Origin of the sequence: Aquamicrobium soli, from assembly GCF_042646345.1 — a bacterium.
Taxonomy (GTDB): domain Bacteria; phylum Pseudomonadota; class Alphaproteobacteria; order Rhizobiales; family Rhizobiaceae; genus Mesorhizobium; species Mesorhizobium soli_A.
In genome coordinates, this window is sequence record NZ_JBHRTK010000024.1 from 1 (window position 1) to 56262 (window position 56262).

The following is a 56262-nucleotide window of genomic DNA, read 5'->3' on the forward strand; positions in this document are numbered from 1 at the left end:
CAAACAGCCCAAGAAGAATCCAAACTAAGTCTGATGTAAACACTGCCCCACAAGGGGGAGGGGAATGTCGCTCTGATTCCGCGAATTTATCATCACGACGTAGTGCGCTGCCGAAAAATCCCGCTCCCCCTTGTGGGGAGGGGTTAGGGGTGGGGGTCCACTCTCTACGGAAAAGCCGCTACTTCCCGCTTCTCAGTCCTGCCTCATAGGCCTTGCGTGCCCAGGCGGCCATTTCGTCGGCGTCGTCAAGCGCGCTTTCGGGGACGGTCCAATAGGGCATCGCGACCTGCCGGCCATGGCGGGAATGGGTGTAGACCCAGCGCCGGGCGCCGACGGCCTCATAGTCGGCGGCAACCTCGTCGTCGCCCTTGAGCAGGAGCTCGCCACGCAGCACGATGGCGATGATGACGCCGTCGCAATAGATGCCCTTGCCGCCGAACAGGCGCCGGACGCTGACCCTGCCGAGGCTTTCGAAAAGCTCGGCGATCCGCTCGTCGTCCATCGGGGTGGCGGCTGGGTCAGGCGGCGCTTTGCGCGCGTGCCTCGGCCAATGCCTTCAGGTCGGCGGGCTTCAGTTCCACCGATTCGCCGCAGCCGCAGGCCGAACTCTGGTTCGGGTTGGTGAAGGTAAAGCCGGTGCGCAGCGGCGTCTGCTCGAAATCCATTTCCGTGCCGAACAGGAAAAGCGCGGCCTCCGGCGCGACATAGACATGGGCGCCGCCGCGTTCGACGTGGTCGTCCTTGGGATTGGGCTCGGTCACGAGATCGACCGTGTATTCCATGCCGGCGCAGCCGCCCTTCTTGACGCCAAGCCGGATGCCATGGGCGTTCTCGCGCGCTGCCACGATCTCGCGCACGCGCTCAGCCGCCCTCTCGGTCATGCTGATGACGGAAAAACTTCTCATGTCCTTCTCCGCTTCCAGACAGGTTCAAGGCCTGCCGGACTCATTGCCCCTAAAATGGGGGAGTTTGGCCCGCGCCGCAAGAGCCAGGCCGTCGCGTGATCGGCCGTAACACTTTTCACTTTTACGGAACCGCCTTCCCCGCCCCACATTTTCAATTTTGAAAGGCCCGATCAACGGAGGCTAAACAAATGCTGATGCGAAACATGCTCCTCGCGGGCGCCATGCTTGCCGTTACCGCTTCGGCCGCTTTCGCGCAAACCGTCATCCTGCAACCGGACGAAGAGGTCGTGGTGCGCGAATACATCGTCAAGCGGCCGCCGCCGGAAGTCGTGCTGCCGGACGACTTCGACCTCAGCGTTGGCACGGTGGTGCCCGAGGACGTGGTCATCACCCCGCTCGACGCGCCCGGCATCGAGACGCGCTACGACTATCTGGTGGTAGACGGCCGCGGTGTCCTGGTGGACCCGGATACGCGCGAAATCGTCGAAATCCTCGACTGACGCCGGGGGTGAAGCGACAGCGGTCGGCGCTCAGTACCAGCCGACCGCGATCTGCGCTTCCTCCGACATGCGGTCGGGCGTCCATGGCGGATCGAAGGTCATGGTCACCTCGACGCCGGACACGCCCTCGACCGCGCCGACGGCGTTTTCCACCCAGCCGGGCATCTCGCCGGCCACCGGGCAGCCGGGCGCCGTCAGCGTCATGTCGATCTTGACGGTGCGGTCGTCTTCGATGTCGATCCGGTAGATGAGGCCGAGCTCATAGATGTCGGCCGGGATTTCCGGGTCGTAGACCGTCTTCAGCGCCGAAATGATGTCGTCGGTCAGCCGCGCCAGTTCGTCGGCCGGGAGTGCCGAAGGCGCGCTGATGCCGGAAGCGACCATTCCGGGCGTGGTGTGCTGATCTGCGTCGTCCATGCTCGTCACCCGAAGAACTTTCTCGCTTTTTCAAGCGCTTCCGCCAGGGCATCCACTTCGCCCCGCGTATTGTACATGCCGAACGAAGCCCGGCAGGTGGAAGTAACGCCGAAGCGTTTCAGCAGCGGCTGGGCGCAATGGGTGCCGGCGCGCACCGCGACCCCCTGCCGGTCGATCACCATCGAAACGTCATGGGCGTGGATGCCCTGCAACTCGAACGAGACGATCGCGCCCTTGTGCGGCGCATCGCCGAAGATGCGCAGCGAATTGATGGCCCGCAGCCGCTCATGCGCATAGGTTTTCAGGTCGTCCTCGTGCGCGGCGATGCGCTCGCGGCCGACGCTTTCCATGTAGTCCAGCGCCACGCCGAGCCCGATCGCCTGCACGATCGGCGGCGTGCCGGCCTCGAAGCGGTGCGGCGGATCGTTGTAGGTGACGAAATCCTCGGTCACTTCCTCGATCATCTCGCCGCCGCCCATGAACGGGCGCATGCGTTCCAGCATCTCCTTCCTGCCGTAGAGCACGCCGATGCCGCTCGGCCCGTAGACCTTGTGGCCGGTGAAAACGAAGAAATCGCAATCGAGGTCCTGCACGTCGATCGGCATGTGGACCGCGCTCTGGCTGCCGTCGACCAGCACCGGAATGCCGCGCTCATGCGCGATGCGGCAGATTTCCTTGATCGGCGTGATGGTGCCCAGCGCGTTCGACATATGGGTGATGGCGACGAGCTTCGTCTTTTCCGTCAGGCTCTTCTCGAAATCCTCGATATGGAGCGCGCCAAGGTCGTCCACCGGCACCCAGACCAGTTTCGCCCCGCGCCGCTCGCGAATGAAATGCCACGGCACGATGTTGGAATGGTGCTCGAGGATCGACAGCACGATCTCGTCGCCCTCGCCGATGTTCGGCATGCCGAAGCCATAGGCGACGGTATTGATCGCGGCGGTCGAATTGGAGGTGAAGACGATGTTGTCGGCACTCGGCGCGTTCAGGAAGCGGCGCACGGATTCGCGCGCCTTCTCATAGGCATCGGTCGCCGCGTTGGACAGGAAGTGCAGGCCGCGGTGGACGTTGGCGTATTCGCTGGCATAGGCGTGCTGGATGGCATCCAGAACGACCTGCGGCTTCTGCGCCGAGGCGCCGTTGTCGAGATAGACCAGCGGCTTGCCGTGAACCTCGCGCGCCAGGATCGGAAAATCGCGGCGGATCGCCTCGACGTCATAGGTTGCGGTTACGATTTTCTGATCCATGGTTTGCCTTTCATGCGGAAGGGCAGATGTATCCCGCCCTCCGCCATGGCTCCGGCCTGTCGCCCAAAATGCCGGGTCGCCGGCTTCTTGTCGTCTACGCCGAGCGCCAATCACCCATGCGCGACGAACCAGTCCACCAGGCGCTGTTCCAGCGCCTCCACGATCGCCTCGTCTTCCATCTCCTCGATCACCTCGGCGACGAACGCCTTGACCAGAAGGCCGCGCGCCGTCTTTTCCTCGATGCCGCGCGCCATCAGGTAGAACAGGTGGTCGCGGTCGATCTCGGTGACGGTGGCGCCGTGGCCGCAGACCACGTCGTCGGCGAAGATTTCCAGCTCCGGCTTGGTCGAGAACTCGCCCTCGTCCGACAAGAGCAGCGTGTTGCAGGCCATCTTGGCGTCGGTCTTCTGGGCATACTGGCGCACGTTGATGCGGCCCTGGAAGACGCCGTGCGCCTTTCCCGTGACGACATTGCGGATGATCTCCGTCGAAGAGGTGTGCGGCACTTCGTGGTCGAGCACCATGGTCACGTCGGTATGCGTGTCGCCCGCCAGAAGGTTGACGCCGCGCAGCGTGAACTCGCCGCCCTCGCCCTTGGCCGCGACCTTGACCTCCTGGCGCACCAGCTTGCCGCCCGCGTTCATCACGAACAGCGTGAGCTTGGCGTTCTTGCCGATCCAGGCGTTGAACTGGCCAAGATGGGTGACGCTGTCCGGCTGCTCCTGCACGATCAGCCAGGTGACCTCGCTGTCGTCGCCGATGACGACATTGTCCACCGACGAGACCAGCGCATCGCCGCTGCCGGCCTGCCGCTCGACGATGGTGGCGGCGACGCCGTCGCCAATCTTGACGGCAAAGCGCGCATGCGCCTGGCCGCCGGCCTGGACGTTCTGCAACTCGATCGGCTTTTCCAGCTTCGTGCCGGCCGCAATATCGAGCAGCCAGCCATCGGCCACGAAGGCGCTGTTCACCGCGCCGATCGCGTCATCGGTGGCCTGCGCCCCGAGTGCCGGCGCATAGGTACCGTCGCTGAGCTTGTCGGCAACGGGGCCGACCGTGACGCCCTCGATCGCCACCGGCTTCGCCACCGCGCCGTTGAGCAGCGCCAGTACCGGCGAGCCTTCGACCAGCGGCGCGAGAGCGGAGGCCCGGGCGCTGTCGTCGTAAGCCGGAACGGTCGTCAGCAGGCGACGCAGGTCCGTGTAGTGCCAGGTTTCGATGCGGCGCGTCGGCAGGCCGTGCTTGATCGCCTCGACGGCCTCATCGCGCTTCGACATCACCGCGCCGTCGCCCGGCAGCAGCGACTGGCGCTCGCCGAAAGCGTCGATCAGCGCAGTCTCGGCCTGGGTGCGCTGCGGTTGCAAGTGCATGTTCATCACGTCCCCCCTCAGGCAGCCTCGCCGATCACGCCGGCATAGCCATTGGCTTCGAGGTCGAGCGCAAGCGACTTGTCGCCCGACTTGATGACCTGGCCCTTGTAGAGCACGTGCACCGTATCCGGCACGATGTGCTCCAGCAGGCGCTGGTAGTGGGTGATGACGATCACCGCGCGATCGGGCGAGCGCAGCGAATTGACGCCGTCGGCGACGATCTTCAGCGCATCGATGTCGAGGCCGCTGTCGGTTTCGTCCATGACGCACAGCTTCGGCTGCAGCAGCTTCATCTGCAGGATCTCGGCGCGCTTCTTCTCGCCGCCGGAAAAGCCGACATTGAGCGGCCGCTTCAGCATCGCCATGTCCATTTCTAGCGTGCCGGTAGCTTCGCGCACGCGCTTGAGGAATTCCGGCACCTTCAGCGGTTCCTCGCCGCGCGCCTTGCGCTGCTCGTTCATCGCCACCTTGAGGAATTCCATGGTCGCCACGCCCGGTATCTCCATCGGGTACTGGAAGGCGAGGAAGATGCCCTTGGCAGCGCGCTCGGCCGGGTCGAGTTCGAGGATCGACTCGCCGTTGTAAAGGATATCGCCCTCGGTGACCTCGTAATCGTCGCGGCCGGCGAGCACATAGGACAGCGTCGACTTCCCCGAGCCGTTCGGCCCCATGATGGCGGCGACCTCGCCGTTCTTCACGGTCAGGTTGAGGCCGCGGATGATCTCGGTGCCGTCCTCGGCGATACGAGCGTGCAGGTTCTTGATTTCAAGCATTTTTTCTTCCTGAATCTTATTTGCGGGCGGTCAGCCGACCGAGCCTTCGAGCGAGATGCCGATGAGTTTCTGCGCCTCGACGGCGAACTCCATCGGCAGTTCCTGGATGACGTCCTTGACGAAGCCGTTGACGATGAGCGCGATGGCTTCCTCTTCCGGGATGCCGCGCTGCATGACGTAGAACTTCTGGTCCTCGGAGATCTTCGAGGTGGTCGCCTCGTGCTCGAACTGGGCCGTCGAGTTCTTCGCCTCCATGTAGGGCACGGTGTGCGCACCGCACTGGTCGCCGATCAGCAGCGAGTCGCAGTTGGTGAAGTTTCGCGCATTGGTCGCCTTGCGGTGGGCCGAAACCTGGCCGCGATAGGTGTTCTGCGAGAAACCCGCGGCGATGCCCTTGGAGATGATGCGGCTCTTCGTATTCTTGCCGAGGTGGATCATCTTGGTGCCGCTGTCGATCTGCTGGTAGCCGTTCGACACCGCGATCGAATAGAAGTTGCCCTGGCTGTCGTCGCCGCGCAGGATGCAGGACGGGTACTTCCAGGTGATGGCGGAGCCGGTCTCGACCTGCGTCCACGAAATCTTGGAGCGGTCGCCACGGCAGTCGCCGCGCTTGGTCACGAAGTTGTAGACCCCGCCCTTGCCTTCGGCGTCGCCCGGATACCAGTTCTGCACGGTCGAATACTTGATCTCCGCATCGTCCAGCGCGATCAGCTCGACCACGGCGGCGTGAAGCTGGTTCTCGTCGCGCTGCGGCGCGGTGCAGCCTTCCAGGTAGGAGACGTAGGCACCCTCCTCCGCGATGATCAGGGTGCGCTCGAACTGGCCGGTGCCCTTCTCGTTGATGCGGAAATAGGTGGAAAGCTCCATCGGGCAACGCACTCCCTTCGGCACGAACACGAAGGAGCCGTCGGTGAACACCGCCGAATTCAGCGTGGCGTAGAAATTGTCGGAGATCGGCACGACCGAACCGAGATACTTCTTCACCAGTTCCGGATGCTCGCGGATGGCTTCCGAGATCGAGCAGAAGATGACGCCGGCGGCGGCCAGTTCCTTCTTGAAGGTGGTCACCACCGAAACGGAATCGAACACCGCGTCGACCGCGACCCGGCCCGACTTGTAGACGTTGTCGTTGGCGCCCTCGGAAAGCTCCTCGCTCTCGGCCGGAGCCGCCTTCGTCACGCCGGCAAGGATCTCCTGTTCCTTGAGCGGAATGCCGAGCTTTTCATAGGTCCTGAGCAGTTCGGGATCGACCTCGTCCAGCGACTTCGGCCCGGTCACGCCCTTGGGCGCCGCGTAATAGTGGATGTCCTGGAAGTCAATCTTCGGATATTCGACGCGCGCCCAGGTCGGCTCTTCCATGGTCTGCCAGCGACGAAAGGCGTCCAGCCGCCATTCCAGCATCCAGTCCGGCTCGCCCTTCTTGGACGAAATCAGGCGGATGATGTCTTCGTTCAGGCCTTTGGGAGCCTTGTCGGTCTCAATAACGGTCTCAAATCCGTATTTGTACTGATCGACGTCGATCATACGGACCTGGTCGATGGTTTCCTGCACAGCAGCCATCAGCGTTCTCCATCCTTGCCGGGGTCAAGGCCCGGCAGTTTTCAAACTATGGCACCGCCTGTCGGCGTCCCCGCAAGGAACCTGGGGCAGTCCCCCGGGCGGCGTAAGTTCCATATAGTGCGTCGCCGCCGGAAATTCATCCGGCCAAGTGGAAACGCACCGCTCATCCAGGCCTATGGCCCGATTTCATCGCCGCCTCAGGCGGCCTTGTCGCGACCGGCGTGGTGCGCGGCGATCCGCGCCAGCGCCTGCCGGAACAACTCGAGATCTTCCGCGCCGGTCGCGGCGCCGATCGACACCCGCAGCGCGCCCGCATTCTCGTGTCCCATGGCTTCCAGCACATGGCTCGGCCCGACCCTGCCCGACGAACAGGCGGAGCCGGCCGACAGCGCGATGCCGGCCAGATCGAAAGCGATCTGCGCGGTCTCGGCCTTCATCGCCGGTATGGCGAAAAAAGTCGTGTTGGCAAGCCTTTCGGCCCGCTTGCCGAAAATTTCGGCGTCAGGGACCAGTGCCAGGACCGTCGCCTCGATCTCGTCGCGCCGCGCGCGCACCGCAGCGATGTCGGCAAGGCCTGCGGCCGCTGCCTTCGCCGCCGCGCCGAAACCGGCGATGGCAGCAAGGTTCTCGGTGCCGCCGCGATGGCCCTTTTCCTGGCCACCACCGCGCACGAGCGGCTTCGGCATCATCAGGTCGGCCGCGGCGACGATCGCGCCGGCGCCCTGCGGCCCGCCGATCTTGTGCGAGGACAGAATCAGGTAATCGGCATAACCGGCTGCGATATCGAGCGAAATCCGCCCAGCGGCCTGCACGGCGTCGAGCACCAGCACGCCGCCTGCATCCTTCACGATGCGGGCGATCTTCTCCAGGGGCTGGATGACGCCGGTTTCGTTGTTGGCGGCATGGATCGCCACCAGCGGCAGGCCCTCGGCCTTGTCGTGGCCGGCCAGCGCCGCAGCAAGCGCCTTGAGCCGGACGACGCCATCGGCATCGACGCCGATGCGGGTGACCTTTTCGGCCGGAAAGCGGCCGCCGCCGAGAACACAGGGGTGGTCCGCCTCGCAGACATAGAGGCGGCCCATGCGCAGCGGCGCGCGGCCCATCTGCCAGTCGGGCGTCAGCAGCGTCGTCGCCGCTTCCGTCGCACCCGAGGTGAACACGACATGCTCGGGCGCGCCATTGACCAGGGCGGCAACGGCGCGGCGCGCAACCTCGACGATGCGGCGCGCGGCGCGACCCTCTGCATGGACGGAGGAAGCATTGGCGGCAATGTCGAGGGCGGCAAGCATCGCCTCGCGCGCGGCGGGAAGCAGCGGCGCACTGGCGTTATAGTCGAGATAGGCGCGTCTTGCGGCCATTTTCGTTCGGTCGATCCCGTCAGAAGCCATTCCGCGAGGATAGCGCGTTATTTCCTTGAAATTCCAAGGTCAACCGTCCTATCTACGCTTCGCGGCACGGATGGCTGGACCAGAAGGTTTGGCTATCCAGTTTTGAACAATTCTAAACTAGCTTTTAGAAACCCACTTGCCCTTCGTCAAGGCGGAATCGGGGTCGAAGCGGGAGTTGTTGCAGGCCGCTCTCGTCGGTTCAGTTGGAGTATTTCATGCCTGAGGTCATTTTTACGGGTCCGGCCGGCCGCTTGGAAGGGCGCTATCAGCCATCCAGCGAAAAAAACGCTCCGATCGCCATCGTCCTGCACCCGCACCCCCAGTTCGGCGGCACGATGAACAACAAGATCGTGTACGACCTCTTCTACATGTTCCAGAAGCGCGACTTCACCACGCTGCGCTTCAACTTCCGTGGCATCGGCCGCAGCCAGGGCGCTTTCGACCACGGCACCGGCGAGCTTTCCGACGCCGCCGCGGCGCTGGACTGGGTGCAGTCGCTGCATCCGGATTCCAAGACCTGCTGGGTGGCGGGCTATTCGTTCGGCTCGTGGATCGGCATGCAGCTCCTGATGCGCCGGCCGGAGATCGAGGGGTTCATCTCGATCGCGCCGCAGCCCAACATCTACGATTTCTCCTTCCTCGCGCCCTGCCCCTCGTCGGGGCTGATCATCCACGGCGACGCCGACAAGGTGGCGCCGCCGAAGGACGTGCAGGGGCTGGTCGACAAGCTGCACACGCAAAAGGGCATCACGATCACGCAAAAGACGCTGCCCGGCGCGAACCATTTCTTCGCCAACGACTCGGCGCTGCTGCTCGAGGAATGCGCTGACTATCTCGACCGGCGGCTTGCCGGCGAACTGGCGGACCCGCGCCCGAAGCGGCTTCGCTAGCCGATCCTGCATCGATCACGGTCGAAAGCAATGGCCAGGGTTATCCGACCCTGGCCATTTTCTTTTCCGCGCCCCGCCGGTCTCCTACCCGTGCGCGCTGGCGGAGCGCTTGCCGGTTCGAGGCTCAAGCAAAGGCCGCCGGCGCGGGAGTAGTTTGGCCGAAAGGAGCCCTCCGATGTACCAGCCGCCTCATCATGTCGAAGACCGCATCGAGGTCATGCACGCCCTGATCCGCGCGCATCCGCTCGGGCTGCTGGTATCGGCCGGGCCGGCGGGGCCGGTCGCGAACGCGCTGCCGTTTCTCCTCGATGCCGATGTCGCGCCGAAAGGACGGCTGCGCGCTCATCTGGCGCGCGCCAACGGCCACTGGCGCGAGCTCGCGGCCAATCCGGACACGCCGGTGCTGGCGGTGTTCCAGGGCATCGACACCTACATCACGCCGTCCTGGTACGCGACCAAGCGCGAAACCGGCAAGGTGGTGCCGACGTGGAACTACGCCATGGTGCAGGTGCGCGGCAAAGCGCGGGTGATGGACGACCGCGACTGGATCGCCGCGCAGATCGACGAACTGACGCGCACGCATGAAAGCGGCCTGAAGCCGCGCGAATGGGAAGTTTCCGACCCCCCTGCCCCGTTCATCGAAGCGCAGATGCGGGCTATCGTCGGGCTGGAGATCGAGATCGCCGAGATCAGCGGCAAATGGAAGGTGAGCCAGAACCGGCCCGCCGCCGATCGCGAGGGCGTCGTCGCCGGCCTCAGGGCCAGCCACGGCAAGCCGAATGCGGCACCGATGGCGGACCTTGTCGAGCGCTACGGCGAGGAACGCGCGCGGCGCGAACGCGGCGAGACCTGATCCTCAGAGTTTCGCCAGCACGCCGCCGCTGACCGGCTCGCGGCAGCCCGTCGTGGTCGGGAAGGTGAGCGGCAGGCCCTGCAGCGAGCGCACGGCGAGATACGCCCAGGCTTCCGCCTCGGTGGCGTCGCCGTCGAGGCCCGCGTCTTCGGCAAGGATCACCGCCGCCCCGGCCCTTTCGGCCCCTTCGCGCAGGTCGGCGACGATATGCGGGTTCTTGCGGCCGCCGCCACAGACGATCCAGAGCTTCGGCGCTTCCGGCATATGCTCGACCGCCTTCAGGATCGAGCGCGCCGAGACGGCGGCCAGCGTGCGTGAACCGTCGGCCAGATCCATTCCCTCCGCCTCGGCCAAGGTGAAATCGTTGCGGTCGAGAGATTTCGGCCCGGATTTGGCAAAGAACGGCTTGTCCAGATAGCGCGCGACGACCGTCTCGACGATGCCGCCCTCGCTGGCGATGGCGCCGTCGGCATCGAAGGGTACGCCGCCCTCGCGCAGCACCCACTGGTCTATCAGCGCGTTCCCGGGGCCGGTATCGAAGGCGACGGGATCGCCGCTGCGCGGCACATATGTGATGTTGGAAATGCCGCCGATATTGACCAGCACGACCGGATAGCCTTGCGCGTAGGGTTGCGGCAGCGCGCGGGCCAGTGCGGCGTGATAGGCCGGCACCACCGGCGCCCCCTGCCCGCCATGCACCATGTCGTTGGCGCGCATGTCGTAGACCACCGGCAGGCCGGTGAGCCGCGCCAGCAGCCCGCCGTCGCCCAGTTGCACCGTGAGCCCGACATGCGGCCGGTGCAGCACGGTCTGGCCATGGAAGCCGACGACCTGCGGCAGGCCCCAGCCCTTCGCCTCCGAATCCAGAAAGGCGTCGACCGCCTTGGCGTGGCGCTCGGTGATGTCGCGCTCCAGCGCCGCCAGGCTGCCCGGGCGCTCGTCGCGCCGCTCGATCCGCTTCGCCTCCTCCAGCCCCGCCTCGATGCGGCGGCGAAAGGCGGCCTCGTAGCGCACGAAACCGGCCGGGCCGCGCTCGACGAAATCACGGCCGTCGGTCCTCAGCATGGCGAGGTCGATGCCGTCCATCGAGGTGCCGCTCATCAGCCCGATCGCGCAAAATACCGTCATGGAGCCGCTGTCCTTGTGATTCCGCTCGGCAAGATGCTAAACGCGCGCGACTGTACATGCCACGGCCAGCCCAAAAGGCCGGAGATTTTCCGGGAAAGAAACATGTTCGCCTTCAAATCCGACTTCCTGCGCATCATGAGCGAGCGCGGCTTCATCCACCAGACTTCGGACGACGCCGGCCTCGACAAGCTCTTTTCCACGGAAACGGTCAGCGCCTATATCGGCTTCGACCCGACGGCATCGAGCCTGCACGCCGGCGGGCTGATCCAGATCATGATGCTTTACTGGCTGCAGCAGACCGGGCACCGCCCGGTGGCGCTGATGGGCGGCGGCACCGGCATGGTCGGCGATCCGTCGTTCAAGGACGAGGCGCGCAAGCTGATGACGCCGCAGACCATCCAGTCCAACATCGACGGCATCAGGAAGGTTTTTTCAAACTACCTGAACTTGGGCAGCGGGGCGCGCGACGCGCTGATGCTCAACAACGCCGAGTGGCTGCTGCCGCTCAACTACCTCGAATTCCTGCGCGACGTCGGCCAGCACTTCTCGGTCAACCGCATGCTGTCCTTCGATTCGGTGAAGCAGCGGCTCGACCGCGAGCAATCGCTGTCCTTCCTCGAATTCAACTACATGATCCTGCAGGCCTACGACTTCGTCGAGCTGAACCGGCGTCACGGCGTGCGGCTGCAGATGGGCGGCTCCGACCAGTGGGGCAACATCGTCAACGGCATCGATCTCGGCCGCCGCCTCGATACGCCGCAGCTTTACGCGCTGACGACGCCGCTGCTCACCACCGCCTCGGGCGCCAAGATGGGCAAGTCGCTCTCCGGTGCGGTGTGGCTCAACGCCGACATGCTGTCGCCGTACGATTTCTGGCAATACTGGCGCAACACCGAGGATGCCGATGTCGGCCGCTTCCTCAAGCTCTATACGACCCTGCCGCTCGACGAGATCGCCAGGCTGGAGGCGCTGGGCGGCTCGGAGATCAACGAGGCGAAAAAGGTGCTCGCCACCGAGGTCACCGCGCTGCTGCACGGGCGCGAGGCGGCTAACGCCGCCGGCGAGACGGCGCGCAAGACCTTCGAGGAAGGCGTGACCGCCGACAGCCTGCCCACCGTCAAGGTGGAAAAGGCTTTGCTGGAAGCCGGCATCGGCATCCTTTCCCTGTTCGTGTCGGCCGGCCTTGCCGCCTCCAACGGCGAGGCGCGCCGGCATATCCAGGGCGGCGCGGTGCGCCTCAACGACCAGCCGGTGACCGACGAGCGGCGGCTGGTGACGCTTCAGGACCTGAATCCGCAAAACGCGCTAAAGCTGTCGCTGGGCAAGAAAAAACACATGCTGGTGCGGCCGGCCTGACCGGCCGCATCGGCGGCGCCCGCTATCGGTATTCGAAGATCGAGCGGAAGATTCCCGGGGCGATCACCGACAGCGGATTGATCTCGAGATTGGGCTCGCCGGCACCGCCCCGCAGCCGGTAGGTCACGCCGATCAGGCCGCGGTCTCGGCCATTGCCCAGAAGCGCGCCGATGACCGGCAGTTCACCGAAGATGCGGTTGAGGCCATAGGCCGGCATGAAGGTGCCGGTCATGTCCATGTTGTTGTCCTGGTCGTAGAGGGTGCCCTGGAACGTGGTGCCGATCAGCGGCCCGCGCAGCACGCCGTTCGAAAGCCGCAGATAGCCATTGCCCTTCTCGATCTGGGCCGCGCCGCGCTCGAACTTGACCTGCGACGTGTCGATGTTGCCGCGGACGGCCTGGTTGAGGCTGCGGTTGCCGCCGGCCGGCGTGGTCGAGACGATGGAGGCAAGCTTCGGCTCGTCGACGATGAGGAAGTCGCGCGCGACCACCGTGCCCGTCATCGGCCCGGTAGCGCCGCCGTTCAGAGTCAGCGAAATACCGCCGCCCTGCATATGCTCGTAGATGTCGAGGAAGCGCAGCATCGCGCCGGCGTCGGCCGATTTCATCGCCAGCGCGCGGCCGTCGCCGTCGCCCGTATCGGTCACGGTAATTGCGCCGCCCGACCCTGACGTGGCGCTGAGCCTGAGGCCGCTCAGCCTCGAGCCGGCAGCGCTGTAGTCCAGCTTGAGATCAGACAGCTTTTCGCCATGGAAGCCGGTGAGCGTCTTTACGTCGGCATGCACCGAAACCGACTGGCTGCCGCCCGCCTTGCCGGCCTTGCCGCCGTCCGAGGTGAACTGCTTGACCAGCGCGCGCGCGTCCAGCGCCTCGCCGGTGACATCGACCGCATAGCCCTTCGTCGTCTTCCTGACCGACACGGAGACATTGTCGCCCCGGTTCAGCACGACCTTCGAGAACCGGGCGGAGGCGAGATCGCCGCCCGACAACCCGACGGTTCCCTTGAGAGCAAAGCTTTTGCCGTCGAGTTCGAAGTCCGACAGCGTGGTCGTGTTGTCGGTCCTTGCCATGGTGAAGGCGACGCTGGCGGGAATGCCCGGCCCCTTGCTCCAGCCGACCCATGGGATGTTCAGCCGGGCATTGGTGAGGTCGGCCGTCACTGCCTGCCCGCCGTCCCCGTTGCGGTCGAGCGACACCTTGACCGTGCCGCCGAGAAGCGTCGACAGCCCCGGCATGAAAGCCTCGCGGACCTTGTCGTCGAGCACCAGCGCGACCTTGCGGCTTCGCGGCGGCCCTTCCGGGGCCAGCGGCTCGACCATGTCGACCTCGGCCGGCATGCCGTTCAAGAGGGCGTGGGCGTCGATCACCGCCTTTTGCGGGTCGACCGTTATCGATCCGTCCGCTCCGGCGACCACCTGGCCGTCGAACGGCTTCGCCAGCGCCAGCTTCCTGTAGTCGAGCGCCACCAGCCAGCCGAGGTCCTTCGTGTCGATGCCCGATTGCAGCGGGATGTCGGCCTTGACGTTGCCGGTGACCACGCCGGAAATATCCTCCGGCAGAAGCCCGACATGGCGCATGGCGTTGATGGGCTCATAGGAGGCGAGTTCGACGATTGCCGGCGCCTCGCCGGCGACGTCGAGGTCGAGCCTGCCGATCACCGGGCGGTGGCCGGCATCCGGGATGGAGAGCGTACCGTTGCTCGCCGCCACCGTGCGGCCGCTCGGCATGTAGACCGTGCCCGAGGACAGTGAGATGGCGACATCGTCGCCGCGAAACTTCACCACGCCGTTGGCGTCGCGCACCGGCGGGATATGGCCTGCCGTATCGAAGCGGGAGCCGACCAGTTGGAAGCGGCCGAAGACCTCGTTGCCGGAAAGCGGCACGCCGTTGCCGAGCCGAGCCGGCGCGACCTGGAACTGCAGGTTCGCGTCCGCGACCCGGCCGCCGAACACGTTGCTCAGCACCCATTCGCGCGCCCGGCTGCCGGTGAACCACGGCCACAGTTGCTTGACGTGCGAAACCGCCATGTCGTGCACGTTGAGGGCCAGCGAGATGCCGGGCGGCCGGGTGCCGACGAAATCGAGGGCGGCCTTGCCGAGCACCTCCCCGCGCGGTCCGGCCTTGACGGCGATGGTGTCGGCGTCGAGCCGTCCGTCCTGCGCGTTGAAGACGCCGGCGATGCGCGCGATGAGCGGCATGGCCGGCTCGGGTGAATCGACCGGCGCCAGCGTCGAATCGTTGCTGACGAAGTCGTACCGATAGGTCGGCTTCTCGCCTGCCGCCCCGGTCGGCGGGCTGGGGCCGATGGAGCCCTGGAAATCGAAGCTGGAACGGCCCGCCGCCAGCCGCAAATGATCGACGGAGACCTTGTTGGCGCCGGTGACCAGCGTCGCGTCGAGCGCGAGCGCGCCGGCCAGAGGCCCGCGCGAGCCGAAGCCGAGGACGAAGTCGGCGAGCGAGAGCGAGGCCGCCAGCCGCGCCGGGCTGTCGGCGCCGCCCTCCGCGCCGCTCAGGTGCAGCGCCAGAGGGCCGAGTTTCGAGTCGCCATCTGGCGGCGGCGCGGCGGCGGCTTGCCCGACGGCCGGCTGCAAGGCGGCATCGACCTCCAGGTCGGTGATGCGCCGGTTCACGTCGTCGCGGACAGCGGAGCCGGTAAGGGTCAACAGCCGGCCGTCGATGGCCGCCTGCGACGACAACCGCATCTGGCCGGAGCCGGATTGCCGGACCATGGCCTTGGCGATCCTGACCAGGCCGACCGGCCCGGAAGACGGCAGGACGAAGTCGACATTGGCAAGGCCGATCTCACGGATCGAATCCCGGCGCACCGCATCCAGCGCCTGGTGCGTGGCCGAGAAGACGGCCGCGCTGAGCTTGTCCGGGTCGAGCAGGCCCTGCTCGTTGCGCAAGCCGGCGGCCCAGTCGCCTCCCCCGGTCACGGGAAGCGCATCGGCGACGATGCGCGCATCGGAAATACGCACGCTGGTCAGGCGAACCTGCCCGCCGAGCAGCGGAAACAGGCGGACGCCGAAGCGCAACCGGCCGGCATCCAGCATCGGCTGGCCGTCGGCGCTCTTCACGCTGACATTGTCGGCCCTGAGCGCCAGGAAGCTCGACCCGTCGAGCGTTATCGCGGTCGCACCGATGGCGACGTCGACATTGACGCCGGCGAGCGCCTCGATCGCCTTCTCGGCTTCCGCCCGCAGGCGGCCGGCCCCGATGCCCGACCAGTTGAAGGCATAGACGGCCGCGACCAGCAGCAAGGCGAAAAGCGCCAGGCCCACGCCCAGCCGGCCGAATACGCGCATGGTACGCCCGATGGCGGCCTGCCCGAGCGGCGGCACCCGGCACGCCGAGGGCAATGCGCCGAGATCGGCTATCTCATCGCGCCGAAACCTGATCTTTTCGTGCTGGGGGGTGTCCTGATCCACTGCTCTTCCATTGCGCGAATTCGATCGTGGACGAATCCCGGTACGGCATTATAACGACGGCCGCGCGCCTAACGTCAAACAAGGGCATCGATATGGCAGAACTGAGCCTCGGGGACCTCGCCCCCGCCTTCACGCTTCCACGCGACGGCGGCGGCTCGATCGCGCTGTCCGACTTCGCCGGAAAGCCGGTCGTGCTCTACTTCTACCCGCGCGACGACACCTCCGGCTGCACCAGCGAAGCGATCGACTTCTCGCGGCTGAAACCGGATTTCGACAAGGCCGGCGCGGTGGTGATCGGCGTGTCACCGGACAGTGCCGCCAAACACGACAAATTCAAGGCCAAGCACAGCCTGACCGTCGAGCTTGCCGCCGACGAGGAACGCAAGGCCATCGAGGCCTACGGGGTCTGGGTGGAAAAGTCGCTCTATGGCCGCCGCTACATGGGCGTCGAGCGCGCCACCTTTCTGATCGGCCCGGACGGCCGCATCGCCGCCCTCTGGCGCAAGGTCCGCGTGAAGGGCCACGCGCAGGCGGTGCTGGAGACGGTGCGCCAGCTCTAGCCCGGGTGACGGTTAGTTGCCCTTCCCGTCCGCGTCATTCCGGGGCCGCATAGCGGAACCCGGAATCCATCACGCCAGCCTTGCTCGTCCGGATACAAGCTTTCGGCGTTCCGCTCTGCATTCCAGGTGCTGCTGCGCGGCCCGCGGAGTGACGACCCCACTCGCCTCCAGTCAGGAACGGCGGCGGAAATTCGCCACCCCTAACGGCGACGGGCAAAGCTTTGTTAACCCTAACGATGTGTAATCAGGCCACATCGGCGGGGTGGATGAAGGTGAAATCAACCGGACAAACTTCGGTTTTCGGCAGGCGCAAGGAGCCGCACACGATCATCATCGCCCATGGCGACGAGATCCGGCACTTCACGCTGCGGCCCTGGGCCGCCTGTCTTGCCGGTTCGGTGCTGGCGGCGGCCGCCGTCGGCTATCTGCTGGCAACCTCCTACCTGGTGCTGCGCGATGACCTGATCGGCGCGGCGACGGCCCGGCAGGCGCGCATGCAGCAGGCCTATGAGGACCGTATCTCAGCCCTGCGCGGGCAGGTCGACCGCATCACCAGCCGCCAATTGCTCGACCAGCAACTGATGGAGACCAAGGTCAGCGAACTGATCGAGCGCCAGGCCGAACTCAACGAACGCGGCAGCCGGCTCGGCTCGATGCTGGAGCGGGCCGAAAACACGGTCGGCGCTTCCCTGCCCTCCACCGCCCCGGATGCGGCCGACAAGCCCGACAACCGCGCCGAGATCACGCAGCCGGCCGCGGGCTACAGCCTGGCCAGCCTGGACGCGACCGACATCAAGCCGCTCTCGCTGTGGAAGACCCGCACCGGGAGCGCGCCGGACGACACGACGGCCGATCGCGCCGACCGGCTGTTTTCTTCCATCAACCAGTCGCTGCGCGACATCGAGAACAGGCAGATCAGCCATATCAGCCAGCTTGCCGATAATGCCCAGCGCAACGCCGACGCCATCTCCGATGCGCTGGAGACGGCGGGACTGCCGGCCGAGCGCTTCTCCAGCCCCGATGGCGGGGAGAAAAGCGACGTCGGCGGGCCGCTGATCCCGGTCGATGGCTCGACGATGTTTGACAGCAAGGTCAAGGACCTCGACGAGGCGCTCGACACGCTCGACCAGCTGAAGAAGGAAGCGCGCCGGCTGCCGCTGGCTAATCCGGCCCCCGGCCATGTCGTGACCAGTCCCTTCGGCGTGCGCACCGATCCCATCATCGGCACGGCGGCGCTGCACTCCGGCATGGATTTTCGCGCGCCCACCGGCATGGAAGCCCGCACCACGGCGGCCGGCGTGGTCGTCAAGGCAGGCTGGAACGGCGGTTATGGCCGCATGGTCGAGGTCGACCATGGCCAGGGCTACGCCACCCGCTATGGCCACCTTAGCGAAATCCTGGTCAAGGTGGGCGACAAGGTCACGGCCGGCGAAGTCATCGGCAGGACCGGCAGCAGCGGCCGCTCGACCGGGCCGCATCTTCACTATGAAATCCGTCACAACGGCGCCGCCCTCGACCCGGCACGCTTCCTGCGCGTCGGCAAGAAGATCGCCCAGTACCTGTAGGGCCGGCTGGCCGCACAGCCTGATAGCGATCTGTCGTACAAACCGCTCCCGAAGCGCGCTCGCAATGGCGAGCCGGCAACGGACAGAATTTTCGGAAAACCGGCTTGCTAAGCCTTTGAAAGAATGGCGCGAGTGACGGGGCTCGAACCCGCGACCTCCGGCGTGACAGGCCGGCACTCTAACCGACTGAGCTACACCCGCGCTTTGGACGAACCCGGCCGAGCCGTGTACGTCGCAGCGGGTGGATAGGGGTTTCGCCGCAGGGTGTCAAGCATGCCGCGACCGCATAAACGAAAAGAAGTGAAGGTTTTTTCACAGCTTTCCGCCGGGCGCCCGAAATTACCGTGCCGGCGGCATAATCCGGTCGTTTGGCCTTGCGGAATTGCGCACGGCCTGCTTAAAGCAGCCCGCAAAGCGGGCGATTAGCTCAGTTGGTAGAGCGCCTCGTTTACACCGAGGATGTCGGCGGTTCGAGTCCGTCATCGCCCACCATTTTTCCAATGATCTGCATCGGTTTTACGAAGGGCGGCCAGTTCGATGAACCCGGCCACCTCGTTTTGCCTGTTCCAGATAGCGCACGCCGAATCGTCAGGCGGCCAACCAGCGGCTCTAGGCACAGAAACGCCGCTCGGCGGGCCGGAGCCGCCGCTTGTTGGCATTCGGGGTTATGGTACGATTTTCCATCCGCGCCACCGGATATGACGCGGCGGGAGGACATCATCATGCATTCTCGAAAGTCACTCGGAATTGCAGTTCTGGCCGGCCTTTTCATTTCATTCACCAGCGCCGCGCTGGCTGCAAACCCCTACAAAACGCCTTGCAGGTCGGATGCGAAGCGTATCTGCAAGATGCAAAATGACGTCAAGGCGCAGAGCTGCCTCAAGCAGCACCTCAACGAGGTGACGCCGGCCTGCAAGGCGTTCCTGACAAAATCCAAGTAGCGGGGGCTAAAAGAGTTTCTGGGGTCTCGTCGCCCGCTGGCTTCGGCCGGCGGGCGCGAGCGACGGGAAACATGTTGTCCAACTGCTTTCCCATACGTCTCCCCCGCATCGAGAGCCCGGTCGTCGCGGTCCGGCGCCGACGCAAAAGAAAAGCCGGGACAAGGCCCGGCTCTCTTTATTCGCTATAGGACAGGCGGATCTTAGTTGACCGCGTCCTTGAGGCCCTTGCCGGCCGAGAACTTCGGCACGGTGCGCGCCGGAATCTGCACTTCCGCACCGGTCTGCGGATTACGCCCCGTCGAGGCCGCGCGCTTGGAAACGCTGAAATTGCCGAAGCCGACGAGCCGGACGTCGCCACCCTTCTTGAGTTCGCCCGTGATCGTGGAAAACACCGCGTCGACGGCGGACTGTGCATCGCCTTTCGAAATACCCGCGGCGTCGGCGACAGCAGATACCAGTTCGTTCTTGTTCATAAAAATTTCCCTTCCTTGAGAAAACCGGGACAAGCGACTCGACCGGCAGGAAACGGACTCTAGAAAGAAGCGTTCCCGCAACCAACCCGCCATAGCCGGAAAAACGGCCGGCGTCCCTTATTTTCAAGGCTTTTTCACATGAAAAAGCCGGGCGCAAGGCCCGGCTTCCGTATTAGTCGCCCGAGTTCGGCAAAAAGCTCAGTGAGAGAGCGATTTGCCGGCCTCGTCCGCGGTGTCGACCACGGCGGCGGGAGCATCCACCGGCTCGACCCATTCGATCGGCTCCGGCATCCTGACCAGGGCATTGCGAAGCACGTCGCCTACCCTCGCCACGGGGATGATCTCCATTCCGTTCTTCACGTTGTCCGGAATCTCGGCCAGATCCTTGACGTTGTCTTCCGGGATCAGCACCTTCTTGATGCCGCCGCGAAGGGCCGCGAGCAGCTTCTCCTTCAGGCCGCCGATCGGCAGCACCCTGCCCCGCAGCGTAATCTCGCCGGTCATCGCCACGTCGGCCTTTACCGGAATGCCGGTCAGCACCGAAACGATCGCGGTGGCCATGGCGACGCCCGCCGACGGGCCGTCCTTCGGGGTCGCACCCTCGGGAACGTGGACGTGGATGTCGCGCTTGTCGAACAAGGGCGGCTCGATGCCGAAATCGACGGCGCGCGAGCGGACATAGGAGGCCGCCGCCGAAATCGATTCCTTCATCACGTCCTTCAGGTTGCCGGTGACGGTCATGCGGCCCTTGCCGGGCATCATGACGCCCTCGATCGTCAGCAACTCGCCGCCGACCTCGGTCCACGCCAAACCCGTGACCACACCGACCTGGTCGTCCGTCTCGGCCATGCCGAAGCGGAAGCGCTCGACGCCGAGATAGTCGGCGAGGTTGTCGCTGGTGATCTTAACCGACTTCTTCTTCGTCTTCAGGATCTCGGTCACCGCCTTGCGCCCGAGCTTCATCAGCTCGCGCTCGAGGCTGCGCACGCCGGCCTCGCGGGTATAGGTCTGGATGATGGCGCGGATGGCGTCGTCACCGACCGAAAACTCCTTCGGCTGCAAGGCGTGGTCGCGTACCACCTTCGGCAGCAAATGCCGCTTGGCGATCTCGATCTTCTCATCCTCGGTGTAGCCGGCGATACGGATGATCTCCATGCGGTCCATCAGGGGCGCAGGGATGTTCAGCGTATTGGCCGTCGTCACGAACATGACGGAGGACAGATCGTACTCGACCTCGAGGTAGTGATCCATGAAGGTCGCGTTCTGCTCCGGATCGAGCACCTCCAGCAGCGCCGACGAAGGATCGCCCCGGAAGTCCTGGCCCATCTTGTCGATCTCGTCGAGCAGGAAGAGCGGGTTGGACTTCTTGGCCTTCTTCATCGACTGGATGACCTTGCCGGGCATCGAGCCGATATAGGTGCGCCGGTGACCGCGAATCTCGGCCTCGTCACGCACGCCGCCGAGCGCCATGCGCACGAACTCGCGCCCCGTGGCCTTGGCGATCGACTTGCCGAGCGAGGTCTTGCCGACGCCGGGCGGGCCGACGAGGCACAGGATCGGGCCTTTCAGCTTCTTCTGGCGGCTCTGCACGGCGAGGTATTCGACGATGCGGTCCTTGACCTTGTCGAGGCCGTAGTGATCGGCGTCGAGCACCTCCTGGGCAAAGTTCAGGTCCTGCTTGACCTTGGAGTTCTTGCCCCACGGAATCGTCAGCAGCCAGTCGAGGTAGTTGCGCACGACGGTGGATTCCGCCGACATCGGCGACATCGACCGCAGCTTCTTCAGTTCGGCATCCGCCTTCTCGCGGGCCTCCTTGGAAAGCTTGGTCTTCTTGATGCGCTCTTCGATCTCGGCAGCCTCGTCGCGCCCGTCCTCGCCCTCGCCGAGCTCCTTCTGGATCGCCTTCATCTGCTCGTTGAGGTAGTATTCGCGCTGCGTCTTCTCCATCTGGCGCTTGACGCGCGAGCGGATGCGCTTCTCCACCTGCAGGACGGAGATTTCGGCTTCCATGAAGCCCATAGCCTTCTCCAGCCGCTCCTTGACGGAGAGCGTGGAGAGCATTTCCTGCTTCTCGGGAATCTTGATGGCGAGATGCGAGGCGACCGTATCGGCGAGCTTGGAATAGTCGTCGATCTGGCTGGCCGCGCCGACCACCTCGGGCGAAATCTTCTTGTTGAGCTTGACGTAGTTCTCGAAGTCGGAGACCACCGAACGCGCCAGCGCCTCGACCTCGACGTGCTCTTCCTGCGGCTCCTCGAGCACGGAAGCACGCGCCTCGTGGAAGTCGATGCGATCGGTGAACGCTTCGACCCTGGCGCGCGCGGCGCCCTCGACCAGCACCTTGACGGTGCCGTCCGGCAGCTTCAGCAATTGCAGGACGTTGGCGAGCGTGCCGACGTCATAGATGGCATCGGGCTCGGGATCGTCGTCGGCGGCATTCATCTGGGTTGCAAGCAGGATCTGCTTTTCCTGCCCCATCACCTCTTCCAGCGCCTTGATGGATTTTTCCCGCCCGACGAACAGCGGCACGATCATGTGGGGAAACACCACGATGTCGCGCAGGGGCAGGACCGCGAAAACGCCGCTACCGGGAGCCTTGGATGATTTGGCCATTATCCAACCTTTCTGTCGCGACCGCCAATCGGCCAGCCGCGAATCTCATATTAACGACCGGGGATCGTTCCGCCTACCACCGTTATACCGGGAGTTTGTCAGCACAGAATGCAAGCCCTTGGCCTTCCACCGTTAGTTGGATGCGCGGGCACTAAAGATCAAGGGGCGGGCATGCAACAGGCCCGTTTGCCGTCTTACGGACAGGCCCCGCACACCAAAACGGCGCCTTGCGGCGCCGCCCGGTTCGAGGGTGAAGGCGCCAGCGCATCAGGCGCTGACGTTGCCCTTCTTTTCCTTGTTGTCGGAGTAGATGTAGAGCGGGCGGGCGCTGCCCGTCACCACTTCCTCCGAGATCACGACTTCGCGAACGCCTTCCAGCGCCGGCAGTTCGAACATCGTGTCGAGCAGGATCGCCTCCATGATCGAGCGCAGGCCGCGCGCGCCGGTCTTGCGCTCGATGGCGCGACGGGCAATGGCGGCAAGCGCGTTCTCGTGGAAGGTGAGGTCGACGTTCTCCATCTCGAACAGGCGCTGGTACTGCTTGACCAGCGCGTTCTTCGGCTCGGTCAGGATCTGGATCAGCGCTTCCTCGTTGAGGTCCTCCAGCGTCGCCAGCACCGGCAGGCGGCCGACGAATTCGGGGATGAGGCCGAACTTCAGCAGATCCTCCGGCTCGACCAGGCGGAACAGGTCGCCGGTACGGCGGTCCTCCGGCGAGGCCACGGTCGCGCCGAAGCCGATCGAGGTCTTGCGGCCGCGATCCGAGATGATCTTGTCCAGCCCGGCGAAGGCGCCGCCGCAGATGAACAGGATGTTGGCGGTGTCGACCTGCAGGAATTCCTGCTGCGGGTGCTTCCTGCCGCCCTGCGGCGGCACGGAGGCGACCGTGCCTTCCATGATCTTCAGAAGCGCCTGCTGCACGCCCTCGCCCGACACGTCGCGGGTGATCGAGGGGTTGTCGGACTTGCGCGAAATCTTGTCGATCTCGTCGATGTAGACGATGCCGCGCTGGGCGCGCTCGACATTGTAGTCGGCCGACTGGAGCAGCTTCAGGATGATGTTTTCCACGTCCTCGCCGACATAGCCGGCCTCGGTCAGCGTGGTGGCGTCGGCCATCGTGAAGGGCACGTCGATGATGCGGGCCAGCGTCTGCGCCAGCAGCGTCTTGCCGCAGCCGGTCGGGCCAATCAGCAGGATGTTCGACTTCGCCAGTTCGACGTCGTTGTTCTTGCCGGCATGCGCGAGGCGCTTGTAGTGGTTGTGGACAGCCACCGACAGCACCCGCTTGGCATAGGGCTGGCCGATCACGTAGTCGTCGAGAACCTTCAGGATTTCCTGAGGCGTGGGCACGCCTTCGCGCGACTTCACCATCGAGGTCTTGTTCTCCTCGCGGATGATGTCCATGCACAGCTCGACGCACTCGTCGCAGATGAAGACGGTCGGCCCGGCAATCAGCTTGCGCACTTCGTGCTGGCTCTTGCCGCAGAACGAGCAATAGAGGGTGTTCTTGGAATCACCGCCGCCGTTCGAGACCTTGCTCATTTCCCAGTCCTTTCATGGCGCCCGCCGGGAGTCCGGCTGAAAGGGCGTGTACTCAATCTATCGCGGGATTACGCCGCAGCCAGTCTCGGGCCCAAACAACGTATTCCGTACGACAAACAAATCGAAAAACGTGGCTTTTGATTCGCGGCGACCTCCGCTCAAAAGCTAAGCCGCCGAAACTCAATAGAGCCTTAACGTAGGCAACCATAGGGCCTGTGGAAACAGGCAAATGTGGCGTAATTGCCGCATTACACGGCAAAAGCACACAATTGCACTGTCCAGCTGCCATCAGCCTTCCTTGCCGACGCCCTCGATCTCTTCACGCGAGGTCAGCACCTTGTCGATGAGGCCCAGTTCCAGCGCCTGCTCGGTGGTCAGGAAGTTGTCGCGCTCCATCGCGTTGTGGATGGTTTCGTAGTCCTGGCCGGTGTGCCTGACATAGATCTCGTTCAGGCGGCGCTTCAGGCGCTCGGTGAACTGGGCGTGGATCATGATGTCGGTCGCCTGGCCCTGGTAGCCGCCCGACGGCTGGTGGATCATGATCTGGGCGTTGGGAGTGCAGAAGCGCATGTCCTTGGCGCCCGCCGTCAGCAGCAGCGAGCCGGCCGACATCGCCTGACCGACGCACAGCGTCGACACCGGCGGCTTGATGAACTGCATGGTGTCGTACATCGCCAGCCCCGACGTCACCACGCCGCCCGGCGAGTTGATGTAGAGGTTGATTTCCTTCTTCGGATTTTCCGCTTCCAGGAAAAGAAGCTGCGCGCACACCAGCGAGGCCATGCCGTCCTCGATCGGGCCGGTGATGAAGATGATGCGCTCCTTCAACAGGCGCGAAAAGATGTCGTATGCGCGTTCGCCACGGTTGGTCTGCTCGACCACCATCGGGACGAGGTTCATGTAGGTTTCGATCGGATCTTTCATGGACTGTCCCTTGAATCTGAATTCCGCTCCGGGCTGACTCCCAGCCGGATCGTCTTACCCTAGATAGGATGCCGCCCAATGCTTGCGCAAGACTGGTGCGGCCACCCCCGCGGTTAAGGTTAGCCGACGCGGGCCGACCTGGCTGATATCGCCGTCAGATTTCCGCTCCCAGCCAGCGTTTCAACCCGGCGATGTCGCCGTCGCCGACCGCCTGCGCCACACGCCGCCCGACCGCCGCGCCGAACTTGTAGCCGTGGCCCGAACAGGCGGAAATGACAAGGCAGCGGCCCTTGTCGTAGGCGAAGAACTTTTCGTCCGCCGTGAAGGTGTAGGCGCAGGTCACCACCTCGGTGACCCTGTATTCCCCGATGCGGGCAATCGGCGGCGAAAACAGGTTGCGGATCGCCTCGCCCTCCCCCTCGACCGGCTCGCGGTTCCAGTCGGCGTCGCTGGTCGGCACCTTGTGCAGGCCGGAACCGAACTTCATGCCGGTGCCGCGCGTCGGCGGGATCATGTAGCCATCGGTCTTGCCGCCGACATCGAGGATGACGGGCGCCTCGTCCCAGGCCGCCTTGAGGTCGGCCGGCGGCTCCACATAGGCGAGCGCCGTGCGGTAGGTCTTGAGGTCGCCGGCAAGCTCCGGGAACAGTTTCAGCACCCAGGCGCCGGCGGTCACCACGACGTGCTCGCCCTGCATGGTCTCACCGCTCTCCAGCGTGATGCGGCCGGCCTCCGCATCGATTTCCGTTACCTTGCTGTTCTCGTAGACGTTGGCGCCGTTCGCCTTCAGCCATTCGGCCAGCCCGGTGGCGATCCTGCGGCAGTGCAGCGCACCACCTTCCGGCGAGAAGAAGGCGTAGCGGAAGCTGCCGGCCTCGAGGAACGGCCAGCGCCGGACCGCCTCGTCCGGCTCGACCATCTCGAACGGGAAGCCGCCCGCGGCAAGCCCGTCGCGATACTGCTCGGCCTCGTCTCCTTCCTCACGCGAGACGCAGATGAAGCCGCGCGGGTCGAGATGGTTCTCACCGAGATCAGCCCACAATTCGTCCCAGGCCTCGTAGGCCTGCGTGATCAGCCGGCCGTAGCCGGCCGCGTTTCCGTAGGCGCGGCGGATGATGCGGTGGTGGTCGCCCGAAGCGGCCAACCGGTAGGGGATCGTCCCCTGCTCGACCAGTGAAACCCGATGCCCGGCCTTCACCAGCGACCAGGCCGTCGCCAATCCGTCGATGCCGGCACCCACCACGATCACGTTCATCGGTCCACTCCTGAAAGCTTATCTGCCGTCAAAGCCTGACGACATATTCCTTGCGAGTCGTTTCAAGCACTTCCCAGCTTCCCTTGAAGCCTGGCCTGAGGACAAAGCTGTCGCCGGCGCGCACCGTCCGCGCCTCGCCGCCGTCCTCGGCAATGACGGAGACACCGGACAGAATGTGGCAGAATTCCCATTCGTCGTATTCGATGCGCCATTTGCCCGGCGTCGATTCCCAGACACCGGCATAAAGGCCGCCGTCGCGTTCCTCGATATTCCAGGTCCGGAATCCTGGGCTGCCAGCAAGAATGCGTTCGGCCGGCGGGCCCCCTTCCTCGGGAGCCGCGCCGGCCGTATCGATGACGAGAAATGTCTGGTCTGGCATGAGGAGGCTCCGTTGAAGCCCCTTCATGCCATGGGCGTCAGGCCTTCGCCAGAGCCTGCTCCAGATCGGCGATGATATCGGCCACATCCTCGATGCCGACCGAAAGGCGCACCACTTCCGGACCGGCGCCCGCCGCCGTCTTCTGCTCGTCGGAAAGCTGGCGGTGCGTGGTCGAGGCCGGGTGGATGACCAGCGACTTGGTATCGCCGATATTGGCCAGGTGCGAGAACATCTCCAGCCCCTCGACGAACTTCACGCCGGAATCGTAGCCGCCCTTGAGGCCGAAGGTGAACACCGCGCCCGCGCCCTTCGGCGAATATTTCTGCTGCAGTGCATGGTTCTTGTCATCCTTGAGGCCGGGATAGGAAACCCAGGACACCTTCGGATGCTTCGACAGCCATTCGGCGACCGCCAGCGCGTTGTCGCAATGGCGCTGCATCCTGAGCGGCAGGGTCTCGAGGCCGGTGGCGATCAGGAAGGCGTTGAACGGCGAGATGGCCGGGCCAAGGTCGCGCAGGCCGAGCACGCGCGCGGCGATCGCGAAGGCGAAGTTGCCGAACGTCTCGTGCAGCACCATGCCGCCATATTCGGGGCGCGGCGAGGACAGCATCGGGTACTTGCCGGACTTCGACCAGTCGAAGGTGCCGCCGTCGACGATGATGCCGCCGATGGAGTTGCCGTGACCGCCGATGAACTTGGTCGTCGCGTGCACGATGATGTCGGCGCCATGCTCGAACGGCCGCACCAGGTAGGGCGAGGCCAGCGTGTTGTCGACGATCAGCGGCAGGCCGTGCTTGCGGGCGATGGCGGCGATCGCCGCGACGTCCACGAACTCGCCGCCCGGATTGGCCAGGCTCTCGATGTGGATCGCCTTGGTGCGGTTGTCGATGTTCTTCTCGAAGGACGAGGGATTGTTGATGTCCGCCCAGCGGACCTCCCAGCCGAAATTCTTGAAGGCATGGCCGAACTGGTTGATGGTGCCGCCATAGAGCTTGCTCGCCGCGATGAAATTGTCGCCGGCTTCGAGCAGCGTGTGGAAGACCAGCAGGTGCGCGGACTGGCCGGACGCGGTGGCGAGGGCAGCCGTGCCGCCTTCAAGCGCTGCGATGCGCTCTTCCAGCACCGCCTGCGTCGGGTTCATGATGCGGGTATAGATGTTGCCGAAGGCCTTGAGGCCGAACAGGGCGGCGGCATGGTCGGCATTCTCGAACACGAAGGACGTGGTCTGGTAGATCGGCACGGCGCGCGCGCCGGTGGCCGGGTCCGGCTTGGCGCCGGCATGCACGGCGAGCGTATCGAAACCGGGCGTGCGTTGAGACATGGAAAACCCCTCCAGGAATTTGCGTGAAACCGGGCCGCATCTTTGACGGAGCGGACGCGCGATTGCAAAGGGGAAAATGCCTCACCTCTCGCGCGATAAGAACAAACGCACTGCGAAGAGGCCAATTATTGGAAAAGAAATCCAATCTTTGGGCATATAGGCCACCAAGCCCACATGAGGCGAGATTGGCGTCATTCCGGGGCCGCGTAGCGGAACCCGGAATGACGGCCTGCGTATGAACGCGTTCACTAGCGTTCGCGGATGCCGAAGCTCTGGAACCCGCTGCGCAGGATCGGCTTTTTGGAGGAGACGACGCCGGAATTGACGCCGTTCCAGCCGATCTCGCCGGAAAGGCGGCCATATTCGATCTTGGGGCAGCGGTTCATCACCACCTTGACGCCCGCGGCCTCGGCTTTCGCCGCCGCCTCGTCGTTGCGCACCGTCAACTGCATCCAGATGACCTTGGGCAGCGGGCGAAGCGCCAGCGCCTCGTCAACGACCGGCGGCACCGCCGCGGAGGCGCGAAAAATGTCGACCATGTCGATCGGCTCGGGGATATCCGAGAGCTTCGCGTAGGTCATGCGGCCGAGGATTTCCTTGCCGGCATGGCCGGGATTGACCGGAAACACCGAATAGCCCTTGGCGAGCAGGTATTTGAGCACGAAGAAGCTCGGCCGCACCTCGTTGGCGGAGGCGCCGACCATGGCGACCGTGCGCACCTCGCGCAGGATGCCGGCGATATAATCGTTGTCGTAAGCGTCGTGATTCATGCGGGCAAGGCTATATTGCCTTCGGCGTCGATGGGGAAGTCCGGGTTATGCGCCACCTCCCAGACATTGCCCTCCGTATCGGCGAAATAACCGTACCAGCCGCCCCAGAAGGCGCGACCGGCCGGCTTGACGATGCGCCCGCCGGCTTTCTCGGCCTGAGCCAGCACCTCGCCCACTTCCGCCTCGGAGCGGGTGTTATAGGCGAGATAGACGCGTGACGGCGCGGTGCCGAAGGCAATGCCGGCATCCTCCTCGGCGCTGACGCGCGGAAACAGCGCCAGTATCGCCCCGCCCATCTGGAAGAAGGCGACGCCGTCCTGGATGCGGTGGCGAGCAAGCCCCATCGCCTCATAAAAGCGGGCGGAGCGGTCGAGATCCTCGACCGCCACGGTGACGATGGAGATGCGAGGCTCCATCATTCCCCCTTCCATTCCGGCGAACGCTTGCCGATGAAAGCGCCGATGCCTTCCTCGGCGTCGCGCGCAAGCATGTTTTCCACCATCACGCGGCCCGTATAGGCATAGGCGTCCGCCAGTCCCATCTCGATCTGGTCGTAGAAGGCTTCCTTGCCGATCTTCAGCGTCAAAGGCGATTTGGAAGCAATGACTTCGGCGTATTTCGTCACGGTCTGATTCAGGTATTCGGGCGGCACCACGCGGTTGACGATACCGAATTCGCGCGCGGTCGCGGCATCGATCGTCTCGCCGGTCAGAAGCATCTCCATCGCCTGCTTGCGCGAGGCATTGCGCGACAGCGCCACCATCGGCGTCGAGCAGAACAGGCCGATATGGACGCCGGGCGTGCAGAAGGTGGAGGCGTTGGAGCAGATCGCGAGGTCGCAGCTTGCGACCAGTTGCAGGCCGGCTGCGGTCGCCAGTCCGTTCACCTCGGCGATCACCGGCTTGGGATTGCGCACGATCGCCTGCATCAGCGTGGCGCAGGCGGTGAAGGTCTTCTCGAAGAATGCCCTGCCCCGGTCGGCATCGGCGCGATGCGCCGTCAGTTCCTTGAGGTCGTGGCCGGCGCAAAACACCTTTCCGGCCGCCGAAAGAACGATGACGCGTACCGCCTTGTCGCTTGCGGCCCGCTCGAACTCCTCGGTCAGCGCCTCCATGACGGCGATCGACAGGGCGTTGGCCGGCGGATTGGCAAGCGTCAGCCGCAGGATGCCCTTGTCGAGCACCGCCAGCACCGGGCCTTCCGCCGGGGTTGATTTAAGGGCGACGATCTCAGCCATGGTTTTCTCCCGCGTTCAGGCCGTTTCCGGTAAGGCAAGTCCAGGAACTTACTCCCCGACGATGCTCAGTCCAAGGGGGCTTAGTCCAAGGGGGACTTGGTCCAAGTGCGGTGATCCGCAGCGGCCAGACCGGGGCAAGGTTGCCAGCCCGAGGCCGATCCCGCCATAAAGGACCTGAAGAACGAGGAACCCGCATGCCCGCGCAAGATACGCTCCAGCCCGTACTCGATGCCGCCGAGGTCAACGAACTGATGAACACCGCCTACCCGCAGCTCAACGGCGGCGAGCCTCTCTACGTCACCACGGAGGTTTTTCCGGGCGGCTGCACGGTCCGCCTCAACGCCGACGAGCGGCATCTTCGGCCCGGCAACACGGTGTCGGGCCCGTCGCTGTTCACGCTGGCCGACATCGGCGGCTATGCCTGCGTGCTCTCGCATGCCGGGCCGGACGCGCTTTCGGTCACCGTCAACCTCAACATCAATTTCATGCGCAAGGCAGAAGCCGGGCCTGTCGACTGCCACTGCCGCATCCTGAAGCTCGGCAGGAGCCTGATGGTGTTCGACGCCGACCTCGTCGCCGGCCCCGACCGGCACACCGTCGCCCACGCCACCGGCACCTATTCGATCCCGCCGAAGCCGCGAAACAAGGGGTAAAATAATACCACATAGCTAACATGCTGTTTTCAAACAGGTTTGCTTCATAGCTTCCCGATTGCGTATGATTGACGCGCCGGCCGCCCTCCCCTATAAGCAGCCTCGAACAGCGGCCCGCAGTGGCCGCCGTTTTAGCATTGGCGCTCAAGGCACCAATCCAAGCAACAAGAAACGCCTTCGCGACCCTTGGGAAGCAAGGTCCAACCGGAAGAAGAACCATGACAACCTTTTCGCAGAAGCCTGCGGACGTGGTGAAGAAGTGGGTGCTGATCGACGCCGAGGGTCTCGTCGTCGGCCGTCTCGCCACCATCGTCGCCAACCGCCTGCGCGGCAAGCACAAGCCGACCTTTACCCCCCATGTCGACGACGGCGACAACGTCATCATCGTCAATGCCGACAAGGTGGTGTTCACCGGCAAGAAATTCACCGACAAGGTCTATTACTGGCACACCGGCCATCCGGGCGGCATCAAGGAGCGCACCGCGCGCCAGCTGCTCGAGGGCCGTTTCCCCGAGCGCGTCGTCGAGAAGGCGGTTGAGCGCATGATCCCGCGCGGCCCCCTCGGCCGCCGCCAGATGAAGAACCTCCGCGTCTATGCAGGCTCGGAACATCCGCATGTCGCCCAGCAGCCCGAAGTCCTCGACGTGGCCAAGCTGAACGCCAAGAACAAGAAGGTTTCCTGATATGGCTGAGCTTTCCTCGCTCGCAGAACTGGGCACCGCCGTCGCCGCCGAGCAGCCGGCCGCTCCCGTGCATGTCCAGAAGCTCGACAAGTCGGGCCGCGCCTATGCCACCGGCAAGCGCAAGAACGCCATCGCCCGCGTCTGGGTGAAGCCGGGCAGCGGCAAGATCATCGTCAACGACAAGGAATTCGCGGCCTATTTCGCGCGTCCGGTGTTGCAGATGATCCTCAACCAGCCGATCGTCGCGGTTAACCGCGCCGGCCAGTACGACATCGTCGCCACCGTCGCCGGCGGCGGCCTCTCCGGCCAGGCGGGCGCCGTGCGCCACGGCATCTCCAAGGCGCTGACCTACTATGAGCCGGCGCTGCGCGCGGTGCTCAAGAAGGGCGGCTTCCTGACCCGCGACAGCCGCGTGGTCGAGCGCAAGAAGTACGGCAAGGCCAAGGCCCGCCGCAGCTTCCAGTTCTCGAAGCGCTGATATCGGCCCGGCGCTCGCGCCGGGTTCCATTCAAAAAAAAGCCGCGCTGGCGACAGCGCGGCTTTTTTCATGGGGCTTTCAGCCTTTTGGCTGGCTCAGGACATGAAAAAGGCCCCACGTGGGGCCTTTTTCAATTCATCGGATGTGGCCGGAGTCGATCAGTGGCCGGCCTTGGCCTTGTCCTGCTCTTCCTTCAGCTTCTTGGCAAAGTCCTCGTTGTTCTTGGCAACGAAGTCCTGAAGCTTCTTCTGGCGATCCTCGAGGTCGGACTGCTTCAGCGGCGGGCCGTCATAGGCACCGCTGAAGCCGGTCAGCGCGACCTTGATCGGGTTCGGCTGGTTCTGGAAATTGACCGAGGTCAGCGTCAGGTTGGAGCCCTTCTTGAAGGAAGCGACGAGCGCGTCCGTCAGCGGCACCTCGGCCACGCAGCGGTCGGGGAAGCAGATCACATAGTCGAGCTTCTGCGTCTTGCCGCCGTCGACCTGCAGGCCGATGCCGGGCGGAACGAGGCGGCCGGTCGGCACCGTGACCTGGAACACCTTGCGGTTCACCTTGCCCTTCAGCTCGATCAGGCTGATGCCGGTGATGAGCTGGCCGGTATTGGCGGTGGTGATGTTCTGGACGTTGCAGATATCGACGTCTTCCTGCTTGGTGCAGGCCTTGAACCAGCCCTCGGGAATCTGCTGTTGCTGCGCGGCGGAAGCGTAAAGCCCCGCGCCCAGAAAGCCGACCACGCCCGCGGCCATGATCGAAAGGCGGTAAGCGTTGGTTTTCGGGCTCGTCATATGGTGCATTTCCTCTCGAATGTTCCCGGCGACGCCATCTTCGCGCCGCTTAGCCCCGCTACCTGTTGCCGAAATGAGGCAACAGCATGTCTCTGGCCGGCGTGTTACACGTCTTGCCGGCACGAATCCAGTCCGCCACCAGCGATTCTTGCCGGCGTGCCTACCGAATCGATTGCCTTGGCATGGTATCGTGCCGGGCGAATCAAACCACGCGAAAAGGTCAGGGACCTGTTCATGCGCCGTACCATCGCCTGGCTGGCCACCGCGATCCTTTGCCTTGCGTTCCTGCCGCAGCCGGCGGCGGCGGAGCCGAAGCACGGCATCGCCATGCAGGGCGAGCCGGCGCTGCCGCCCGACTTCCGCAATTTCGACTATGTGAACCCCGACGCGCCGAAAGGCGGCGCCGTCACCTATTGCGTGGTCGGCACCTTCGACAACCTTAACCCGTTCATCATCAAGAGCCTGCGCACCACCGCGCGCGGCATGATGGACACCATCTATGGCAACCTCGTCTTCGAGCCGCTGATGCAGCGCAACGCCGACGAGGCGTTTTCGCTCTACGGGCTTCTGGCGGATACCGCCGACATGAGCGACGACCGCAAGACCATCGAGTTCCATCTCGACCCCAGGGCGAAATGGTCGGACGGCCAGCCGGTGACGCCGGAGGACGTGCTGTTCACCTACGAGGTGTTTACGGAAAAAGGCCGGCCTCCCTATTCCGACCGCATGAAGAAGATCGCCAGGCTGGAAAAGACCGGCGAGCACTCCGTGCGCTTCACCTTCAACGACGAGGCCGACCGCGAATTCCCGCTCATCATCGCGCTGACGCCGATCGTCCCGAAACATGCCTTCGACAAGGAAACCTTCGACCGGACGACGCTGAAGCCGGTGATCGGCAGCGGCCCCTATACGGTGGCGAAGGTGGACCCCGGCCAGCGCATCGTGTTCAAGCGCAACCCCGATTACTGGGCCAAGGACGTTCCCTCCAAGCGCGGCTTCGACAATTACGACCAGATCACCATCGAGTATTTTTTGAACGCCAACGCGATGTTCGAGGCGTTCAAGAAGGGAATCTGCTCGACCTATACCGAGACCGATCCGGTCAAGCGCGACCGCGGCATGGATTTCCCCGCCTACCACGAAGGAAAGGTGATCGCGGAAACCTTCCAGAGCGGCATTCCGCCGGTGGTGACAGGTTTCCTGTTCAACACGCGGCTGGAGAAATTCAAAAACCCGGTGGTGCGGCGCGCGCTCGGCATGCTCTATGATTTCGAATGGGCCAACCGCAACATGTTCGGCGGCCGCTTCACCCGCACCGTGAGCTTCTGGCAGGGTTCCGAGCTTTCCGCTCTCGGCCACCCGGCAACAACTGAGGAAAAGGCGCTGCTCGCCCCCTGGCCCGGCCGCGTGCCGCAGGACGTGATGGACGGCACCTGGCGGCCGCCGGTGACGGACGGCTCCGGGCAGGACCGCAAGGCGCTGAAGGCGGCGTTCGATCTTCTGACGGGCGCGGGCTACGTGCTGAAGGACGGTGCCATGCACGATCCGCAGGGCCGGCCCCTCGGCTTCGAGATCCTGACCTCGTCGCAGGACGAGGTGCGGCTCGCCTCGCTCTACCAGCGCACGCTGGCCAAGATCGGCATTGCGGTCTCCATCCGCACGCTCGACGGCGATGAAATCCAGTCGCGCAAGACACGTTTCGACTTCGACGTGCTGGTCGGCTCCACCGGCTTCAACAATTCGCTGTCGCCCGGCATCGAGCAGATCGGCCGCTGGGGCTCCTCCTCGGCCAATGTCGAGGGCTCATTCAACCTCGCCGGCGTCGCCGACCCGGCCGTCGACGCGGCGATCGAGGCCATGCTCAACGCCCGCACCAAGGAAGACTATGTGGCGGCCGTGCGCGTGCTCGACCGGCTGCTGATCTCCGGCCACTACATGGTGCCGATGCAGCACAACAACGAGCAATGGATCGCCTACTGGAACACCTTCCAGCACCCGCAAAGGACATCGCTGTTCGGCTACCAGTTGCCGACATGGTGGAAGAAGCCGCAATAAGCGCGGAACGCTGCATGCAGTCCGGACTTGCAGGTCCAACCGTATGAAAAGGACGACGCCATGACCGATACCGCTCCCATCACCGTCGATGTCGTTTCGGACGTGGTCTGCCCCTGGTGCTTCATCGGGCAGAAGCGGCTGGACAAGGCGATCGCGACAAGCGGGGTCGACGTTCAGGTCCACTGGCGGCCGTTCCAGCTCGATCCGACCATTCCGCCGGAGGGCAAGGACCGGCGCGAATACATGCTCGGCAAATTCGGCAGCGAGGAGCGCATCCGCGAGATCCATGCCCGCATCGAGCCGCTGGGCGCGGAGGAAGGCATCTCGTTCAACTTCGACGCCATCAAGGTTGCGCCCAATACGCTCGACGCGCACCGCGTCATCCGCTGGGCTGGGGCTGCCGGCGAGGAGGTCCAGAACCGGCTGGTGCGGCGGCTGTTCCAGCTCAATTTCGAGGAAGGCAGGAACCTCGGCGACCCGGCGGTGCTGGTGGAGGCGGCGCGGGAAGCCGGCATGGATACGGCGATCGTGGAAACGCTGCTGCCCACCGACGCCGATGTCGAATCGGTGCGCGGCGAGATCGACACCGCCGCTCGCATGGGCGTCACCGGCGTGCCGTGCTTCCTGCTCGAAGGCAAATATGCGGTGATGGGCGCGCAGGACGCGGCCACGCTCGCCGACGCGATCAGGCAGGTTTCCGCAGCCAAGGCGCGCGGCGAACTCTAGGTCGACCAAAGCGGGCAGCGGCCGCTCGGGTCGTCGGCCTCGCCGCGTCGACCGTCAAGTCAAACAGGCCTGGCAGGCGCGTCGACGATACGGCCCGCCCACCACCAGATCACCAGCACCAGGACTGTCGAGGCATATCCGTCGAGCGCATAGTGCCAGCCGAAGAAGACCGACCCGAACATTATGCCGGCGGCGAAAAGCCAACCGACGATGCCCAGCCAGCGTTTGAGCTCGGTGAGTAGCAGCGCGTTCAGAACCGCCATGGCGACGTGGATGCTGGGCATGGCGGAAATTCCGGTGCCGAACACGGCATCGTCCGACAGATAGGCCGAATAGAGATAGTCGGAAGCGCCGATCATCCTCGCCCCGAACGGGTCGGCTGCGAGGACGGCAACGAGGTCCGCGAACCTCTCTCCGCCGAACATGCGATCATAGAAGATGGGGCCAGCCGAAGCGCCTGCCGCCCGCAGGATCGTCCCGAGCAGCAGGATGGTCGCGGCGAAAGCGACGAAGTAGCGAATGCGTAGCCTGTTGTCCGTGATGAACGCGGCGACCAGCACCATGCCGAGCCACTCCACGAACCATCCCGGCCCGTAAAGAAGCGACAGGAACGACGAACTTCCGTCTGGCGCCATGGCGTGCGCCCACCGCCAGGGATCGTCGAAGTGCAGCCACTCATCGAGCGCAGCCAGCGGTTCGTCGGCGAAGAAGGGGAGCCATGCCGGAATGTGGTGCTTGAACGTGGAGAAGGAGGCAATGGCGAGGCAGAAAATCGCGATCGTCAGCGACGCGCCCAGTGCCCGTTCCCGCAGGATATGTTTCAGCCACGCGACCGGCGCTCGCGGGTTCGCGACGACTGCCGCAACGGCAAGGCCGCCCAACAGCATCGGGGGCAATGCATAGAAGTAGGACACGGAATATTGCCTGAGAAGGGCGATATAGGCGTCCCATGAGAAGATCGCCCCGGCAAGGGCATAGACGAGAGAGACAAGCGCCAGCCGCCCCTCAATGCCTGATCGGAAATTTTTCTCGACCGATTCTATCGCCATCTGCCCAAAGCCCGGGCGCACAATTCCACTTCTTCCCACCGGCTACAATCCTGCGTGGCAAGAAATATCCCGGGTAGAACCGTCCAAGACGGAAATCATGATTTCGACGGGTATCGGCTGGTGCATCGGGCGACCAGCGAACGCCGCCCCGATGCTCCAACCTGGCTTTTCTCACCGCATGTGGGACGATGGTGGGCTACTCGATGGCTGCAAACGATGCAGCGCGGACGTCAAGCCGCCAGCTTGGCCAGTTGCGTCATGATGACGGCGGAGCCGGCCAACCGCTTTTCGGGCGTCGCCCAGTCGCGGATGAAGACGACCGACTGGTCCTGCCTGATCTTGGCGAGCGACCCCTGCTCGCCGATAAAGCGCACCAGCCCTACCGGATCGGCGAACTCGCGGCCACGGAAATGGATGACCACGCCCTTCGGGCCGGCGTCCAGCTTTTCCACATTGGCCTTGCGGCACAGCGCCTTGATGAAGACGATCTTCAACAGGTGCTTCACTTCCTCCGGCAGCGGGCCGAAGCGGTCGATCAGTTCGGCGCCGAAGGCGTCGATCTCCTCGGTGGATTCGAGGTCGCCGAGACGGCGATAGAGCGCCAGACGAAGCTGGAGATCGGGCACGTAGTCTTCCGGGATCATCACCGGCGCGCCGACCGAAATCTGCGGCGACCAGCCGCTGTCCAGCGCCTCGCCGCTGTCCTTCACTTCGGCGACCGCCTCCTCCAGCATCTGCTGGTAAAGCTCGAAGCCGACTTCCTTGATATGGCCGGACTGCTCCTCGCCGAGAAGGTTGCCGGCGCCGCGAATGTCGAGGTCGTGGCTGGCCAGCTGGAAGCCGGCGCCGAGCGTGTCCAGCGATTGCAGCACCTTCAGGCGGCGCTCGGCGGTGTCGGTCAACTTCTTCCTCGCCGGCAGCGAGAACAGCGCGTAGGCACGCACCTTGGAGCGCCCTACCCGGCCGCGCAACTGGTAAAGCTGCGCCAGGCCGAACATGTCGGCGCGGTGTACGATCAGGGTGTTGGCGGTCGGGATGTCGAGGCCGGATTCGACGATGGTGGTGGACAAAAGCACGTCGTACTGGCCGTCGTAGAAGGCGTTCATGATGTCGTCCAGTTCGCCCGGCGGCATCTGCCCGTTGGCGACGGCGACCTTCAGTTCCGGCACGTTCTCGCGCAGGAAATCCTGGATTTCGGCAAGATCGCTGATGCGCGGCACCACGTAGAAGGATTGCCCGCCGCGATAGCGCTCCCGAAGCAGAGTCTCTCGGATAACCAGCGGGTCGAAGGGCGAGATGAAGGTGCGGACCGCCATGCGGTCGACCGGCGGCGTGGCGATCAGCGACAGTTCGCGCACGCCCGTCAGCGCCAGTTGCAGCGTACGCGGGATCGGCGTCGCCGAGAGCGTCAGCACATGCACGTCGCTCTTCAGTTCCTTCAGCCGCTCCTTGTGCTTGACGCCGAAATGCTGCTCCTCGTCGATGATGAGCAGGCCGAGGCGCTTGAAGGAAATGGAGGAGCCCAGCAACGCGTGCGTGCCGACGACGATGTCGACGGTGCCTTCGGCGACCGCCTTCTTGGTTTCGGCAAGCTCCTTGGCACCGACCATGCGCGAGGCCTGCGCGACCCGCACCGGCAGGCCGGAAAAGCGCTGCGAGAAGGTCTTGTAGTGCTGGCGCGACAACAGCGTGGTCGGCACCACCACGGCCACCTGGAACCCTTCCATGGCGGCGATGAAGGCGGCGCGCAACGCCACCTCGGTCTTGCCGAAACCGACGTCGCCGCAGACCAGCCGGTCCATCGGCCGGCCAGCGCCAAGGTCTTCCGTCACCGCGTCGATCGCCGTCTGCTGGTCGTCGGTTTCCTCGTAGGGGAAGCGCGCTGCGAATTCGCCATAGAGGCCGTCGGCCGGAACCATGGCCGGGGCGGCGCGCATCTGGCGCTCGGCGGCGATGCGGATCAGCCCGCCGGCCATGTCGAGCAGGCGCTTCTTCAGCCGCGCCTTGCGGGCCTGCCATGCGCCGCCGCCCAGCTTGTCCAGCGTGGCCTCGGCCGAATCCGACCCGTAGCGCGACAGAAGCTCGATGTTTTCCACCGGCAGGAACAGGCGGTCGTCGCCGGCATAGTGGATTTCAAGGCAGTCATGCGGCGCACCGGCCGCCTCGATCGTCTTCAGGCCGATGAAGCGGCCGATGCCGTGGTCGGCGTGGACGACGATGTCGCCCGACGACAGCGAGGCCGCCTCGGAAATGAAATCCGAAGCCTTCTTCTTGCGCTTGGAGCGGCGGATCAGGCGGTCGCCCAGAATGTCCTGCTCGGCGACGACGACCATGTCGTCGGTCTCGAAGCCGGTCTCGAGCGGCAGCACGGCAAGCGCCGCCTGCCCGGCGTCGAGCTTTTCGGCCTCGGCAAGCGTGCCCACTTCCTTCAGGTTGCCGAGATGGTGCTCGGCTAAAATCTGGCCGAGCCGGTCGAGCGAGCCTTCCGTCCACCCGGCGACGACGACACGGCGCTTTTGCGCCCGCTCATGGCCGATATGGCTCACCACCACGTCGAAGACGTTGGCGTTGGGGTCGGAACGCTCCTCGGCGAAGCTGCGGCCGGCGCGCGAGCCGGCATGGTAGACCTTGCGGTCGCCGGCATCGGGGGCGGCAAACGGCGTGAATTCCAGCGTCTGGCGGTCGGCGAGCCCGGCTTTCAGCGTTTCGGGCGAAAGGTACATCCGGTCCGGCGGCACCGGCTTATAGGGAACCGCGTCCTTCAGCGCGCCGTCCGCCTGGCTGCGGCGCGCCTCGTAGTGGTCGAGGATCAGCGTGTGGCGCTCGGCCAGCGCTTCCTTCGCCAGATGGTCGAAAATGACCGGTGCATCGGGCAGATAGTCGAACACGGTGTCCAGCCGCTCGTAGAACAGCGGCAGCCAATGCTCCATGCCGGCAAAGCGCCGACCTTCGCTGACGGCGGCATAAAGGGCATCGTCGCGCGACGGCGCGCCGAAAGCCTCGATATAGGCGCGGCGGAATCGGCTGATGGTTTCGGGCGTCAGCGCCACCTCGCTCATCGCCTGAAGCGACATCTCCTTGCGCTGGCCGGTGGTGCGCTGGCTGGCGACGTCGAAGGCGCGGATGGATTCCAGCGTATCGCCGAAGAAATCGAGCCGCAGCGCCTCCGGCCAACCGGGCGCGAACAGGTCGAGGATGCCGCCCCGCACGGCGAACTCGCCGATGGCGCGCACCGTCGGAACGCGGTCGAAGCCGGAGGTTTCCAGCCGCGCCACCAGCGCGTTCATGTCGATCTGGTTGCCCGGGCGGGCGTGGAAATTCTGCGCCTCGATCAGGTCGGCCGGCGCGACGCGCTGCAACAGGGCGTTGGCGGTGACGAGGATGACGGCGCGATGCGGCTTCTTCGCCAGCGCAGCCATGGCCGTCAGCGCGTCGAGGCGGCGTGCAGCGGCGTCCGAGCCAGGCGAGACGCGGTCGTAGGGCAGGCAGTCCCAGGCCGGCAGTTCCAGGACCGGCAGGCCGGGCGCGGCAAAGGCCAGCGCCTCGACGATCGACGGCAGGCGCTGGCCGTCGCGCACCACGAACAGCAACGGGCCGTCCGGCGCGATTTCGGCAGCGGCCTGCACGATCGCGAAGGCCTCGTAGCCGTCGGCGACCTCATCGACGACCACTTCGCCGGCGCGGCCCCTGGGCAGGCCGATTTTCGGGATCAGGCTCATGGAAATGCTTCTTGAGGGCTTCGTTCAGACGGAAACGTCGCGGGCGGCGATGATCCTTTGCAGGATCGGCAGGCCGAGATCGTCGGGGATCGGGCGCTGGCCGGTGATCCACGGCAAAAGGTCGGTGTCGGAAATGTCGAGAAGGCTCTCATATTGGTCGAGTTCGGCCCCGGTCAAGGTGGCGATCTCGGCATCGGCGAAACGGCCGAGGATCAGGTCCATCTCGCGCATGCCGCGATGCCACGAGCGGAAAAGCAGCTTGGCGCGCCGGGGTTCCAACCCCTCGCTCGATCGTTTGGTTCCGGTCATGATGGGTGCGTCCTGTCTCAGTCAGGCGCATATAGCGTGGATAGAAGCAGGTGTCAGCTTAAAGTCCCCGGCCGTTTGGCCGGAGACTTTCCACTGCTGCTCCTCACAGTTGAACGGCATGGTTTCGACCCGCGCCTTTTCGGCGACAAAGGGGGATCTATAAAAACCTCATAGCTGCCATTCATATGGACTACGATCCGGATTTTTGGTTTGTGAGGCATAGACTTCCCCCAAATTGCGTTACAGTTGAACTGCATGGAACAACTGCAACAATATTAGCGATATCTACGAGTCCCATTTTCGTGTCAATTCCCTGCCGCCTCCCCTAGGATCGCCATATGCGCCCATCCATCCTCGACCCGCTGTTTGCGCCGATCACTTCGCTGGAGGGCGTCGGGCCGAAGGTCGCAAACATGATCGAAAAGATCGTGCCTGCCGATCTCGGCGACCGCGCGGCGCGCGCCGGCGACCTGTTGTTCGTACTGCCGAATTCGGTCATCGACCGGCGCAACCGGCCGGGCATCGCCTATGCGGCGCAGGGCACCATCGTCACGCTGGAAGTATGGATCGACCGCCACCAGCCGCCGCCGCGCGGCAACCGCTCGGTGCCCTACCGCGTCTTTGCCCATGACGACACCGGCGAAATCGCGCTGACCTTCTTCCACGCCCACGCCGCCTACCTCGAAAAGCAGTTGCCGGAAGGCGAACAAGTGCTCGTTTCCGGGCGCATGGAATGGTTCAACGGCCGCGCCTCCATGGTGCATCCCGACCATATCGCGCTGGCGAGCGAAGCCGAAAGCCTGCCGCTGGTCGAGCCGGTCTATCCGCTGACGGCGGGGCTTTCCGGCAAGGTTTTGCGCCGCGCCGTGGCGCAGGCGCTCGGCCGGCTACCTACGCTGCCGGAATGGCAGGACGCCGCGTTCCTTCGCCGCCACAGCTTTCCGGCCTTGGGCGAGGCGCTGAACCGCGTCCACAACCCCGCCGACCCGCTCGATGTCGCTGTCGAAGGGGCGGCGTGGCGGCGGCTCGCCTACGACGAGTTGCTGGCCGGGCAGGTTTCGCTGGCGCTGGTGCGCGCCCGCGTGCGGCGGCTCTCCGGCCGGCCGCTGACCGGTGGCGGCGCGCTCATCGACAAATTGCGCGTTGCCCTGCCCTATGCGCTGACCCGCTCGCAGGAAGCGGCCCTGGCGGACATTTTGTCCGACCTCGGCCGCCCGGAGCGGATGCTTCGGCTGCTGCAGGGCGACGTCGGCTCCGGCAAGACGGTTGTGGCGCTGCTTTCCATGGCGCGCGCGGTGGAAGCCGGCGGCCAGGCGGTGCTGATGGCGCCGACCGAAATTCTGGCGCGCCAGCATTTCTCGACCATCGCGGAGTTGGCGGAAAAGGCCGGCTTGCGCACGGCCATCCTTACCGGCCGCGAAAAGGGGCGCGAACGCACCGAGACGCTGGCCGGCCTGGCCGACGGCAGCATCGACATCGCCATCGGCACGCATGCGCTGTTCCAGGAAACGGTGGCGTTCCAGAACCTCGTCTTCGCCGTCATCGACGAGCAGCACCGTTTCGGCGTCCACCAGCGCCTCGCCATCACCGCCAAGGGCGATGCGCCGGACATGCTGGTGATGACGGCGACTCCCATCCCGCGCACGCTGGTGCTCACCGCCTTCGGCGACATGGACACCTCCAAGCTCACCGAAAAACCGGCCGGCCGCCAGCCGATCCGCACCGTCACCCTGCCGATGGAACGGCTTTCCGAACTCACCGGCCGCATCCGCGACGCGGTGGCCGAGGGCCAGAAGATCTACTGGATCTGCCCGCTGGTGGAGGAATCCGAGGAAGTGAAGCTGATGTCGGCGGAAGAGCGCTTCGCCGCCCTCAAGCCCGTCTTCGGCGATCGTCTCGGCCTCGTCCACGGCCGCATGAAGGGCGCGGAAAAGGACGAAGCGATGCGCGCCTTCAAGGACGGCGAGACGCGCGTGCTTGTCGCCACCACCGTCATCGAAGTCGGCGTCGACGTACCTGACGCCACCATTATGGTGATCGAGCATGCCGAGCGCTTCGGCCTCGCGCAGTTGCACCAGCTGCGCGGCCGCGTCGGGCGCGGCTCGAAACCCTCGTCTTGCGTACTGCTCTACAAGGACCCGCTCGGCGAAACGGCGAAGCGCCGGCTTTCGGTGATGCGCGAGACGGAGGACGGCTTCCTCATCGCGGAAGAAGACCTGAAATTGCGCGGCGAAGGCGAACTTTTGGGCACGCGGCAATCCGGCACGCCGGGCTTCCAAGTGGCGCGCATCGAGTTCCATGCCGACCTGTTGGAAGCCGCCCGCGACGACGCGCGGCTGGTCCTGGCACGCGACCCGGATTTGCAATCGGAGCGCGGCGAGGCGCTGAGGCTGCTGCTTTACCTGTTCGGGCGCGACGAGGCGGTGCGGCTGTTGCGCGCCGGCTGACCGGCCACCGTCTCCAGTTCCGGATTGGCGATCTCGAGCGGCAGGCCGTCCGGCCCGACCAGCCGGGCTTTCACCGGCGGGGTCACCAGCCCGGCGGAGACGATCAGCCGCGCGCCTTCCTCGATGGTCATGTCGAGCATCACCACTTCGGATTTTCGCACATACATGAGGAAGCCGGTCGTCGGGTTCGGCGTACACGGCATGAATACGCCGATCAGCGGGTCGCCCTCGACCGGCAGCTTCTGGTTGATCTCGGTGTCCTTCTCACCGCCGATGAAAACCAGCGACCACACACCCTTGCGCGGATATTCCACCAGCCCGACCTGGCTGAACATGTCGCCCTTGTTGGACAACACCGTCTCGAAAATCTGCTTCAGCGAGCGGTAGATGCCGCGCACCAGCGGCATGCGGCCAAGCAGGCGCTCGCCGGCGGCGACCACGGCGCGGCCGGCGATGTTGGCGGTGAGAAAGCCGATCAGCGTGATCAGGATCAGCGCCACCACGAGGCCGAAGCCCGGAATGCTGAACGGCAGATAGGTTTCGGGGCTATAGCGCGCCGGGATGTAGGGCTTCACCCAGGAATCGACCCAGCCGACGAACGACCAGGTGATATAGGCGGTGATGACCAGCGGCGCACAGACGATGAAGCCCGTTAGGAAATAATTCCTCAGCCGCATCATGGCGGAGGTCTTGGGAAGTTCAGCCATCGTTCACCGCATCGTTTCGCGATGAAACATTAAGCGAGCCGCCGCCGGTTTGGAACAGGCAATCTACGCAGCCGCTTCCATCGGCTCGATCTTGTCGAGTTCGGAAGCCAGCCGTCCGGCCTCGGTCTCCAACTCGTAGGCCTGCCGGAAATTCATCCAGAACTGGGGCGTGGTGTTGAAGAAACGCGCCAAGCGCAGCGCGGTATCGGGCGTGATGCCGACCTCCTCCTTCACGATGCGCTCGATGCGCGTGCGCGGGAGGTTGAGTTTTTTCGCCAAGGCCCCCGCACTCATGCCAAATGGCAGCAGGTATTCTTCGCGCAGATACTCACCGGCATGGACAGGGCGCGCAAACTTCAACGTCATCCCTCATTTCCTTCCAGGCCGTGTGGACCGCCAGTTTCCCCGGAAGCGATTGGTCTTACTCGCTCGCGTCATTACGGGACCGCGCAGCGGAATGACGGCTCGGGTGCCTACACCCTACTCCACCGTCACCGACTTGGCGAGGTTGCGGGGCTGGTCGACGTCGGTGCCCATGAACACGGCGGTGTAGTAGGCCAGCATCTGGATCGGCAGCGCGTAGATGATCGGCGAGATGATGTCGGGCACGTCCGGCAGAACGATCGTCGCCAACGTGTCCACGGTCGACCTCGCCGCCCCCTCGCGGTCGGTAATGAGGATGATCTTGCCGCCGCGCGCCGCCACTTCCTGCATGTTCGACACCGTCTTCTCGAAGATGCGGTCGTGCGGGGCGATGACGATGACCGGCATCTTCTCGTCGATCAGCGCGATCGGGCCGTGCTTCAGTTCGCCGGCAGCGTAGCCCTCGGCGTGGATGTAGGAAATTTCCTTGAGCTTCAGCGCCCCTTCCATGGCCAGCGGGAAGTTGGTGTCGCGGCCGAGATAGAGCACATGCTTGTACTTGCCGAGCTCACGCGCCAGCTTCTCGATCTCGGTATCGAGCTTGAGCACCTGGGTGGCGAGGCGCGGCGCTTCCGACAACTGTCGAACCAGCGCCTTTTCCTGTTCGGCCGAAATCGCGCCGCGGGCGCGGGCGGCGCGGACGCTGAGCGCCGCCAGCACCGAAAGCTGGCATGTGAAGGCTTTGGTCGAGGCGACGCCGATCTCTGGGCCGGCAAGCGTCGGCAGGGTCACGTCCGACTCGCGCGCGATGGTGGATTCCCGGACATTGACGACCGCGCCGATCTTCATGCCGGCCTTGCGGCAATAGCGCAGCGAGGCGAGTGTATCGGCCGTTTCGCCGGACTGCGAGATGAACAGCGCGGCATCGTCCTTCGACAGCGGCATTTCGCGGTAGCGGAATTCCGAGGCGATATCGATGTCCACCGGCAGCCGCGCATGGCGCTCGAACCAGTATTTGCCGATCAGGCCGGCCAGATAGGCCGTGCCGCAAGCGGAAATCGCCAGCCGGTTGATGGCGGCGAAATCGAACGGCAGGTCGAGTTGCCGACAGGTGCCGTTGGTGAAATCGAGATAATGCGCCAGCGTATGCGAAATTACCTCGGGCTGCTCATGGATTTCCTTTTCCATGAAATGCCGGTGGTTGCCCTTGTCCACCATGTAGCTGGTGCCGAGCGACTGCTGGCGCCGCCGCTCCACCGGATTGCCGTCGATGTCGAAAATGGACATCTCGTTGCGGCGCACGACCGCCCAGTCGCCGTCCTCCAGATAGGTGATGGAATCGGTGAAAGGGGCGAGCGCGATCGCGTCCGATCCCAGGAACATCTCACCCTCGCCATGCCCGATGGCGAGCGGGGGGCCGTTGCGGGCGCCCACGATCAGGTCGTCGTCGCCCTCGAACAGGATCGCAAGGGCGAACGCGCCCTCCAGCCGCCGGATCGCGTTATGGGCGGCCTCCACCGGGTCGGCGCCCTTGGCGAGTTCCCGCGACACCAGATGGGCGACCACCTCGGTGTCGGTCTGCGAGGAAAAGCTGTAGCCGTCGCGCGCAAGCTCGTCGCGCAGGTCGGAAAAATTCTCGATGATGCCGTTGTGGACCACGGCGACACCGCCGGAAAAATGCGGATGCGCATTGGTTTCGTTGGGCACGCCATGGGTCGCCCAGCGCGTATGGCCGATGCCGATATTGCCGCCCAGCGGCTCGGCCTGGAGCCGCTTCTCGAGATTGACCAGCCGGCCCGGGGCACGCCGGCGCGCCAGCACCCCGTCGTCGAGCGTGGCCACGCCCGCCGAATCATAGCCGCGATATTCCAGCCGCTTCAGCGCATCGACGATGAGCGGAGCGACCGGCGCGCGACCCACGATTGCAACGATACCACACATGCCTGCTGCCCCTGAAAATCCGTTGGTAAAACCGAAACGACCTAATAGGAAAAGTCACCCGGCCGCCAAAATCACGTTGCGTTTCGCCGCATATCAGCAAAACGGGATTTCGCGATCATCGCCGGCAATGCTTGCGATCCGGTTGCCGGACGCCGTCATTTCTTCGCCGCCGACGCCCGCCTCTCGCGCAGTTCCTTCGCCTTGCCCGGCAGGGTCTTCTGGCGCGCCCGGCCGAACGCCAGCGCGTCGCCGGGAACATTCTCGGTAATCACGCTGCCGGAAGCGACATAGGCGCCGTCGCCGATCGATACCGGCGCCACCAGCGCCGAGTTGGAGCCGATGAAGGCGCCGGCGCCGATGTCGGTGAAGAATTTCGAATAGCCGTCGTAGTTGCAGGTGATGGTGCCGGCCCCGATGTTGGCGCCGGCGCCGATGCGTGCATCACCGATATAGGTCAGGTGGTTGACCTTGGCGCCCTCCTCGACCACCGCCTTCTTGACCTCGCAGAAATTGCCGACCTTGGCCTTCCGCCTGAGGTCGGCGCCGGGGCGCAGCCGCGCGAACGGGCCGACTTCGGCGCTCGGGCCGACGGTGGCGCCCTCGATATGGCTGAAGGCATGGACCGTAGTCCCCGCTTCGACGGTCACGCCCGGACCGAACCAGACATTGGGCTCGATCACCGCGTCCTGCCCGACCTGCGTATCGAAGGAAAACCAGACGGTTTCGGGCGCGATCAGGGTGGCGCCGGCAAGCATCGCCTCGCGGCGGCGGCGCTTTTGCCAGATCGCCTCGGCCTCGGCGAGTTGAGCGCGGTTGTTGATGCCGAGCGCATTGTCGAAACTCGCCTCGGTGGCGACGACCTCCAGGTCCTTGCCGCCGGCAATCTCGACGACGTCGGTGAGGTAATATTCGCCCTTGGCGTTGCTGTTGCCGACTGCGTCGAGCAGCGCAAGCGCATGCCTGCCGGCAATCGCCATCAGCCCGCCGTTGCAGAACTTTATCGCCCGCTCCTCTTCCGAGCAGTCCTTCTCCTCGCGGATGGCGACGAGCTTGCCGCCCTTCTCGACCAGCCGGCCATAGCCGGTCGGATTTTCCGTACGGAAGCCGATCACGACCACAGCGGCGCCTTCCGCCAGCTTCCGTCGGGCCGTCTTCAGCGCCTCAGCGTCGATCAGCGGCGTATCGCCGAACATGACGAGGACATCGTCGTGCCCGCGCTCGATGGCGGCACGGGCGGCAAGCACCGCATGGGCGGTACCGAGCCGCTTCTCCTGCACGAAGGTTTCGGCGTGCGGCGCGAATTTCTGCGCGGCCTCGCGCATCTGCTCGGCGCCGTGGCCGATCACAAGCGCGAGATCGCCGGTCCCGGCCGCCTCGGCCGCCCGGACCACATGCGCCACCATCGGCAGACCGGCGATGCGATGCAGCACCTTGGGCAAGGTGCTTTTCATGCGCGTACCCTCGCCGGCGGCAAGGATGATCGACAGGCAGCTACGTTCGTTCATGAAGGACAACCGGGGATTCGCATTGCGGAGGACAGGGTTATGTAGCACCCCCGCCTTGCAGCACCAATGCGGTTAAATTCGGATCGCCGGCGGTCAGCCGAGCCGGCCCAGCACCGGGAAATTCTCCAAGAGCCAGTAGGATGCCGTTTGCACGCCGCCGGTCAGGAACAGGACGCCGGCGACGACCAACAGCGCGCCGATCACCTTCTCGACACGGCCGAGATGGGTGCGGAACCGGCCGAGGAAGCGCATGAAAGCCCCGGAAAACAGCGCCGCGACCAGGAACGGAATGCCGAGGCCGAGCGAATAGGCGGCAAGCAGCAACGCACCCTCGCCGACCGTATCGCGGCCGCCGGCAAGCGTCAGGATCGGCCCCAGCACCGGACCGATGCAGGGCGTCCAGCCGAAGGCGAAGGCCAGCCCCATGACATAGGCGGCAACGGCGCTGGCCGGCTTGCCCTCGCTCTGGAAGCGCGCCTCGCGCGACAGCAGCGGGATTTTCAGGACGCCGAGGAAATTGAGCCCCATCAGGATGATGAGCACGCCGGCGGCCATGGCCAGCGGCTCCTGCCAGACCCGCAACAGCCGGCCGATGGAGGACGCGCCGGCACCGAGCGCGACGAAGACGGTCGAGAAGCCGAGGACGAAGGCGATGGAGGCCGCCATCAGCGCGCCGCGGGCGCCGGCTTTCGCCGCGGCACCGGCATTGCCGCGAAAGTCCTCCACCGAGACGCCGGCCATGTAGCACAGATAGGGCGGCACCAGCGGCAGCACGCAAGGCGACAGGAAGGAGAGAGCCCCCGCCCCGACCGCGCTGACATAGCCGATATCCAATGCCATTCCTTCGTGCCTCCGAAGAGAACCCATATTTGCAGGCGGTTCCTGCGCAGCGGGGTCTAGCCGCGCCCTCGACCTGCCTCCAATCACGATTTCGTGGACAAGCACAAATGCCGGCAAAAAGCCACCGTTGCGGCGCGCACTGGTGGCCGACCGCGATCCTCGCGCCCCAACCAGAAGGAGATTGTCATGAAGAAGATCTGCCTCGGACTGGCCCTGATACTCGCCGGCACCACCGCATCCTTCGCAGCCAGCGCCTGGAAGGAAGCCGATGTCGGCGGCCATAAAATCTATACCGACGCCCACGGCATGACGCTCTATACCTACGACAAGGACGGCAAGGGCGTCTCGAACTGCACCGGCACCTGCGCCAGCAACTGGCATCCGCTGAAGGCCTCGGCCAGCGCCAAGGCTGAAGGCGAGTGGACCGTGATCAAGCGCAAGGACGGCAGCCATATGTGGGCCCATGACGGCAAGCCGCTTTACACCTATGTGAAGGACAAGAAGGCCGGCGACATGAAGGGCGACGGCGTCGGCAGCGTCTGGCATACCGCCCAGGCCATGTGAGCCTTTTTGGCCGGGCAGTGCGCGCCCTGGCGGCCTGCCCGCCCCTTTCACCCTCGCCTTTCGTTGACGATCGGTGCCTCCCCCAAGGCGCCGAAACGGCTCAACCCAGGCGCTTGCGCTGGTCCACCTGGACGCGCGCCGGCCGCTCACCGCGGATGATGTCGCTGGCCTCCACATAGGCCATCTCGATCAGATAGGTCAGCATGTCGCAGCGCTCCGCCTCGGCCATGGTGCGCAACTGTCCGAGCATTGTCTGCATGTAGTCCAGCGTTTCCGTCCGTCGTCTCGTGAAACTCTGCCGCATGGAGTTCAATCCCCGTCAGTTCACAAGGTGCTCTGCGCCCTGCCTGCAATCCGGGAAACGGATGCCAGGCAACACCGCCCCGCGTCGCTTCCCGCAATCTAGCTAATTTATCCTAGGTTGCAAGAATTTTTTCCCACAACCTGAAACAGCCACATCCGGAGCCGGTGCAATTTGGGCCTCGCCCCTTGACCGGACAGAAAAGCACGGCCATGTGATCGACCGATCCAACGAATTTTCCGTCGCGTGCGGCGAGTTTCTTACGCCGCCTACTTTAAAAGTACAGGCAATCATGGACGTCGTCGTCGTCGAATCGCCGGCCAAGGCGAAGACAATCAACAAATATCTGGGCAAGAACTACAAGGTTCTGGCTTCCTTTGGCCATGTCCGCGACCTGCCGGCCAAGGACGGCTCGGTTCGCCCCGACGAAGACTTCGCCATGTCCTGGTCGGTGGACGGCCCTTCATCGAAGCGGCTCACCGATATCGCCAAGGCGGTCAAGGACGCCGACGGCCTGATCCTCGCCACCGACCCCGACCGCGAGGGCGAGGCGATTTCCTGGCACGTGCTGGAAGTGCTGCGCGCCAAGCGGGCGCTGAAGGACAAGCCGGTCAGCCGCGTCGTCTTCAACGCCATCACCAAGCAGTCGGTGCTCGACGCCATGGCCAATCCGCGCCAGATCGATGCGCCGCTGGTCGACGCCTACCTGGCGCGCCGTGCGCTCGACTATCTCGTCGGCTTCACGCTGTCGCCGGTGCTGTGGCGCAAGCTTCCCGGCGCCCGCTCGGCCGGCCGCGTGCAATCGGTTGCGCTGAGGCTGGTCTGCGACCGCGAGTCGGAGATCGAGCGCTTCATCCGCGAGGAATACTGGCAGATCGCCGCCATCCTCGGCACCCCGCGCAAGGAGAGCTTCGAGGCGCGACTCACGGCCTACGAAGGCAAGCGGCTGCAAAAGCTCGACATCAAGAACAAGGAGCAGGCCGACGGCATCAAGGCGATGCTGGAAGGGGCCGTCTTCAAGGCGCTTTCGGTCGAAGCCAAGCCGACGAAGCGCAACCCGGCCCCGCCCTTCACCACCTCGACCCTGCAGCAGGCGGCCTCCTCGCGCCTCGGCTTCTCGGCCAACCGCACCATGCAGGTGGCGCAGAAGCTCTATGAAGGTCTCGACATCGGCGGCGAGACAGCCGGCCTCATCACCTATATGCGTACCGACGGCGTGCAGATGGCGCCGGAAGCGATCTCGGCCGCGCGCGCCGCCATCGGCAAGGAATTCGGCGACAGGTACCTGCCGGAAAAGCCACGCTATTACTCGGTCAAGGCCAAGAACGCGCAGGAAGCGCATGAGGCGATCCGCCCGACCGACTTCTTCCGCACGCCGGCTTCGGTGCGCCAGTATCTCGATGCCGACCAGGCGCGGCTTTATGAGCTGATCTGGAAGCGCGCCATCGCCAGCCAGATGAACGCCGCCGAAATCGAGCGCACCACCGTCGAGATCGAGGCGGTGAACGGCTCGCGCACGGCAGCGCTGCGCGCGGTCGGCTCGGTGATCCGCTTCGACGGCTTCATCGCCGCCTATACCGACCAGAAGGACGAGGACTCCGAAGACGAGGAAAACCGCCGCCTGCCGGAAATCCGCAGCGGCGAGCAGCTTGCGCGCGAGGCGATCAACGCCACCCAGCACACGACCGAGCCGCCGCCGCGCTACTCCGAGGCCTCGCTGATCAAGAAGCTGGAGGAACTCGGCATCGGCCGGCCCTCCACCTATGCCTCGACGCTGAAGACGCTGGAGGACCGCCAGTACATCACCATCGACAAGCGCCGGCTGATCCCCGACGCCAAGGGGCGGCTGGTGACGGCCTTCCTGGAAAACTTCTTCGAAAAATACGTCGAATACGACTTCACCGCCGACCTCGAGGAAAAGCTCGACCAGATTTCCGACGGTAAGCTCGCCTGGAAGGACGTGCTGCGCGACTTCTGGAAGGATTTTTCCAACGCGATCGACAACACCAAGGAACTGCGCGTCACCGACGTGCTCGACGCACTGAACGAGGCGCTGGCGCCGCTGGTGTTTCCCGAGCGCGAGGACGGCTCCAACCCGCGCATCTGCCCGAAATGCGGCACCGGCAACCTGTCGCTGAAGCTGGGCAAATTCGGCGCCTTCGTCGGCTGCTCCAACTATCCCGAATGCAACTACACGCGCCAGCTCGGCGGCGAGGCCAACGGCAACGGCGAGAACGGGGCGGCCGAGGACGGCACCAAGGTGCTGGGCAAGGACCCCTACACCGCCGAGGAAATCACGTTGCGCTCGGGCCGCTTCGGTCCCTACGTACAGCGCGGCGAAGGCAAGGAGGCCAAGCGCTCCAGCCTGCCCAAGGGCTGGACGCCGGCCACGATCGACATCGAGAAGGCGCTGGCGCTGCTTTCGCTGCCGCGCGACGTGGGAAAACATCCCGAAACCGGCAAGATGATCTCGGCCGGCTTAGGGCGCTACGGCCCGTTCGTGCTGCATGACGGGACGTATGCCAATGTCGAGTCGATCGAGGACGTGTTCTCCATCGGCCTCAACCGGGCGGTGACGGTGCTGGCCGAAAAGCAGGCCAAGGGGCGCGGCGCGCGCGGCGGCACACCGGCGGCGCTCAAGGAACTCGGCGACCACCCGGACGGCGGCGGCAAGATCACCGTGCGCGACGGCCGCTACGGGCCCTACGTGAATTTCGGCAAGGTCAATGCGACGCTGCCGAGGGGCAAGGACCCGCAGACGGTGACCATGGAGGAAGCGCTGGCGCTGATTGCGGAAAAGGAAGCCAAGGGCGGCGGCAAGAAGCCCGCCCGCAAGGCGGCCGCGCCGAAGAAGGCAGCGGCCGCTAAGAAACCGGCGGCCAAGACCGCCGCGAAGAAAACCGCAGCGAAGAAGGCATAGACCAGGTGGCGCGCAGGATCTCAGGACGTGGCCACAGTGATCCCCGCAGCGCCGATACCCGACGCGGCAACAAGGACCAGTACCGCCCCTCGCGCGACGAAATCCTGCGCTTCATCGCCGAAAATCCGGACCGTTCCGGCAAGCGCGACATCGCCAAGGCGTTTGCGCTGAAGAACGAGGACCGCATCTGGCTGAAGGACCTGCTGCGCGACCTGCAGGACGAGGGCCTGCTGACGAAACAGCGCAAGCGGCTGGCGCGCGCCGGCGCCCTGCCCCACGTCGCGGTACTCGACATCTTCGGCCGCGACGCGGACGGCGTGCTCCTGGCGCATCCGAGCGACTACGACGGCAACGGCTCGCCGCCGGTGGTGGCGATCCGCATTCCGCGCGGCGGCAATGGCGGGCAGGTTCCCGGCATCGGCGACCGCGTGCTGGCCAAGACCTTCGCCACCGACGACCCCTCCGGCCCCGCCTATACCGGCCGGGTGATGAAGATATTCGAGAAGCGCAACGAGGCGGTGCTCGGCGTCTTTCGCGCGCTGTCGGACGGGACGTTCCGCATCGAGCCGGTGGAGCGGGGCCAGCCCGAGCTCGTCGTCGACAAGGAATTCGCCAACGGCGCCAGGAGCGGCGACCTGGTCGAGGTCGAGCCGGCGCGCGCCGCCCGCTACGGCCTGCCGCGCGCCAAGGTGCTTGCCGTTCTCGGTTCGCTGACCAGCGAAAAGGCGGTCTCCATGATCGCCATCCACGCGCACGACATCCCGCATATCTTCCCGGCCGAAGTGCTGGCGGAGACCGAAGCGCTGAAGCCGGTCACGGTCGACGCAAAGGCGCCCCGACTGCGTGACACGGCAGGCATTGCGCGCGAAGACTTTCGCGACGTGCCGCTCGTCACCATCGATCCGGCCGACGCCAAGGACCATGACGACGCGGTGTTCGCCGAGCCGGACACGGACGAGAACAACCGCGGCGGCGTCATCGTCACCGTCGCTATCGCCGATGTCGCGGCCTATGTGCGCTACGGCACGGCGCTCGACCGCGAGGCCCTGAAACGGGGCAATTCGGTCTATTTCCCGGACCGCGTCGTGCCGATGCTGCCGGAGCGCATCTCCAACGACCTGTGCTCGCTGCGCGAGGGCGAGGAACGGCCGGCGCTGGCGGTGCGCATGACCTTTTCCACCGAAGGCCGCAAGCTGCGCCATAGCTTCCACCGGGTGATGATGAAGTCGGTAGCGAAGCTCGCCTACCCGCAGGCGCAGGCCGCCATCGACGGGATTACCGACGAAAAGACCGCGCCGATCCTCGAAACCGTGCTGAAGCCGCTGTGGGATGCCTACGCGGTGCTGAAGCGCGGCCGCGAGGCACGCCAGCCGCTGGAACTCGACCTGCCGGAACGCAAGATCGTGCTGAAGGCGGACGGCACCGTCGATAAGGTAATCGTGCCCGAGCGGCTCGACGCGCACAAGCTGATCGAAGAATTCATGATCCAGGCGAATGTCGCGGCAGCCGAAACGCTGGAGGCGAGAAAGCAGGCGCTGGTCTACCGCATCCACGACGCGCCGTCGCTCGCCAAGCAGGAATCGCTGCGCGAGTTCCTGCAGACCATCGGCCTGTCGCTGGCGCGCGGCGCGCAGATGAGGCCGAGCCAGTTCAATTCGATCCTGGAGCGGGTGCGCGGGCAGGACAACGAGGCGCTGGTCAACGAAGTGGTGCTGCGCTCGCAGAGCCAGGCGGAATATTCGCCGGCCAATCTCGGCCATTTCGGCCTCCATCTTCGGCGCTACGCCCATTTCACCTCGCCGATCCGCCGCTATGCCGACCTGATCGTGCATCGCGGGCTCATTGCCGCGCTCGGCCTCGGCCCGGACGGCCTGACGCGCGACGAGGAGGCGAGGCTGGAGGATGTCGGCGCGCTGATTTCGGCCGCCGAGCGGCGGGCGATGGCGGCCGAGCGCGACACGGTCGACCGGCTGATCGCCGCCCACCTCGCCGAACGCGTCGACGAGCGTTTCGACGCGCGCATCTCGGGCGTGACCAAGGCGGGACTATTTGTCCAATTGCCGCAGTACGGCGCCGATGGCTTTATCCCGGTGTCAACGCTGCAGGACGATTACTATATATACGACGAGACGGCCCGCTCGCTGTTCGGGGAACGGACCGGAAAAGGATACCAACTGGCCGACCGCGTCGAAGTGAAGCTGGTCGAAGTGGCGCCGATGGCGGGAGCCATGCGCTTCGAAATGCTGAGCGAGCCGAAGCCCCTGCCCGGCTCGACACGCTCGTTCCACAAGACCAGGGGCAGAACGCAGCGCGCCCGCGCGTCGCAATCACGGCACGGCCGCCCCGGCGGCAGGAGACGATGACATGAGCGTATCGGCAACGGAACAACAGGTGTTCGGCGGCCAGAACCAGTCCGGCCGCATTCCCCGCCCGCTGGGCCAGGCGATGAAGTTCGGCTTTGCCGGCCGCTGCCCGCATTGCGGCGAGGGCAAGCTGTTCCGGGCCTTCGTCAAGCCGGTCGACAAATGCGCCGTCTGCGGGGAAGAACTCTTCCATCACCGCGCCGACGACCTGCCCGCCTATCTGGTGATCGCGATTGTCGGCCACATCGTCGTCGCTGGCTTCATGGCCGTCGAGATGACCACCTTCTGGCCGATGTGGCTGCACCTCGCCGTCTGGGTGCCGCTGACGATCATCCTGGCGCTGGGACTGCTGCAACCCATCAAAGGCGCCGTCATCGGCCTGCAATGGGCGCTCTACATGCACGGATTCGGCGGCGAACCCGACCACTTCGAGGAACACCCCGAAGCCTGATGCGGTCCCTGGCGCAACCGGCGCGCGGACAAGGCATCTTTCGCCCGGCCGGCGTTTCGGCTAGGGCGTGGCCTGCATGAGCGAGATGACCCGCACAGAACTCGACGAGGCGGAGCGCCGCGATTCCGCGCTCGGTCCCGGTCCGTTGCGGCCGCGCGATGCCGCGACGCTGATCCTGCTCGACCGCATGGGCGGCGAGGTTCGCGTGCTGATGGGCCGGCGCAGTTCCCGCCATGCCTTCATGCCCGGCAAGTTCGTCTTTCCGGGTGGACGCACGGACCCGGCCGACAGCCGAGTCCGCACCGCGGCGGGCCTGCACCCGGACGAGGAAAACAGGCTTCGCGCCGGCCCGGGCCGCACCAGCCCGGCCCGCGCCCGCGCCATCGCGCTTTCCGCCATCCGTGAAACCTACGAGGAAGCCGGCTTGCTGATCGGCCGCAAGGGCGCCTTTTCCACGCCCCGGCCCGACTGGCAGGGTTTTGCCGACCACCATGTCCAGCCGTCGCTGGAAGCCGTGCGTTTCATCGCCCGCGCCATTACGCCGCCGGGGCGCGTCCGGCGCTACGACACCCGCTTCCTCGGCGCCTGGCGCGAAGAGGTCGCGGTCGAACTGCCCGCCGGCGGGCCGACCAACGAGTTGGAGGAACTGGTGTGGCTGCCGCTGGGACAAGCCCGGCAGGCCAATATACCCGCGATCACCCGAATGATACTGGAGGAACTGGAAAAGCGCCTGGCGATCGATTCGGATCTCCGGCCGGGAATGGCGGTGCCGTTCTTCCGTATGGTGGGAAACCGCTTCGTGCGGGATCTTCTATAGCAGTCGAGTGTCCATGGCCGCCGAAACCCGATCCGAGCTTGACGAACGCGTGCACTGGCTGCCGATGATCGCGGCGATCTCGGCCATCAGCGTGGTCGGCATCGCCATCGGGCTCGGCATGCCGCTGCTCAGCATCATCCTCGAAACGCGTGGCCACTCGGCTTCGATGATCGGCCTCAACACCGCCGTCGCCGGCTTCGCCTCCATTGCCGGCGCGCCGCTGGCGACGCCGCTGGCGCGCCGCATCGGCGTCGCCTGGGCGATGTTCGCCATGATCGCGACGGGCGCGCTGGCGTTCGTCGGCTTCTATTTCGCCCCCGAATTCTGGATGTGGTTCCCGCTGCGCATCGTGCTGCACCTGTCGCTGACGGTGCTGTTCATCCTGTCCGAATTCTGGATCAGCGCCTCGGCGCCGCCGCACCGGCGCGGGCTGGTGCTCGGCGTCTATGCGACCGTGCTGTCGCTCGGCTTCGCGGCGGGACCGTGGCTGTTCTCGCGCCTCGGCAGTTCCGGCTTCCTGCCGTTCGGGGCCACCGTCCTCCTCGTGGCGCTGGCCGCCATCCCGGTGCTGGCGGCGCGCAAGGAAAGCCCGGTGCTTCACGTCAACGGCGAGGAAACCGGCGGTTTCCTGCGCTATATCTGGCTGGTCCCCACCGCGACCTTTGCCGTGCTGGTGTTCGGCGCGGTCGAAACCGGCGGATTCGCGCTGTTTCCGGTCTACGGCAACCGTATCGGCTATTCCGAGGCGAACGCCGCGCTGCTGCTCACCATGATCGGGCTCGGCAACGTGCTTTTGCAAATCCCGATCGGCATGATCAGTGACCGCATCGGCGACCGCCGCTACCTGCTGCTCGTGTGCGCGCTGGTCGGCCTGCTCGGCGCCGCCTTCATGCCGCTGTTCGCGTCGAACTGGCATCTGATGTCGGTGCTGTTGTTCGTCTGGGGCGGCGTGGTGGCGGCCATGTACACGGTCGGCCTCGCGCATCTCGGCTCCAAGCTTTCCGGCCACGAGCTGGCGTCGGCCAACGCGGCTTTCGTGCTGTGCTACGGCGTCGGCATGGTGCTTGGCCCGCAGGTGATCGGCATCGGCATGGACGTTGCCGGACCGAATGGCTTCGGCTGGGCGCTGGCACTGTTCTTCGGCATCTATATCGTCGTGGGAGCCGGGCGAATCATCGCGACCAGCGTGCGG

49 protein-coding genes and 2 tRNA genes (1 of these 51 only partly in view) are annotated in these 56262 nt (G+C 65.1%); 20 read left to right on the plus strand and 31 right to left on the minus strand.

Annotated features, from left to right (window positions below):
• Positions 1-178 precede the first annotated feature (178 nt).
• A complete protein-coding gene (locus ACFOHJ_RS19875; protein ID WP_378223843.1) occupies positions 179-502 on the minus strand; it encodes a TfoX/Sxy family protein in 324 nt (107 codons plus the stop codon).
• Between the two features lie 16 nt (positions 503-518).
• The gene (gene sufA, locus ACFOHJ_RS19880; RefSeq protein WP_378223845.1) at positions 519-905 is read right to left on the minus strand and encodes a Fe-S cluster assembly scaffold SufA; all 387 of its coding nucleotides are present in this window, start codon (positions 903-905) and stop codon (positions 519-521) included.
• A gap of 188 nt (positions 906-1093) precedes the next feature.
• On the opposite strand from sufA, the gene ACFOHJ_RS19885 reads away from it, so the two are divergent.
• Entirely contained in the window at positions 1094-1405 is a 312-nt protein-coding gene (locus ACFOHJ_RS19885) for a DUF1236 domain-containing protein (RefSeq protein ID WP_378223847.1), read from the plus strand.
• A 30-nt stretch (positions 1406-1435) separates the two neighbouring features.
• On the opposite strand, the gene ACFOHJ_RS19890 is transcribed toward ACFOHJ_RS19885, so the two are convergent.
• From ACFOHJ_RS19890 to ACFOHJ_RS19915, 6 genes are all read right to left on the minus strand, one after another.
• Entirely contained in the window at positions 1436-1822 is a 387-nt protein-coding gene (locus tag ACFOHJ_RS19890) for an SUF system Fe-S cluster assembly protein (RefSeq protein WP_378223849.1), read from the minus strand.
• Between the two features lie 5 nt (positions 1823-1827).
• On the minus strand, positions 1828-3069 hold the full coding sequence (locus ACFOHJ_RS19895) for a cysteine desulfurase (RefSeq protein WP_378223852.1): 1242 nt from the start codon (positions 3067-3069) through the stop codon (positions 1828-1830).
• A 110-nt stretch (positions 3070-3179) separates the two neighbouring features.
• Positions 3180-4445, minus strand: a complete 1266-nt coding sequence (sufD, locus tag ACFOHJ_RS19900) for a Fe-S cluster assembly protein SufD (RefSeq protein ID WP_378223854.1) — start codon at positions 4443-4445, stop codon at positions 3180-3182.
• Positions 4446-4456: 11 nt separating this feature from the next.
• Positions 4457-5212: a Fe-S cluster assembly ATPase SufC gene (gene sufC, locus ACFOHJ_RS19905; protein WP_378223857.1), complete on the minus strand. Its 756-nt coding sequence runs from the start codon at positions 5210-5212 to the stop codon at positions 4457-4459.
• A 30-nt stretch (positions 5213-5242) separates the two neighbouring features.
• Entirely contained in the window at positions 5243-6772 is a 1530-nt protein-coding gene (gene sufB, locus ACFOHJ_RS19910) for a Fe-S cluster assembly protein SufB (RefSeq protein ID WP_378223858.1), read from the minus strand.
• A gap of 197 nt (positions 6773-6969) precedes the next feature.
• The gene (locus ACFOHJ_RS19915) at positions 6970-8130 is read right to left on the minus strand and encodes a cysteine desulfurase family protein (protein ID WP_378223860.1); all 1161 of its coding nucleotides are present in this window, start codon (positions 8128-8130) and stop codon (positions 6970-6972) included.
• 245 nt (positions 8131-8375) lie between these two features.
• Here ACFOHJ_RS19915 and ACFOHJ_RS19920 point away from each other — a divergent pair, with 245 nt between their 5' ends.
• On the plus strand, positions 8376-9050 hold the full coding sequence (locus tag ACFOHJ_RS19920) for an alpha/beta hydrolase (RefSeq protein WP_378223862.1): 675 nt from the start codon (positions 8376-8378) through the stop codon (positions 9048-9050).
• Positions 9051-9225: 175 nt separating this feature from the next.
• Positions 9226-9903, plus strand: coding sequence for an FMN-binding negative transcriptional regulator (locus ACFOHJ_RS19925; protein WP_378223864.1), 678 nt, complete (start codon positions 9226-9228; stop codon positions 9901-9903).
• A 3-nt stretch (positions 9904-9906) separates the two neighbouring features.
• On the opposite strand, the gene ACFOHJ_RS19930 is transcribed toward ACFOHJ_RS19925, so the two are convergent.
• Positions 9907-11031, minus strand: coding sequence for an anhydro-N-acetylmuramic acid kinase (locus ACFOHJ_RS19930; protein ID WP_378223867.1), 1125 nt, complete (start codon positions 11029-11031; stop codon positions 9907-9909).
• Between the two features lie 102 nt (positions 11032-11133).
• On the opposite strand from ACFOHJ_RS19930, the gene tyrS reads away from it, so the two are divergent.
• Positions 11134-12387, plus strand: coding sequence for a tyrosine--tRNA ligase (gene tyrS, locus ACFOHJ_RS19935; protein ID WP_378223869.1), 1254 nt, complete (start codon positions 11134-11136; stop codon positions 12385-12387).
• Between the two features lie 22 nt (positions 12388-12409).
• Here the strand turns inward: tyrS and ACFOHJ_RS19940 are convergent, their stop codons facing one another.
• Entirely contained in the window at positions 12410-15814 is a 3405-nt protein-coding gene (locus tag ACFOHJ_RS19940) for a YhdP family protein (RefSeq protein ID WP_378223872.1), read from the minus strand.
• A 92-nt stretch (positions 15815-15906) separates the two neighbouring features.
• On the opposite strand from ACFOHJ_RS19940, the gene ACFOHJ_RS19945 reads away from it, so the two are divergent.
• The gene (locus tag ACFOHJ_RS19945) at positions 15907-16374 is read left to right on the plus strand and encodes a peroxiredoxin (RefSeq protein WP_378223874.1); all 468 of its coding nucleotides are present in this window, start codon (positions 15907-15909) and stop codon (positions 16372-16374) included.
• Positions 16375-16646: 272 nt separating this feature from the next.
• Complete coding sequence (locus tag ACFOHJ_RS19950; RefSeq protein WP_378224016.1) at positions 16647-17939, plus strand: peptidoglycan DD-metalloendopeptidase family protein; 1293 nt, start codon at positions 16647-16649, stop codon at positions 17937-17939.
• Between the two features lie 124 nt (positions 17940-18063).
• On the opposite strand, the gene ACFOHJ_RS19955 is transcribed toward ACFOHJ_RS19950, so the two are convergent.
• Positions 18064-18140: transfer RNA gene (locus tag ACFOHJ_RS19955), tRNA-Asp, on the minus strand.
• 215 nt (positions 18141-18355) lie between these two features.
• Between ACFOHJ_RS19955 and ACFOHJ_RS19960 the strand changes: the two genes are divergently transcribed.
• Positions 18356-18431, plus strand: a tRNA-Val gene (locus tag ACFOHJ_RS19960).
• Positions 18432-18661: 230 nt separating this feature from the next.
• The gene (locus tag ACFOHJ_RS19965) at positions 18662-18880 is read left to right on the plus strand and encodes a hypothetical protein (protein ID WP_378223877.1); all 219 of its coding nucleotides are present in this window, start codon (positions 18662-18664) and stop codon (positions 18878-18880) included.
• A gap of 200 nt (positions 18881-19080) precedes the next feature.
• Here ACFOHJ_RS19965 and hupB read toward each other — a convergent pair whose 3' ends face one another.
• The 10 genes from hupB to ACFOHJ_RS20015 all read right to left on the minus strand — a co-directional run bounded on the left by hupB (position 19081) and on the right by ACFOHJ_RS20015 (position 29394).
• Positions 19081-19353, minus strand: coding sequence for a DNA-binding protein HupB (gene hupB, locus ACFOHJ_RS19970; protein ID WP_378223879.1), 273 nt, complete (start codon positions 19351-19353; stop codon positions 19081-19083).
• 198 nt (positions 19354-19551) lie between these two features.
• Complete coding sequence (lon, locus tag ACFOHJ_RS19975; protein ID WP_378223881.1) at positions 19552-21966, minus strand: endopeptidase La; 2415 nt, start codon at positions 21964-21966, stop codon at positions 19552-19554.
• A gap of 267 nt (positions 21967-22233) precedes the next feature.
• Positions 22234-23508, minus strand: coding sequence for an ATP-dependent Clp protease ATP-binding subunit ClpX (clpX, locus tag ACFOHJ_RS19980; protein ID WP_378223883.1), 1275 nt, complete (start codon positions 23506-23508; stop codon positions 22234-22236).
• A 288-nt stretch (positions 23509-23796) separates the two neighbouring features.
• Positions 23797-24432, minus strand: a complete 636-nt coding sequence (locus tag ACFOHJ_RS19985) for an ATP-dependent Clp protease proteolytic subunit (RefSeq protein WP_378223886.1) — start codon at positions 24430-24432, stop codon at positions 23797-23799.
• A 154-nt stretch (positions 24433-24586) separates the two neighbouring features.
• Complete coding sequence (locus tag ACFOHJ_RS19990; protein ID WP_378223888.1) at positions 24587-25687, minus strand: NAD(P)/FAD-dependent oxidoreductase; 1101 nt, start codon at positions 25685-25687, stop codon at positions 24587-24589.
• A gap of 28 nt (positions 25688-25715) precedes the next feature.
• Positions 25716-26066, minus strand: a complete 351-nt coding sequence (locus ACFOHJ_RS19995; protein WP_378223890.1) for a cupin domain-containing protein — start codon at positions 26064-26066, stop codon at positions 25716-25718.
• 37 nt (positions 26067-26103) lie between these two features.
• Positions 26104-27387, minus strand: a complete 1284-nt coding sequence (locus tag ACFOHJ_RS20000; protein WP_378223893.1) for an O-acetylhomoserine aminocarboxypropyltransferase — start codon at positions 27385-27387, stop codon at positions 26104-26106.
• Positions 27388-27635: 248 nt separating this feature from the next.
• The gene (locus tag ACFOHJ_RS20005; RefSeq protein ID WP_378223895.1) at positions 27636-28157 is read right to left on the minus strand and encodes a CoA-binding protein; all 522 of its coding nucleotides are present in this window, start codon (positions 28155-28157) and stop codon (positions 27636-27638) included.
• Positions 28154-28573: a VOC family protein gene (locus tag ACFOHJ_RS20010; protein ID WP_378224017.1), complete on the minus strand. Its 420-nt coding sequence runs from the start codon at positions 28571-28573 to the stop codon at positions 28154-28156. Before ACFOHJ_RS20010 ends, ACFOHJ_RS20005 begins: the two co-directional genes overlap by 4 nt.
• A complete protein-coding gene (locus ACFOHJ_RS20015; RefSeq protein WP_378223898.1) occupies positions 28573-29394 on the minus strand; it encodes an enoyl-CoA hydratase in 822 nt (273 codons plus the stop codon). Before ACFOHJ_RS20015 ends, ACFOHJ_RS20010 begins: the two co-directional genes overlap by 1 nt.
• Before the next feature lie 194 nt (positions 29395-29588).
• On the opposite strand from ACFOHJ_RS20015, the gene ACFOHJ_RS20020 reads away from it, so the two are divergent.
• The 3 genes from ACFOHJ_RS20020 to rpsI all read left to right on the plus strand — a co-directional run bounded on the left by ACFOHJ_RS20020 (position 29589) and on the right by rpsI (position 31208).
• Positions 29589-30047: a PaaI family thioesterase gene (locus tag ACFOHJ_RS20020; protein WP_378223901.1), complete on the plus strand. Its 459-nt coding sequence runs from the start codon at positions 29589-29591 to the stop codon at positions 30045-30047.
• Positions 30048-30265: 218 nt separating this feature from the next.
• The gene (rplM, locus tag ACFOHJ_RS20025; RefSeq protein ID WP_378223904.1) at positions 30266-30730 is read left to right on the plus strand and encodes a 50S ribosomal protein L13; all 465 of its coding nucleotides are present in this window, start codon (positions 30266-30268) and stop codon (positions 30728-30730) included.
• A 1-nt stretch (position 30731) separates the two neighbouring features.
• A complete protein-coding gene (gene rpsI, locus ACFOHJ_RS20030) occupies positions 30732-31208 on the plus strand; it encodes a 30S ribosomal protein S9 (protein ID WP_378223907.1) in 477 nt (158 codons plus the stop codon).
• Positions 31209-31366: 158 nt separating this feature from the next.
• On the opposite strand, the gene ACFOHJ_RS20035 is transcribed toward rpsI, so the two are convergent.
• On the minus strand, positions 31367-31993 hold the full coding sequence (locus tag ACFOHJ_RS20035) for an invasion associated locus B family protein (RefSeq protein ID WP_378223909.1): 627 nt from the start codon (positions 31991-31993) through the stop codon (positions 31367-31369).
• 234 nt (positions 31994-32227) lie between these two features.
• Here ACFOHJ_RS20035 and ACFOHJ_RS20040 point away from each other — a divergent pair, with 234 nt between their 5' ends.
• Both ACFOHJ_RS20040 and ACFOHJ_RS20045 read left to right on the plus strand, forming a co-directional pair.
• Complete coding sequence (locus ACFOHJ_RS20040; RefSeq protein WP_378223912.1) at positions 32228-34048, plus strand: extracellular solute-binding protein; 1821 nt, start codon at positions 32228-32230, stop codon at positions 34046-34048.
• A 60-nt stretch (positions 34049-34108) separates the two neighbouring features.
• Positions 34109-34774, plus strand: a complete 666-nt coding sequence (locus ACFOHJ_RS20045; protein WP_378223915.1) for a DsbA family oxidoreductase — start codon at positions 34109-34111, stop codon at positions 34772-34774.
• 59 nt (positions 34775-34833) lie between these two features.
• Here ACFOHJ_RS20045 and ACFOHJ_RS20050 read toward each other — a convergent pair whose 3' ends face one another.
• The 3 genes from ACFOHJ_RS20050 to ACFOHJ_RS20060 form a co-directional block, all read right to left on the minus strand.
• Complete coding sequence (locus tag ACFOHJ_RS20050; RefSeq protein ID WP_378223917.1) at positions 34834-35823, minus strand: phosphatase PAP2 family protein; 990 nt, start codon at positions 35821-35823, stop codon at positions 34834-34836.
• 230 nt (positions 35824-36053) lie between these two features.
• Positions 36054-39542, minus strand: coding sequence for a transcription-repair coupling factor (gene mfd / locus ACFOHJ_RS20055; RefSeq protein ID WP_378223920.1), 3489 nt, complete (start codon positions 39540-39542; stop codon positions 36054-36056).
• A 24-nt stretch (positions 39543-39566) separates the two neighbouring features.
• A complete protein-coding gene (locus ACFOHJ_RS20060) occupies positions 39567-39851 on the minus strand; it encodes a succinate dehydrogenase assembly factor 2 (protein ID WP_378223921.1) in 285 nt (94 codons plus the stop codon).
• A gap of 338 nt (positions 39852-40189) precedes the next feature.
• On the opposite strand from ACFOHJ_RS20060, the gene recG reads away from it, so the two are divergent.
• Positions 40190-42298 carry an ATP-dependent DNA helicase RecG gene (gene recG / locus ACFOHJ_RS20065; protein ID WP_378223923.1) on the plus strand — a complete coding sequence of 703 codons (2109 nt, stop codon included), beginning with the start codon at positions 40190-40192 and terminating at the stop codon, positions 42296-42298.
• Here recG and ACFOHJ_RS20070 read toward each other — a convergent pair.
• The 5 genes from ACFOHJ_RS20070 to ACFOHJ_RS20090 all read right to left on the minus strand — a co-directional run bounded on the left by ACFOHJ_RS20070 (position 42250) and on the right by ACFOHJ_RS20090 (position 47654).
• Positions 42250-43005 (minus strand): DUF502 domain-containing protein, encoded by a 756-nt coding sequence (locus tag ACFOHJ_RS20070; RefSeq protein WP_378223925.1) that lies wholly within the window; start codon positions 43003-43005, stop codon positions 42250-42252. The genes recG and ACFOHJ_RS20070 overlap by 49 nt on opposite strands.
• Positions 43006-43068: 63 nt before the next feature.
• Entirely contained in the window at positions 43069-43371 is a 303-nt protein-coding gene (locus tag ACFOHJ_RS20075; protein ID WP_378223928.1) for a HigA family addiction module antitoxin, read from the minus strand.
• Positions 43372-43485: 114 nt separating this feature from the next.
• Positions 43486-45309 carry a glutamine--fructose-6-phosphate transaminase (isomerizing) gene (gene glmS / locus ACFOHJ_RS20080; RefSeq protein ID WP_378223930.1) on the minus strand — a complete coding sequence of 608 codons (1824 nt, stop codon included), beginning with the start codon at positions 45307-45309 and terminating at the stop codon, positions 43486-43488.
• A 155-nt stretch (positions 45310-45464) separates the two neighbouring features.
• A complete protein-coding gene (gene glmU, locus ACFOHJ_RS20085; RefSeq protein WP_378223932.1) occupies positions 45465-46814 on the minus strand; it encodes a bifunctional UDP-N-acetylglucosamine diphosphorylase/glucosamine-1-phosphate N-acetyltransferase GlmU in 1350 nt (449 codons plus the stop codon).
• 93 nt (positions 46815-46907) lie between these two features.
• On the minus strand, positions 46908-47654 hold the full coding sequence (locus ACFOHJ_RS20090; RefSeq protein ID WP_378223933.1) for a cytochrome c biogenesis CcdA family protein: 747 nt from the start codon (positions 47652-47654) through the stop codon (positions 46908-46910).
• 186 nt (positions 47655-47840) lie between these two features.
• Here ACFOHJ_RS20090 and ACFOHJ_RS20095 point away from each other — a divergent pair, with 186 nt between their 5' ends.
• On the plus strand, positions 47841-48218 hold the full coding sequence (locus ACFOHJ_RS20095) for a COG4315 family predicted lipoprotein (protein WP_378223936.1): 378 nt from the start codon (positions 47841-47843) through the stop codon (positions 48216-48218).
• Positions 48219-48318: 100 nt separating this feature from the next.
• Here the strand turns inward: ACFOHJ_RS20095 and ACFOHJ_RS20100 are convergent, their stop codons facing one another.
• A complete protein-coding gene (locus tag ACFOHJ_RS20100; RefSeq protein WP_378223939.1) occupies positions 48319-48522 on the minus strand; it encodes a hypothetical protein in 204 nt (67 codons plus the stop codon).
• A gap of 289 nt (positions 48523-48811) precedes the next feature.
• Between ACFOHJ_RS20100 and topA the strand changes: the two genes are divergently transcribed.
• The 5 genes from topA to ACFOHJ_RS20125 all read left to right on the plus strand — a co-directional run.
• Entirely contained in the window at positions 48812-51439 is a 2628-nt protein-coding gene (gene topA, locus ACFOHJ_RS20105) for a type I DNA topoisomerase (RefSeq protein ID WP_378223940.1), read from the plus strand.
• A 5-nt stretch (positions 51440-51444) separates the two neighbouring features.
• Entirely contained in the window at positions 51445-53802 is a 2358-nt protein-coding gene (gene rnr / locus ACFOHJ_RS20110; RefSeq protein ID WP_378223943.1) for a ribonuclease R, read from the plus strand.
• Position 53803: 1 nt separating this feature from the next.
• Complete coding sequence (locus ACFOHJ_RS20115) at positions 53804-54253, plus strand: DUF983 domain-containing protein (protein WP_378223945.1); 450 nt, start codon at positions 53804-53806, stop codon at positions 54251-54253.
• A gap of 76 nt (positions 54254-54329) precedes the next feature.
• Positions 54330-55070 (plus strand): NUDIX hydrolase, encoded by a 741-nt coding sequence (locus ACFOHJ_RS20120; protein WP_378223947.1) that lies wholly within the window; start codon positions 54330-54332, stop codon positions 55068-55070.
• A gap of 13 nt (positions 55071-55083) precedes the next feature.
• Positions 55084-56262, plus strand: partial view of an MFS transporter gene (locus ACFOHJ_RS20125; protein WP_378223950.1) — the 5' portion only. It continues 6 nt past the right edge of the window; only the first 1179 of its 1185 coding nucleotides appear in the window; the start codon lies at positions 55084-55086; the stop codon falls past the right edge of the window.

What these genes read in the sequence shown, in the direction of transcription:
- ACFOHJ_RS19875 (WP_378223843.1), bottom strand. Translation starts at nt 502, where the DNA reads ATGGACGACGAGCGGATCGCCGAGCTTTTCGAAAGCCTCGGCAGGGTC.
- sufA (WP_378223845.1), bottom strand. Translation starts at nt 905, where the DNA reads ATGAGAAGTTTTTCCGTCATCAGCATGACCGAGAGGGCGGCTGAGCGC.
- ACFOHJ_RS19885 (WP_378223847.1), top strand. Translation starts at nt 1,094, where the DNA reads ATGCTGATGCGAAACATGCTCCTCGCGGGCGCCATGCTTGCCGTTACC.
- ACFOHJ_RS19890 (WP_378223849.1), bottom strand. Translation starts at nt 1,822, where the DNA reads ATGGACGACGCAGATCAGCACACCACGCCCGGAATGGTCGCTTCCGGC.
- ACFOHJ_RS19895 (WP_378223852.1), bottom strand. Translation starts at nt 3,069, where the DNA reads ATGGATCAGAAAATCGTAACCGCAACCTATGACGTCGAGGCGATCCGC.
- sufD (WP_378223854.1), bottom strand. Translation starts at nt 4,445, where the DNA reads ATGAACATGCACTTGCAACCGCAGCGCACCCAGGCCGAGACTGCGCTG.
- sufC (WP_378223857.1), bottom strand. Translation starts at nt 5,212, where the DNA reads ATGCTTGAAATCAAGAACCTGCACGCTCGTATCGCCGAGGACGGCACC.
- sufB (WP_378223858.1), bottom strand. Translation starts at nt 6,772, where the DNA reads ATGGCTGCTGTGCAGGAAACCATCGACCAGGTCCGTATGATCGACGTC.
- ACFOHJ_RS19915 (WP_378223860.1), bottom strand. Translation starts at nt 8,130, where the DNA reads ATGGCCGCAAGACGCGCCTATCTCGACTATAACGCCAGTGCGCCGCTG.
- ACFOHJ_RS19920 (WP_378223862.1), top strand. Translation starts at nt 8,376, where the DNA reads ATGCCTGAGGTCATTTTTACGGGTCCGGCCGGCCGCTTGGAAGGGCGC.
- ACFOHJ_RS19925 (WP_378223864.1), top strand. Translation starts at nt 9,226, where the DNA reads ATGTACCAGCCGCCTCATCATGTCGAAGACCGCATCGAGGTCATGCAC.
- ACFOHJ_RS19930 (WP_378223867.1), bottom strand. Translation starts at nt 11,031, where the DNA reads ATGACGGTATTTTGCGCGATCGGGCTGATGAGCGGCACCTCGATGGAC.
- tyrS (WP_378223869.1), top strand. Translation starts at nt 11,134, where the DNA reads ATGTTCGCCTTCAAATCCGACTTCCTGCGCATCATGAGCGAGCGCGGC.
- ACFOHJ_RS19945 (WP_378223874.1), top strand. Translation starts at nt 15,907, where the DNA reads ATGGCAGAACTGAGCCTCGGGGACCTCGCCCCCGCCTTCACGCTTCCA.
- ACFOHJ_RS19965 (WP_378223877.1), top strand. Translation starts at nt 18,662, where the DNA reads ATGCATTCTCGAAAGTCACTCGGAATTGCAGTTCTGGCCGGCCTTTTC.
- hupB (WP_378223879.1), bottom strand. Translation starts at nt 19,353, where the DNA reads ATGAACAAGAACGAACTGGTATCTGCTGTCGCCGACGCCGCGGGTATT.
- lon (WP_378223881.1), bottom strand. Translation starts at nt 21,966, where the DNA reads ATGGCCAAATCATCCAAGGCTCCCGGTAGCGGCGTTTTCGCGGTCCTG.
- clpX (WP_378223883.1), bottom strand. Translation starts at nt 23,508, where the DNA reads ATGAGCAAGGTCTCGAACGGCGGCGGTGATTCCAAGAACACCCTCTAT.
- ACFOHJ_RS19985 (WP_378223886.1), bottom strand. Translation starts at nt 24,432, where the DNA reads ATGAAAGATCCGATCGAAACCTACATGAACCTCGTCCCGATGGTGGTC.
- ACFOHJ_RS19990 (WP_378223888.1), bottom strand. Translation starts at nt 25,687, where the DNA reads ATGAACGTGATCGTGGTGGGTGCCGGCATCGACGGATTGGCGACGGCC.
- ACFOHJ_RS19995 (WP_378223890.1), bottom strand. Translation starts at nt 26,066, where the DNA reads ATGCCAGACCAGACATTTCTCGTCATCGATACGGCCGGCGCGGCTCCC.
- ACFOHJ_RS20000 (WP_378223893.1), bottom strand. Translation starts at nt 27,387, where the DNA reads ATGTCTCAACGCACGCCCGGTTTCGATACGCTCGCCGTGCATGCCGGC.
- ACFOHJ_RS20005 (WP_378223895.1), bottom strand. Translation starts at nt 28,157, where the DNA reads ATGAATCACGACGCTTACGACAACGATTATATCGCCGGCATCCTGCGC.
- ACFOHJ_RS20010 (WP_378224017.1), bottom strand. Translation starts at nt 28,573, where the DNA reads ATGGAGCCTCGCATCTCCATCGTCACCGTGGCGGTCGAGGATCTCGAC.
- ACFOHJ_RS20015 (WP_378223898.1), bottom strand. Translation starts at nt 29,394, where the DNA reads ATGGCTGAGATCGTCGCCCTTAAATCAACCCCGGCGGAAGGCCCGGTG.
- ACFOHJ_RS20020 (WP_378223901.1), top strand. Translation starts at nt 29,589, where the DNA reads ATGCCCGCGCAAGATACGCTCCAGCCCGTACTCGATGCCGCCGAGGTC.
- rplM (WP_378223904.1), top strand. Translation starts at nt 30,266, where the DNA reads ATGACAACCTTTTCGCAGAAGCCTGCGGACGTGGTGAAGAAGTGGGTG.
- rpsI (WP_378223907.1), top strand. Translation starts at nt 30,732, where the DNA reads ATGGCTGAGCTTTCCTCGCTCGCAGAACTGGGCACCGCCGTCGCCGCC.
- ACFOHJ_RS20035 (WP_378223909.1), bottom strand. Translation starts at nt 31,993, where the DNA reads ATGACGAGCCCGAAAACCAACGCTTACCGCCTTTCGATCATGGCCGCG.
- ACFOHJ_RS20040 (WP_378223912.1), top strand. Translation starts at nt 32,228, where the DNA reads ATGCGCCGTACCATCGCCTGGCTGGCCACCGCGATCCTTTGCCTTGCG.
- ACFOHJ_RS20045 (WP_378223915.1), top strand. Translation starts at nt 34,109, where the DNA reads ATGACCGATACCGCTCCCATCACCGTCGATGTCGTTTCGGACGTGGTC.
- ACFOHJ_RS20050 (WP_378223917.1), bottom strand. Translation starts at nt 35,823, where the DNA reads ATGGCGATAGAATCGGTCGAGAAAAATTTCCGATCAGGCATTGAGGGG.
- mfd (WP_378223920.1), bottom strand. Translation starts at nt 39,542, where the DNA reads ATGAGCCTGATCCCGAAAATCGGCCTGCCCAGGGGCCGCGCCGGCGAA.
- ACFOHJ_RS20060 (WP_378223921.1), bottom strand. Translation starts at nt 39,851, where the DNA reads ATGACCGGAACCAAACGATCGAGCGAGGGGTTGGAACCCCGGCGCGCC.
- recG (WP_378223923.1), top strand. Translation starts at nt 40,190, where the DNA reads ATGCGCCCATCCATCCTCGACCCGCTGTTTGCGCCGATCACTTCGCTG.
- ACFOHJ_RS20070 (WP_378223925.1), bottom strand. Translation starts at nt 43,005, where the DNA reads ATGGCTGAACTTCCCAAGACCTCCGCCATGATGCGGCTGAGGAATTAT.
- ACFOHJ_RS20075 (WP_378223928.1), bottom strand. Translation starts at nt 43,371, where the DNA reads ATGACGTTGAAGTTTGCGCGCCCTGTCCATGCCGGTGAGTATCTGCGC.
- glmS (WP_378223930.1), bottom strand. Translation starts at nt 45,309, where the DNA reads ATGTGTGGTATCGTTGCAATCGTGGGTCGCGCGCCGGTCGCTCCGCTC.
- glmU (WP_378223932.1), bottom strand. Translation starts at nt 46,814, where the DNA reads ATGAACGAACGTAGCTGCCTGTCGATCATCCTTGCCGCCGGCGAGGGT.
- ACFOHJ_RS20090 (WP_378223933.1), bottom strand. Translation starts at nt 47,654, where the DNA reads ATGGCATTGGATATCGGCTATGTCAGCGCGGTCGGGGCGGGGGCTCTC.
- ACFOHJ_RS20095 (WP_378223936.1), top strand. Translation starts at nt 47,841, where the DNA reads ATGAAGAAGATCTGCCTCGGACTGGCCCTGATACTCGCCGGCACCACC.
- ACFOHJ_RS20100 (WP_378223939.1), bottom strand. Translation starts at nt 48,522, where the DNA reads ATGCGGCAGAGTTTCACGAGACGACGGACGGAAACGCTGGACTACATG.
- topA (WP_378223940.1), top strand. Translation starts at nt 48,812, where the DNA reads ATGGACGTCGTCGTCGTCGAATCGCCGGCCAAGGCGAAGACAATCAAC.
- ACFOHJ_RS20115 (WP_378223945.1), top strand. Translation starts at nt 53,804, where the DNA reads ATGAGCGTATCGGCAACGGAACAACAGGTGTTCGGCGGCCAGAACCAG.
- ACFOHJ_RS20120 (WP_378223947.1), top strand. Translation starts at nt 54,330, where the DNA reads ATGAGCGAGATGACCCGCACAGAACTCGACGAGGCGGAGCGCCGCGAT.